Source organism: Nocardia sp. NPDC059229 (assembly GCF_042754165.1).
Classification (GTDB): Bacteria; Actinomycetota; Actinomycetes; order Mycobacteriales; family Mycobacteriaceae; genus Nocardia.
In genome coordinates this window covers 1-57,671 of record NZ_JBHZAK010000031.1, presented here as the reverse complement: position 1 = coordinate 57,671, position 57,671 = coordinate 1, and the positions used below count along the sequence as shown (strand labels likewise).

At 65.3% G+C, this 57,671-nt stretch carries 49 protein-coding genes and 2 pseudogenes (1 of these 51 running past the window's edge); 24 read left to right on the top strand and 27 right to left on the bottom strand.

Features of this window, described 5'->3' with window-relative positions:
• The 5 genes from ACFXHE_RS40095 to ACFXHE_RS40075 form a co-directional block, all read left to right on the top strand.
• Positions 1-4,144, top strand: the 3' portion of a protein-coding gene (locus ACFXHE_RS40095; protein WP_379390340.1) for an amino acid adenylation domain-containing protein. 1,835 nt of this gene lie to the left of the window's left edge; 4,144 of the gene's 5,979 nt are visible here — the last part of the coding sequence; its start codon lies beyond the left edge, outside the window; its stop codon occupies positions 4,142-4,144.
• 328 nt (positions 4,145-4,472) lie between these two features.
• Positions 4,473-5,630: a hypothetical protein gene (locus tag ACFXHE_RS40090; RefSeq protein ID WP_379390338.1), complete on the top strand. Its 1,158-nt coding sequence runs from the start codon at positions 4,473-4,475 to the stop codon at positions 5,628-5,630.
• A complete protein-coding gene (locus ACFXHE_RS40085; RefSeq protein ID WP_379390336.1) occupies positions 5,627-6,676 on the top strand; it encodes a hypothetical protein in 1,050 nt (349 codons plus the stop codon). The genes ACFXHE_RS40090 and ACFXHE_RS40085 overlap by 4 nt, the downstream gene beginning before the upstream one ends.
• Positions 6,677-6,914: 238 nt before the next feature.
• Positions 6,915-7,412: a DUF6301 family protein gene (locus ACFXHE_RS40080; protein ID WP_379390334.1), complete on the top strand. Its 498-nt coding sequence runs from the start codon at positions 6,915-6,917 to the stop codon at positions 7,410-7,412.
• A 218-nt stretch (positions 7,413-7,630) separates the two neighbouring features.
• On the top strand, positions 7,631-9,736 hold the full coding sequence (locus ACFXHE_RS40075; protein WP_379390332.1) for a glycoside hydrolase family 172 protein: 2,106 nt from the start codon (positions 7,631-7,633) through the stop codon (positions 9,734-9,736).
• 698 nt (positions 9,737-10,434) lie between these two features.
• On the opposite strand, the pseudogene ACFXHE_RS40070 reads toward ACFXHE_RS40075, so the two are convergent.
• A pseudogene (locus ACFXHE_RS40070) lies at positions 10,435-10,532 on the bottom strand (recombinase family protein); the annotation flags it as partial.
• Positions 10,533-10,714: 182 nt separating this feature from the next.
• Between ACFXHE_RS40070 and ACFXHE_RS40065 the strand changes: the two are divergent.
• Positions 10,715-12,112 carry a hypothetical protein gene (locus ACFXHE_RS40065; RefSeq protein ID WP_379390330.1) on the top strand — a complete coding sequence of 466 codons (1,398 nt, stop codon included), beginning with the start codon at positions 10,715-10,717 and terminating at the stop codon, positions 12,110-12,112.
• Between the two features lie 61 nt (positions 12,113-12,173).
• Here the strand turns inward: ACFXHE_RS40065 and ACFXHE_RS40060 are convergent, their stop codons facing one another.
• A complete protein-coding gene (locus tag ACFXHE_RS40060) occupies positions 12,174-13,832 on the bottom strand; it encodes a hypothetical protein (RefSeq protein ID WP_379390328.1) in 1,659 nt (552 codons plus the stop codon).
• Positions 13,829-14,149: a hypothetical protein gene (locus tag ACFXHE_RS40055; protein WP_379390326.1), complete on the bottom strand. Its 321-nt coding sequence runs from the start codon at positions 14,147-14,149 to the stop codon at positions 13,829-13,831. Before ACFXHE_RS40055 ends, ACFXHE_RS40060 begins: the two co-directional genes overlap by 4 nt.
• Positions 14,150-14,612: 463 nt before the next feature.
• Between ACFXHE_RS40055 and ACFXHE_RS40050 the strand changes: the two genes are divergently transcribed.
• Complete coding sequence (locus ACFXHE_RS40050) at positions 14,613-14,921, top strand: putative quinol monooxygenase (RefSeq protein WP_379390324.1); 309 nt, start codon at positions 14,613-14,615, stop codon at positions 14,919-14,921.
• Between the two features lie 3 nt (positions 14,922-14,924).
• On the opposite strand, the gene ACFXHE_RS40045 is transcribed toward ACFXHE_RS40050, so the two are convergent.
• Entirely contained in the window at positions 14,925-15,836 is a 912-nt protein-coding gene (locus ACFXHE_RS40045) for a hypothetical protein (RefSeq protein ID WP_379390322.1), read from the bottom strand.
• 136 nt (positions 15,837-15,972) lie between these two features.
• Here ACFXHE_RS40045 and ACFXHE_RS40040 point away from each other — a divergent pair, with 136 nt between their 5' ends.
• Both ACFXHE_RS40040 and ACFXHE_RS40035 read left to right on the top strand, forming a co-directional pair.
• Positions 15,973-16,596 (top strand): group II intron maturase-specific domain-containing protein, encoded by a 624-nt coding sequence (locus ACFXHE_RS40040; RefSeq protein WP_379390320.1) that lies wholly within the window; start codon positions 15,973-15,975, stop codon positions 16,594-16,596.
• Between the two features lie 405 nt (positions 16,597-17,001).
• Positions 17,002-17,181 (top strand): hypothetical protein, encoded by a 180-nt coding sequence (locus tag ACFXHE_RS40035; protein WP_379390318.1) that lies wholly within the window; start codon positions 17,002-17,004, stop codon positions 17,179-17,181.
• 459 nt (positions 17,182-17,640) lie between these two features.
• Here the strand turns inward: ACFXHE_RS40035 and ACFXHE_RS40030 are convergent, their stop codons facing one another.
• Positions 17,641-18,678, bottom strand: coding sequence for a polyprenyl synthetase family protein (locus ACFXHE_RS40030; protein ID WP_379390316.1), 1,038 nt, complete (start codon positions 18,676-18,678; stop codon positions 17,641-17,643).
• Positions 18,679-18,930: 252 nt separating this feature from the next.
• Between ACFXHE_RS40030 and ACFXHE_RS40025 the strand changes: the two genes are divergently transcribed.
• Complete coding sequence (locus ACFXHE_RS40025; RefSeq protein WP_379390314.1) at positions 18,931-19,962, top strand: hypothetical protein; 1,032 nt, start codon at positions 18,931-18,933, stop codon at positions 19,960-19,962.
• Between the two features lie 49 nt (positions 19,963-20,011).
• Here ACFXHE_RS40025 and ACFXHE_RS40020 read toward each other — a convergent pair whose 3' ends face one another.
• Together ACFXHE_RS40020 and ACFXHE_RS40015 are read right to left on the bottom strand one after the other, a co-directional pair.
• Positions 20,012-20,755 carry a hypothetical protein gene (locus ACFXHE_RS40020; protein ID WP_379390312.1) on the bottom strand — a complete coding sequence of 248 codons (744 nt, stop codon included), beginning with the start codon at positions 20,753-20,755 and terminating at the stop codon, positions 20,012-20,014.
• 132 nt (positions 20,756-20,887) lie between these two features.
• On the bottom strand, positions 20,888-22,111 hold the full coding sequence (locus ACFXHE_RS40015; protein WP_379390310.1) for a helix-turn-helix domain-containing protein: 1,224 nt from the start codon (positions 22,109-22,111) through the stop codon (positions 20,888-20,890).
• 236 nt (positions 22,112-22,347) lie between these two features.
• Between ACFXHE_RS40015 and ACFXHE_RS40010 the strand changes: the two genes are divergently transcribed.
• From ACFXHE_RS40010 to ACFXHE_RS39995, 4 genes are read left to right on the top strand one after another with little or no spacing between them, the layout of a single operon-like run.
• Positions 22,348-23,655: a cytochrome P450 gene (locus ACFXHE_RS40010; protein WP_379390308.1), complete on the top strand. Its 1,308-nt coding sequence runs from the start codon at positions 22,348-22,350 to the stop codon at positions 23,653-23,655.
• Entirely contained in the window at positions 23,652-24,719 is a 1,068-nt protein-coding gene (locus tag ACFXHE_RS40005) for a GNAT family N-acetyltransferase (RefSeq protein ID WP_379390306.1), read from the top strand. Before ACFXHE_RS40010 ends, ACFXHE_RS40005 begins: the two co-directional genes overlap by 4 nt.
• A complete protein-coding gene (locus ACFXHE_RS40000) occupies positions 24,709-24,837 on the top strand; it encodes a hypothetical protein (protein WP_379390304.1) in 129 nt (42 codons plus the stop codon). Before ACFXHE_RS40005 ends, ACFXHE_RS40000 begins: the two co-directional genes overlap by 11 nt.
• A gap of 9 nt (positions 24,838-24,846) precedes the next feature.
• On the top strand, positions 24,847-25,998 hold the full coding sequence (locus tag ACFXHE_RS39995) for an MFS transporter (RefSeq protein WP_379390302.1): 1,152 nt from the start codon (positions 24,847-24,849) through the stop codon (positions 25,996-25,998).
• Here ACFXHE_RS39995 and ACFXHE_RS39990 read toward each other — a convergent pair.
• Positions 25,919-26,506, bottom strand: a complete 588-nt coding sequence (locus ACFXHE_RS39990) for a TetR/AcrR family transcriptional regulator (RefSeq protein WP_379390300.1) — start codon at positions 26,504-26,506, stop codon at positions 25,919-25,921. The two genes, ACFXHE_RS39995 and ACFXHE_RS39990, sit on opposite strands and share 80 nt — an antisense overlap.
• Positions 26,507-26,628: 122 nt before the next feature.
• Here ACFXHE_RS39990 and ACFXHE_RS39985 point away from each other — a divergent pair, with 122 nt between their 5' ends.
• Positions 26,629-26,976, top strand: coding sequence for a DUF5360 family protein (locus ACFXHE_RS39985; protein WP_379390298.1), 348 nt, complete (start codon positions 26,629-26,631; stop codon positions 26,974-26,976).
• Positions 26,977-27,024: 48 nt separating this feature from the next.
• On the opposite strand, the gene ACFXHE_RS39980 is transcribed toward ACFXHE_RS39985, so the two are convergent.
• The 5 genes from ACFXHE_RS39980 to ACFXHE_RS39960 form a co-directional block, all read right to left on the bottom strand.
• Positions 27,025-27,339 carry a hypothetical protein gene (locus ACFXHE_RS39980; protein WP_379390296.1) on the bottom strand — a complete coding sequence of 105 codons (315 nt, stop codon included), beginning with the start codon at positions 27,337-27,339 and terminating at the stop codon, positions 27,025-27,027.
• Positions 27,336-27,545, bottom strand: a complete 210-nt coding sequence (locus ACFXHE_RS39975) for a hypothetical protein (RefSeq protein WP_379390294.1) — start codon at positions 27,543-27,545, stop codon at positions 27,336-27,338. Before ACFXHE_RS39975 ends, ACFXHE_RS39980 begins: the two co-directional genes overlap by 4 nt.
• A gap of 68 nt (positions 27,546-27,613) precedes the next feature.
• Entirely contained in the window at positions 27,614-29,797 is a 2,184-nt protein-coding gene (locus ACFXHE_RS39970; protein ID WP_379390292.1) for a hypothetical protein, read from the bottom strand.
• Positions 29,797-30,120, bottom strand: a complete 324-nt coding sequence (locus tag ACFXHE_RS39965; RefSeq protein ID WP_379390290.1) for a hypothetical protein — start codon at positions 30,118-30,120, stop codon at positions 29,797-29,799. The genes ACFXHE_RS39970 and ACFXHE_RS39965 overlap by 1 nt, the downstream gene beginning before the upstream one ends.
• Positions 30,110-30,496 (bottom strand): YbaB/EbfC family nucleoid-associated protein, encoded by a 387-nt coding sequence (locus ACFXHE_RS39960; RefSeq protein ID WP_379390288.1) that lies wholly within the window; start codon positions 30,494-30,496, stop codon positions 30,110-30,112. The genes ACFXHE_RS39965 and ACFXHE_RS39960 overlap by 11 nt, the downstream gene beginning before the upstream one ends.
• Positions 30,497-31,225: 729 nt before the next feature.
• Here ACFXHE_RS39960 and ACFXHE_RS39955 point away from each other — a divergent pair.
• Positions 31,226-32,260: a helix-turn-helix domain-containing protein gene (locus ACFXHE_RS39955; protein ID WP_379390286.1), complete on the top strand. Its 1,035-nt coding sequence runs from the start codon at positions 31,226-31,228 to the stop codon at positions 32,258-32,260.
• A gap of 297 nt (positions 32,261-32,557) precedes the next feature.
• On the top strand, positions 32,558-33,391 hold the full coding sequence (locus tag ACFXHE_RS39950) for a hypothetical protein (RefSeq protein WP_379390284.1): 834 nt from the start codon (positions 32,558-32,560) through the stop codon (positions 33,389-33,391).
• Positions 33,392-33,463: 72 nt separating this feature from the next.
• On the opposite strand, the gene ACFXHE_RS39945 is transcribed toward ACFXHE_RS39950, so the two are convergent.
• From ACFXHE_RS39945 to ACFXHE_RS39935, 3 genes are all read right to left on the bottom strand, one after another.
• Positions 33,464-34,510, bottom strand: a complete 1,047-nt coding sequence (locus ACFXHE_RS39945) for a hypothetical protein (protein WP_379390282.1) — start codon at positions 34,508-34,510, stop codon at positions 33,464-33,466.
• A gap of 764 nt (positions 34,511-35,274) precedes the next feature.
• Positions 35,275-35,643: a hypothetical protein gene (locus ACFXHE_RS39940; protein WP_379390280.1), complete on the bottom strand. Its 369-nt coding sequence runs from the start codon at positions 35,641-35,643 to the stop codon at positions 35,275-35,277.
• 178 nt (positions 35,644-35,821) lie between these two features.
• Entirely contained in the window at positions 35,822-37,297 is a 1,476-nt protein-coding gene (locus ACFXHE_RS39935; protein ID WP_379390278.1) for an MFS transporter, read from the bottom strand.
• A gap of 369 nt (positions 37,298-37,666) precedes the next feature.
• Here ACFXHE_RS39935 and ACFXHE_RS39930 point away from each other — a divergent pair, with 369 nt between their 5' ends.
• Positions 37,667-39,469 carry an acyl-CoA dehydrogenase family protein gene (locus ACFXHE_RS39930; protein ID WP_379390276.1) on the top strand — a complete coding sequence of 601 codons (1,803 nt, stop codon included), beginning with the start codon at positions 37,667-37,669 and terminating at the stop codon, positions 39,467-39,469.
• Positions 39,470-39,537: 68 nt separating this feature from the next.
• Positions 39,538-40,701 carry an FG-GAP repeat domain-containing protein gene (locus ACFXHE_RS39925; RefSeq protein ID WP_379390274.1) on the top strand — a complete coding sequence of 388 codons (1,164 nt, stop codon included), beginning with the start codon at positions 39,538-39,540 and terminating at the stop codon, positions 40,699-40,701.
• Positions 40,702-40,848: 147 nt separating this feature from the next.
• Here ACFXHE_RS39925 and ACFXHE_RS39920 read toward each other — a convergent pair whose 3' ends face one another.
• Together ACFXHE_RS39920 and ACFXHE_RS39915 are read right to left on the bottom strand one after the other, a co-directional pair.
• Entirely contained in the window at positions 40,849-41,172 is a 324-nt protein-coding gene (locus ACFXHE_RS39920) for a hypothetical protein (protein WP_379390272.1), read from the bottom strand.
• Positions 41,173-41,355: 183 nt separating this feature from the next.
• Entirely contained in the window at positions 41,356-42,249 is an 894-nt protein-coding gene (locus ACFXHE_RS39915; protein ID WP_379390270.1) for a bile acid:sodium symporter family protein, read from the bottom strand.
• 255 nt (positions 42,250-42,504) lie between these two features.
• On the opposite strand from ACFXHE_RS39915, the gene ACFXHE_RS39910 reads away from it, so the two are divergent.
• Entirely contained in the window at positions 42,505-42,870 is a 366-nt protein-coding gene (locus ACFXHE_RS39910; protein ID WP_379390268.1) for a WhiB family transcriptional regulator, read from the top strand.
• Positions 42,871-43,474: 604 nt separating this feature from the next.
• On the opposite strand, the gene ACFXHE_RS39905 is transcribed toward ACFXHE_RS39910, so the two are convergent.
• Together ACFXHE_RS39905 and ACFXHE_RS39900 are read right to left on the bottom strand one after the other, a co-directional pair.
• Positions 43,475-43,717, bottom strand: a complete 243-nt coding sequence (locus ACFXHE_RS39905) for a hypothetical protein (RefSeq protein ID WP_379390266.1) — start codon at positions 43,715-43,717, stop codon at positions 43,475-43,477.
• 67 nt (positions 43,718-43,784) lie between these two features.
• On the bottom strand, positions 43,785-44,768 hold the full coding sequence (locus tag ACFXHE_RS39900; protein WP_379390264.1) for a hypothetical protein: 984 nt from the start codon (positions 44,766-44,768) through the stop codon (positions 43,785-43,787).
• A 102-nt stretch (positions 44,769-44,870) separates the two neighbouring features.
• On the opposite strand from ACFXHE_RS39900, the gene ACFXHE_RS39895 reads away from it, so the two are divergent.
• Together ACFXHE_RS39895 and ACFXHE_RS39890 are read left to right on the top strand one after the other, a co-directional pair.
• Positions 44,871-45,248: a nuclear transport factor 2 family protein gene (locus tag ACFXHE_RS39895; RefSeq protein ID WP_379390262.1), complete on the top strand. Its 378-nt coding sequence runs from the start codon at positions 44,871-44,873 to the stop codon at positions 45,246-45,248.
• A complete protein-coding gene (locus tag ACFXHE_RS39890) occupies positions 45,245-47,323 on the top strand; it encodes an MMPL family transporter (RefSeq protein ID WP_379390260.1) in 2,079 nt (692 codons plus the stop codon). The genes ACFXHE_RS39895 and ACFXHE_RS39890 overlap by 4 nt, the downstream gene beginning before the upstream one ends.
• On the opposite strand, the gene ACFXHE_RS39885 is transcribed toward ACFXHE_RS39890, so the two are convergent.
• The 3 genes from ACFXHE_RS39885 to ACFXHE_RS39875 form a co-directional block, all read right to left on the bottom strand.
• Positions 47,256-49,655, bottom strand: a complete 2,400-nt coding sequence (locus ACFXHE_RS39885) for an ATP-binding protein (protein ID WP_379390258.1) — start codon at positions 49,653-49,655, stop codon at positions 47,256-47,258. The two genes, ACFXHE_RS39890 and ACFXHE_RS39885, sit on opposite strands and share 68 nt — an antisense overlap.
• Before the next feature lie 135 nt (positions 49,656-49,790).
• A complete protein-coding gene (locus ACFXHE_RS39880; RefSeq protein WP_379390256.1) occupies positions 49,791-50,366 on the bottom strand; it encodes a BTAD domain-containing putative transcriptional regulator in 576 nt (191 codons plus the stop codon).
• 113 nt (positions 50,367-50,479) lie between these two features.
• Positions 50,480-52,645, bottom strand: a complete 2,166-nt coding sequence (locus ACFXHE_RS39875) for an MMPL family transporter (protein ID WP_379390254.1) — start codon at positions 52,643-52,645, stop codon at positions 50,480-50,482.
• A 68-nt stretch (positions 52,646-52,713) separates the two neighbouring features.
• On the opposite strand from ACFXHE_RS39875, the gene ACFXHE_RS39870 reads away from it, so the two are divergent.
• Together ACFXHE_RS39870 and ACFXHE_RS39865 are read left to right on the top strand one after the other, a co-directional pair.
• Positions 52,714-53,310 (top strand): TetR family transcriptional regulator, encoded by a 597-nt coding sequence (locus ACFXHE_RS39870; protein ID WP_379390252.1) that lies wholly within the window; start codon positions 52,714-52,716, stop codon positions 53,308-53,310.
• A 14-nt stretch (positions 53,311-53,324) separates the two neighbouring features.
• Entirely contained in the window at positions 53,325-53,762 is a 438-nt protein-coding gene (locus tag ACFXHE_RS39865; RefSeq protein ID WP_379390250.1) for a deazaflavin-dependent nitroreductase, read from the top strand.
• 304 nt (positions 53,763-54,066) lie between these two features.
• Here ACFXHE_RS39865 and ACFXHE_RS39860 read toward each other — a convergent pair whose 3' ends face one another.
• From ACFXHE_RS39860 to ACFXHE_RS39845, 4 genes and pseudogenes are all read right to left on the bottom strand, one after another.
• A complete protein-coding gene (locus tag ACFXHE_RS39860; protein WP_379390248.1) occupies positions 54,067-54,420 on the bottom strand; it encodes a hypothetical protein in 354 nt (117 codons plus the stop codon).
• A 164-nt stretch (positions 54,421-54,584) separates the two neighbouring features.
• Positions 54,585-54,758, bottom strand: a complete 174-nt coding sequence (locus ACFXHE_RS39855) for a hypothetical protein (protein ID WP_379390246.1) — start codon at positions 54,756-54,758, stop codon at positions 54,585-54,587.
• 213 nt (positions 54,759-54,971) lie between these two features.
• Positions 54,972-55,142: pseudogene (locus ACFXHE_RS39850) on the bottom strand (integrase core domain-containing protein); the annotation flags it as partial.
• A 108-nt stretch (positions 55,143-55,250) separates the two neighbouring features.
• The gene (locus ACFXHE_RS39845) at positions 55,251-57,269 is read right to left on the bottom strand and encodes a reverse transcriptase domain-containing protein (protein WP_379390244.1); all 2,019 of its coding nucleotides are present in this window, start codon (positions 57,267-57,269) and stop codon (positions 55,251-55,253) included.
• Positions 57,270-57,671 lie beyond the last annotated feature (402 nt).

Sequence of the window (57,671 nt, the reverse complement as noted above, 5' to 3'; positions counted from 1 at the left end):
CGTCGACTTCGCGGTCACGCTCGGCCACAAGACCGAGAGCGGTGCGACGATGTTGGCGTCCTACGTGTTGCCGGTCTCTGGACGTAGCATCGACCTGACCGAGCTCACCGAGTATCTGGCTGAGCGGCTGCCCGGGTATATGGTGCCGGCGGCGATCACGGTGCTGGACAAGATCCCGCTGACCCCGGTCGGCAAGCTGGATCGCCGGGCGCTGCCCGAACCTGTACTGCGGCAACGCGAATATCGTGAGCCGGTCAGCGACCTGGAGGCACAGCTGGCCGAGGTGTTTGCCGAGGTGCTTCAGGTGCCCCGGGTAGGCGTGGACGATTCGTTCTTCGCGCTCGGCGGTGACTCCATCGTGTCGATCCAGCTGGTCTCGCGGGCCAAGGCGCGCGGCATCGTGTTCAGCCCGCGTGACGTGTTCGAGCGACGGACCGTGGCGGGGTTGGCCGAGGTGGCCCGACTGGGTGGTGTCGACCATTCGATGATGCTGGCGGAATTGCCGGGTGGCGGTGTCGGCGACATTCCGTTGACGCCGATCATGCACGCGATTCTGTCGAGCGGGTCGTCCTACGAACGGTTCTCGCAGTCCATACCCGTTCGGTTGCCGGACGGGATCACGCGTGACGTGTTGGTCGGGGCGATCTCGGCGCTGTTCGATCACCACGATGTGCTGCGGTCGCGTCTGCGCGGGAACGCTGCGGAGGGCTTCGAATACGAGGCGCTGCCGCAGGGTGCGGTCGATGTCGACGCGCTGGTGCATCGGGTCGAGCTGGCCGGGGACGTCTCCGACGAGGAGCTGACCCGGGTCGGCAGCATCGAATTCGATGCCGCGCTCGGACGACTGGATCCGGCGAATGCCGCCATGGTGCAGTTCGTGTGGTTCGCTTTCGCCCCCGAGGGTTCCGACGAGGCGCGCGTGCGTCGTGATGTGCTGTTGATCGTCGCGCACCACATGGTGGTCGACGGCGTGTCGTGGCGCATCCTGATTCCGGATCTGGGTCTGGCCTGGTCGCAGGTGGCGTTCGAGCAGCCGATCGCGTTGCCCGAGACCGGCACCTCGATGCGGCGCTGGGCGCATGCCCTGGTCGAGGAGTCGCGCAACGAGGCGCGGATCGCGGAACTGCCGTTCTGGCAGCGGGTCACCGAGACTGCGGATCCGTTGGTCGGGTCGCGGGCGTTCGATCCGAAGGTCGACACGTTCTCCACGTTGGAGCGGATCGAGGTCAGTGTCCCGGCGTCGGTCACCGATGCCGTGCTCACCGCGGTCCCGGGCTTGTTCCGAGGCGGGGTGAACGATGGTCTGCTCTCGGCGCTGGCCCTGGCGGTCGCGCGCTGGCGCGGACAGACCGCGGGCGGTTCGGCGTTGATCAAGCTCGAAGGCCACGGCCGCGAAGAGGAAATCGTTGCGGGCGCGGATCTTTCGCGCACGGTCGGCTGGTTCACCGCCGCGTTCCCGGTGCGGCTGGACCTGCCCGGTGTGGACCTGGAGGAGGCGTTCGCGGGCGGAAACGCGCTGGGCGAGGTCGTGAAATCGGTCAAGGAACAGCTGCTGGCGCTGCCCGACAAGGGTGTGGGCTGGGGTCTGCTGCGCTACCTCAACCCCGAAACCGCCTCGCAGCTGCGCGATGTCGGCCAGATCAGCTTCAACTACCTGGGTCGGATGTCCGCGGGTGAGGTGCCCGAGGGCATGGCCGAGCTTGGCTGGGTGCCGGTCGAGGATCTGGGCCGCCTCGACGGCGACATGGACGCCGACATGCCGGCCAACGCCTCCCTCGACATCAATGCCATCGTCACCGATGGTGAGGACGGCCCGCGGCTGGGTGCGGCGTTCTCCTTCCCGCGCGGGCTGCTCGAGGCCGAACGGGTCCAGGAGTTCGCGGATCTGTTCGTGGCGGCGCTGACCGCGCTGGCCGAACACGCCAAGCGGCCCGACGCGGGTGGTTTCACGCCGTCGGACCTGGCGCTGGTGAAGGTCACGCAGTCCGATATCGAGGTGTGGGAGAAGGCGTATCCGGCGCTGTCGGATGTGTGGCCGCTCTCGCCGCTGCAGTCGGGTCTGCTGTTCCACGCGATGCTCACCCAGAACACGGTGGACGTCTACACCATTCAGACCGTGCTCGATCTGAGCGGTGTGGTGGACGTGGATCGGCTGAAGGTGGCCGCGCAGGCCATCCTGGACCGGTACCCGAGCCTGCGGACCGCGTTCGTCACCGACTCCGAGGGTCAGGCCCACCAGGTGGTGCTGGACCGGGTCGAGGTGCCGTTCCAGGTTGTCGACCTGACGGATCTGCCGGAGGCCGAACGCAATCCGCGGATGCGGGAGATGATCGAGGCCGATCGGGCCGCGCACTTCGACCTGTCCGCGGCGCCGCTCATGCGGTTCAACGTGTTCCGGATCAGCGACGACCTGGTGCATCTGATCATCACCACCCACCACATCCTGGTGGACGGCTGGTCCATGCCGCTGCTCATGCAGGACCTGCTGGTGCTGTACGCGGTGCGAGGGGATCAGTCGGTGCTGCCGCGGGTGCCCTCGTTCCGGAACTACCTGGCCTGGCTGGCCGGACGCAACCGCGACGAATCCCTCGAAGCGTGGAAGCACGCATTGGCCGGCATCGACGTGCCCACCCAGCTCGCGTCGGCCATAGCCGGGGAAGAAGACTACGAGATCGGCCGTCACACTCTGGAAATCGACGCCGATCGCACTCGCGCGCTCACCAAGCGTGCCGGGGAGCTCAACGTCACGCTGAATACGCTGATCCAGACTTCCTGGGCGGTGCTGATCGGCCGCCTCACCGGGCGCAGCGATGTGGTGTTCGGCGCGACCGTGTCCGGCCGTCCGGGCGACCTGCCGGGCGTGGAATCGATGGTGGGTCTGTTCATCAACACGGTGCCGGTGTGCATCCGCGTCGACGACCGCCTAACCATCGGCGGACTATTGCAGCGCGTCCAGCACGACCAGGCCGACCTGCTCGAGCACCACCACATCGGGCTCACCGAGATCCAGCAATTGGCCGGCGCTGGAGCCGAATTCGACACCATGATGGCGTTCGAGTCCTACCCGGTCGACAAGGACGCCATCGCCGAGGCCAGCTCCATCGACGGCATGTCGGTGAGCGGCGTGGGCATCAACGACAACACCCACTACCCGATGTCGCTGGTGATCATGGCCGGTGAGGCCATCGAGATCGGGATGCGCTACCTGACCAGCCGCTTCACCGCCGGCGACGTCGCGATCCTGGCGGCCCGCTTCGACCGGATCCTGGAGGGGCTGCTGGGCGATTCGGAGGGTCTGGTCGGCGACATCGATATCCTCGATGCCGCCGAACGCGCCCGCATCCTCGCCGACAGATCGGGCCCACCGGCGGATTCGGGTGTGGAATCGGTGCGGATCGGCACTGCCACGGTGGAGAAAACGCTGGCTGCCGTCGTCGAAGAGGACCCCCAGGCCCCCGCCCTCCTCTCCGACGGCCAGGAAATCGCCTACCATGTCCTGGACCGCCGCAGCTCCCAGCTGGCACGCCTGCTCATCGACCGCGGCGCGGGCCCCGGCGACATCGTCGCCGTCGCCCTCCCGCACACCGTCGACGCCGTCGTCGCCGTCTGGGCCATCCACAAGGCCGGAGCCGCCGTCCTGTTCGCCAACGGCCTGTCCTTCGGCGACATCCTCGCCGCCGGAACGACTTTCGGCATCACTCAGGAACCGGTCGCAGAACCCGTGCACTGGCTGGCGCTCGCAGACCCCCGAGTCCAGTCCGAGGTCGCTGACCGGTCTCCCCACCGGGTCTCCTACACCGACCGAGTCCGCCCGCTATCCGAAACCGACCCGGCTTTCATCTATTGCGACGGTACAGGTGAGTGGGTCGCGCTGACTCAGGCCGAGGCTCTTGCTCGTGCATCCGACCTGAGTACCGACAACGATATCGACTACCTGTCGGCCACTTTCACGACCGCCACCACCGGCCTGCCCGCCATTGATGAGTTCCTTGCCTCCGCGACTGTCGGCGCTCTTTCGGTCCTCCCGACCGGTGAGGTCGCTTCTGATCTGAAGGGCGGCGAGGTAACCCACTGGTTCGCGACGTCCACAGACCCGACCGAAGTGGCAGACGATAACACCCACATCATCACCGCCGCCTCATGACTGCGGGCTGTCGTGCGACGTTTCAGAGGTTGGACGAAGAGACGATCCTGGTGCGCGGAACGGGTTGTCGAACAGGCAGATTCAGCGCAAGTACGGGGTGGGCTTTCGGACGGTCGAGCACTGCCGCCCGGATCGACGCCTCCGCCACCGCCGCCGGTCGTGGCCGATCAGTGTCGAGTGGTCACCCGGTGCCGGTCTGTGCGACCTCCCGGACGGTGTCGGCCGGGCCCGCTAGGCTGCGGAGCGGGGTTGGCCGACCGGCGGCCTCAGGCTGCCCGGCGAGTGGATGGCTCCTTCGGCCGGGTATGACAGCGAAGGGGCCGCGGCCGTGACTGTCGATCTCTTGGGAGAGGTTCCCGGGACTCGGCGAAGCTATGACTCCGCCTGGCGCCGCTTCGAAACCTGGTGTGCCGCAGAGGGTTACCACTCCTTCCCGGCCTTTCCGGACACTGTCGCGCGCTATGTGGGGGAGGCGGCCCGGAAGACCACCGACGGGCGGTATCGCTACAAATCCACCACATTCGGGGTCTGGCTCGCCGCGATAGGTGACCGGCACCTGCGACAGCGACTGCCCAATCCGTGCACCGATCCGCTCGTGACCGCGCTGATGGCCGAGATTCGTGAACGTCGCGCCGCCGACGGCGAGTCGGCGCGCTCGACGCCGCCGTTGCTGGCCGCCGAACTGCGCGCGGTCGTGACCAGTATCGATGAGGGCGCGCACGGTTGGGTCGCGCAGGTCGCCGCACGACGCGATATCGCGTTGCTGGTGCTGGGTTTCAGCGGTGCGCTGCGGACCGGTGAGTTGGCTCGCCTCGAGGTGCGCGATGTCACCACGGCCGAGCGGCTCGACGAGCAATGGCTGGCGGTGCGGCTGTGCAAGCCGGGGGCGGGCAGGGGTGACCCCGACTTCGTGTATCTGCCCCGGGGAAACACGTCGGCGCGGTGGTGTCCGTGGTGTGCCTACCTGCGGTGGCTGGCGGTGATCGCCTCCTACGATATGGCCGTCGACCGAGTGGTCAAGCGCGAGAAGGAACGCGAGTGCGACGGGGCGGTGGTGGACTGGACCACGGTGGCGGTGACGGCAGCCGATTCCGGGGCACTGGCGGTAACGCGCCTGGTCCGCGGCGGCCCGGCTGCACCGCACGAGCATGTGTGCCATGGCCCCTGGCCCCGCGTACCGCAGACCACAGCCCCGCTGTTTCGATCGCTGCGCAATGGCACCCCTCGCGAGAAGCAGGCGCTGACAGGAGGATCCATCTCCCGGATGCTCAAACGCCGTGCGACCCAAGCCGGGCTGGACACCGCCACGGTGGCGTCGTTGAGCGCGCGGGCGATCCGGGCCGGGGCCGCGACCGAGGCGTTCGCCCGGGGCGCGAGCCTGGATGAGGTGATGGCGCTGACCCGGCACAAGTCGGCGGACGCTGTGCGCCGCTACGACCGAGCCTCGTCCGCCGCGACCACCGCGGCCGCATTGTTGCGGCTGTGACGCCGCCGTTCGAGCTCGAACCGGTTGTGCCGCCGGATGATCGGTGTCCGCAGCCGGACCTGCCCGCGCGCTACCAGCGTAGCTGGGCGCTGTTCGCGCGCTGGTGCGCGGCCGCCGATCAGGTCGTGCTGCCCGCTACGGCGTTGACCGTGGCGGCCTTCCTCGACGATCATCCCGGCACTGTGGCCACGCATCGCACCCGGCTGTCCGCGATCAACCGCGCCCACCTCGCGGCGGGCTTCGCTGCGCCCGGTCGTGCCGCGGCCTTGCGCGATGCACTCAGCGCGCATCGGGCGCACCGGCGGAAGCAGACCGCGAATCGGGTGAAATCCGTAGTGCCCCAACTGCCTATCTGGGGCTGGACTTGTGGCCTGTTCGGCCGCCGCAACGCTGCGCTGCTCGTGCTGGCCGCCTCCGGTATGACCTACCCGCAGATCGCGGGACTGACCCAGCGCGAGGTGTGCTTCGGCACGGGAGACGCGATCATCGCCGGGGGCCTGTCCACCCTCGTGTCGACCGGCGACCCCGCCTCTTGCCCGGTCTCGGTCCTGCGCCGCTGGGTGGAGGTGTTGCGTTTCGCGCCCCGGCCAGCGGGTCACGGCATGCTCGAACATCATCTGAGAAATCGCAGCCTCCCGCAGGACGACCTCGACCCCGCCCACACCGACCTTCCGCTGTTCACCAGCTTCGATCGACGGGGATACACCCCGATGCACGACCACATCCCGGTATGGTTGCAGCCCCTGTCGGCCACCTCGATCGCCACCATCGTCACCGCGCATCTGCGTGACCCGTTGCCGACCTACCGTCTGTACCCCGCGGTCACGGCAGCCTTACCGGATTCGCCCACTCCCGCCCTCGTCGAGCCGTTCGAACTCGCCGATACCTATGACGCCGGGATCGCCGCCCGTCACCGAGATCATCAGCGGCTCAACGCCTTGGACGACTTATGGGACGACTTCGACAGCCAAGCCGACGAGGTGGCACGGATGCTCGCGCGGGCGCTGGCGATCGCTGACGACGCCCTCTCCGACACCGGGCACTGACCGCGATGCTCGGCAGCGTGCCGAGATCATCTGTTCCTGCTCGGCAGCCCGTTGCCGCAGACCAAGACCGGCTCGATGGCAAACCACCGGTCGAGTACGAAGCTGACTACTATGCACTCCACGCCGAATGGTGGGCGCTTTCTTGCCGTCTGTCAAAGCCTGCCAGGTCGATGTCAGCTCGAACCTGCAAGGTTGATCTCTTCGATCCCCGTCCATTACCGAAGGCATTGACCAACCTATGTACACCGATGTGAACACCGCGGTTCAAATCGCCCATCATGCAGCCGAATTCGCCTGGACATGGAGTGTCGCCGACCTCACTACCTTCGGCTCGGCCATAGGACTACACCTCAACCGTCTTACCCGAAACAGCGCCACGTTCACCACCGACCACTCCAACGGTCGCACCGACGCCGACGCTTACATCACCACCGACGGCACCCCCGAGCTGCAACGAATCTCCTACTTCACCACCGACATCACCGACCCCGCCCACGCCGCCTGCTTGGTCGGCGTCTACACCGAACTCTCCTGCCGAATTACGAGGGACCTCGGAGCGCCCACTCGCCGAGAAGCACAACCCAATTCGTACCTGCGCTGGGACCTACCCAACGTCATCCTCATCCTCACCGCCGGCGACCTCTCCATCGACATGGACATTCTCAACCCCAATTACAGAACTTGGCTCCGCAACCTCGACCTGGATACGTTCCGACCCGAGACCGAAGTTCCCTGAATCGCGAGCGACCCGGGTGCCGGTGCAGTTCGCCGGCACCCGCTGCCACCGGTTTGCCAGGCGCATCCTCATGATCCTCGGATCATGAGGAGCATCGCCGACATCCAGGGGGCGGCTTCCCGGCGGTGGCGGTATCGCACGGGACAGTCCCGCTGGCCGAGCCGGAAGATCTCGATCACGTTCATGTGATCGAGGAGGTGGCGGAGATTTTTGCAGTGATGTCGAGGCGGAGCCGGTGGGGACGTGTGCTAGCCGGGTTTGCCGCTGCGGGGGCGATCGTGCTGTTGGCTGGTTGCACCAGTGGACCGGGTGCGGCTGTGCGGAAAGCAGCACACCCTATGGAAACCCAAGTGCCGCTGACCGGTTGGGACACCTACCGCCGACTGGATCGATTGCCGTATCTCCAGGACGGCTCCCGGACGCTCGAGTTCTCCAGTTTCGATCGCTCGGGCGGCACCTACGAGGCGTACACCGGAAACGACAATGGCAGCGGAGGGTGTCTCAGCGCGGGCGGCGAGGGATGCGTGATTGCCCAGGACGCGGGGGCTGGTGAGATTTCCTCGGTCTGGTTCACCAACGACGTGAATGGCGTCCGCGGTGATGTCTCGGCCATGGGGAACATCCAGATCGAGCTCGACGGCCAGACCGTGCTGAACGCTCCGCTGCAGTCGGTGGTGAACGGCAGTCTCGGCGCACCCTACGTGTTCCCACTGGTCGCGAATGCCCAGCAGGCAGGCGGCGGGGTGTATATCAAGGTGCCGATGGCCTACCGCGACTCGATGCGCATCAGTGTCCATGCGAAGCTGAAGTACTACCACGTCTACTATCGCCATTTCCCGGATGTGGGCGGGGTGCGGGCCTTCGATCCGTCCGACCACGCCGACGATGTGGTGGCGGCCCTCCAGTCGGCCGGAACCCGCGACCCCAAACCCCTACTCGCGGGAACCCATGACGAGACGCACACCCTCGACATCCCGCCCGGCGCGCCGGTCCAGATCGCGACAGCGACCGGGTCAGGCAGTATCGCGGCGCTGCGATTGCGTCTTCCGGTCGACACCGAGGAAGCCAGATCCGGGTTACGGCTGCGGATATCCTTCGACGGGCACCAGACCGTCGATACGCCGGTGGGTGGATTCTTCGGCTCCGGGCTGGGCACGGACCCTGTGCGGTCGTTGCTGTTCGCCGGTGACCCGAACGGCTGGATGTCGAGTTGGTGGCCCATGCCGTACGGGCACGATTTACTCGTCAGCTTGGTCAACACCACGATGAATCCGATCGCCGGAGTCCAGACCGACGTCGCGTACGCTCCGGATCCGCAGTGGGCCAAGGCGCTGGACAATCGCGGTGCCGGCTATTTCACCGCTGTTTCCAACTCCGCGCCGACCACCTCCGGCCAGGATTGGATATTCGCCGACCAGCCCGGACAGGGCAAGATCGTCGGTGTCAACGCGACCATGCGCGGCACCCGCACACCGACCTCGTTCTCGCCCGCGGCCCCGACTTTTCTCGAAGGCGCCGAGCGTGTCTACGTGGACGGGTTGCGCTCGCCGCAGCTGTATGGCACTGGAACCGAGGATTTCTACGAAGGTGGCTGGTATTTCCTGGGGCATATCGAGTGGTCGCCCGACATCAAAGCAGAACCCGACCAATTCCCGGTCGGCGGAACGAACTACAGCGCGCCGTTCACCGGTATGCCGGCCCACGACGGGACCGGTCCCGGTTGCGCGGACTACTGCCTTTCCACCTACCGGGTCATGCTGGCCGACGCCATCGGTTACCGGTCGGGGATTCGGTTCGGCATGGAACACGGTAAGCGGGACCTCATCGATGCCGACTACAGCTCCACCACCTTCCTGTACACCCAACTCGATGCCGTGATGAGCAACAGCGACAGCCTCGACCTCGCCGACTCGGCCAGTCGTAGCCGGCACGCCTACTCCGCCCCTGACAGCACCCCGTATCACCTGGTCAGCCAGTACGAAGGAACCCACGACGCGGTCGCGGTGCCCGGCACGGTCGACGTGGGAAGCGGCCGGATCACCTTCCGGCTGCAGATACATCCCGACAACCACGGAGTTCTACTGCGCCGAATCTCGGACCAGATCGCCGGCAACCAATCGGCCCAGGTATTCGTCGACGACAAACCCACCGGCACCTGGCTGCAGGCCCGCAGCAACAATATCCACCGTTGGCTGGAGGACGCCTACCCACTGCCGGGATCGGAAACCGCGGGCAAATCCGAGATCACGGTGACGCTTTCCCCCACACCCGGTGCAGCGCCCTGGACAGCCAGCCAATACTCGGCCGACTCATCGGCAGGATGAGGCTCCGCCGACGGCCTCACCGCCAACAGGTGCTCACACACCCGCTCACCACGTGCTCGCGCTGGGTGACATTCTTCGACCGGCCATGAAACGGTCCCATCGGTGTCATTCGTGCTGCATTCCCGAAACCCCCGCGACTCCCGGATCTGAGCCCGATGCCCTATGCCGGTTCGCCCGGTCGTAGTACGCGATATCCGTCCGCTCCACACCGACCTGGCTTGCGATGTAATCGAATGCCGCGTCAGGGATTTCGGCTCGTCCGCGGGGAAACCGTCCCCGTTCGGTATAGAACCGCGGCACCAGCCCGAATCCGAGCTACGCCGCTTCGGTAAACACTTCGCCGGTGCGGTCCGGGGATAGTGGCGCAACCGGCCGAAATCCGGCGCTAACGCAGTGATGCCCGGGACGCCAGGCCCAGGACATCGCGAAAATGGTTGTGGCTGTTGTTATTTCTTGTTCGACCCGCCGGTATTGGTCGCGGCCACCGACTGGGCCCGACTGGCGAACCCTGATGTCGCCGCGGCGCTGCTGGGGTTGCGGGCCCCTGCGCTCTGGATCGCGGAGGCCCTGCCGACGGCCATCTCTTGCCGCCGCTGGCGTGACCGCCGTCCCTGCCGCTGGACTTCGACATCGCTACCTCCTTCGACTTCACGCCCCCTCCAAGATCAGGATCCCGCTGTGCCCGCAGCCGGGGAAGCTGTGTAACCCGTGACCAGGCGCCGAAATCGTCGAGGTTGCGGGCGAGGCGATCCATGGAATGGACGAGGACGGTGTCGCCGTCGCGGACGAAGGAGAGAGTAGTTCGATCAACCCCATCGGAAGCCAAGCACCAATCACGTTGCCCCGCAGCCCGAACCAGTACCCCGACATCACCGCTGGTCAAGCCATAGTCGTTGTTTTTCGCACGAAACTACCGGGAACCAATAATGCTGCCCACCACTGGGAATCGACGGTATGGCAGGTAGAAACACTGCGGTGATGCGTTTGCGAACGACGACGGCCGCCGACTCCGGGCACGCCGAATTCACGGTGATCGTGCGAGAGCCGGTGCCCGACCCCGCCATGGTGCGGGCCATCCTGGATCTGTTGCGCGACACGGTTCTCGGTGGCCAGTGGATCGAACCGCGGCAGGTGGTTCGTATCGGCGGTCGGCTGTTGCGGGTCATCGCGCGCGAGGATGGCACGCTCGGGCTCGAGGAGGAGGTCACGCCCGAGGTGTGGTCGGAACAGGTCGACGAGACCATCACCGATCTGCATTATCAGCAGACCGTGTGCGCCAGACTCGAACTGGAGATGTCCGACGGCGGTGTCGCCGGACCGGATCTAGTGCCACTGCGTCCGTGCGCGCGTACCGCGGGCAAACTCGGGTTCCGCCGGAATGTGGGCACTCCAGAACCGGGCATGTCGGGCTGGTTCCTGATCTGCCTGGACGAGCACGACCATGAGCCCGTGGGCTTCTCGACGCTCGGACAGGTGCTGGCGGAGTTGCCGTATCTGCGGCAGTTCCTGGCGCTGCCGCCGGACACCACCGTGATCATGGAACCGTCGGTCATGCTGGCGGGCGGCAGCGTCCTCGCCACTGTGTCGCGCCACGGTGCGGACATCACTCACGGCGGCATCTGGTTCGGGCCGCGATGGGCACCGCCATCCATTGCGCGGGCGCGGTACGGGCTCGGGAGTTTCGGAGATGGGCTGACCCGCACGATGATCGGTGAGCAGCTGGGCCTGCCCGATGTGGTTGCCCGGGTCGCTCTGACCTCGGCGGCGGAATCCGGGCCGTGGTGGGTGGCGTGGGTGCTCGACGACATCCAGGACGCCATCGCCGCCGGCACCCGATTCACCGCCGGGCAGACCGTGCGGTCCGGCTGGCGCACGCTGCGGCTGGTCGAGAGGCCCGATGGGCTGCTGGGCCTCGAGGAACGCGTCACCGGCGACCGTTGGGTAGAACAGGTCGACCATACGCTGCGCGAGTCGTGGACACAGCGGCAGGTGGTCGGTGGACTGGGCTTGGAGGCCAGCATTGGCTTTCCCGCTGACACCCAGTTGGCCGCCGTCGCCGACTGCGTGGATGAGACGGTGTCCGCGCTGACGCTCTCGCGCGATTCGCTCGGCGACTCGATGCACTCGGGTTGGACGGTGACCTGCGCACGTTCGCATGCGCACGGCGTTCGACGGACCCGCACCCTGTGGGAACTGGCCGAGTCACTGCCCTTCGTCACCGCGTTCCTGGCCCTGCCCGCACCGATATCGGTGCGCATCGACACCTCACGCGGCACCGACACGACCGCCATCCGCGCGCGAGTCCTGTTGTGGGACAGGGAACTTCTGCCCGAACCTGGTTCCTACACCGCCGAACTCCTGGGTACCGAGGCCTGATCGGGAGCGTAACGGGGTGCGAGGTCCAGATCCGCGAAAAGTCACGCTAACTCGTCGCCAATTAGGTCGACGCGGCCTCAGAGCCGTCCGCACTGGGCGACGGATTGCTGTGCTGGGTTACAGAACCGCGCGAGGTACTGCGGGGCGACTGGCTGGATACCGCGCCCCGGGATGACCAGGGGTGCTTCTTCTGCTGGTTGGACTGCCCCTGCTGCGGTAAGACTTCGGCTCCGCTCGGCACGGGGACCTTCCGGTGTACCGGGTTGGAACGCTGCACCTTCGGCGGCGAGACGACTGGTGGTGGTGTCCCATCGTCCAAGTCAGGTGTTTCCTTCGGCTCCTCGACCGGATTATGGGTGGCGGGTTTGTGGGTGGCGGGCTTGTGGGTGGCGGGTTTGTGGGCAGCGGGTTTATGGGCGGCGGGTTTATGGGCGGTCGCCGGCTTATGTGCCGTGGACCCGGAGTGCTGCGGCGGTGTGTGGTGTGCCGGCTTCTGCTGTTCGGGCGGCTTGCCGGGCGGGGTTGCCGGGGCATTCGGGTCGTGCTCGGTGGGCAGCGGCAGGCCCGCAGTCAGATGCCGGACGGAGTGCTCGTAGCTCGTCACGGCGCCGGTCACTGTGGCCAGTACGTTGTCGAGCCGGTCGTAGATGTAGTTCCGGGTCTCCTTCGTCAGCGGTGGCCACGTGCCGTCGTCTTTGCGTCCGGACCGTGGGCCGATCTGCTCGAGCTCTCCCTTGAGAGTATCGACCGCATTCCTGATGGTTTTGAACTGTGCGGTCTTCTCAAGGCCCGCCGCATGGGCGGCGTCCTGGTATTTCTTGTCGATTTTCTCCCAGTCCGCTGCCTGCCCCCATTTCGACGAGAGATCCTGCTGGTAGCTGGTCAGCGCGGCTCCGGATAGACCCTGAGCTGCCCCTGCTTCGAATTCGGCCCGAAGATCCGCCTCGCTCTTGGCCTTCAGCGTGTTCTTGACGAAGGGAACGACGATGGGCTTGTCGCCACCCATCATGTCCACCAGAGTCTGCAGATGCCAGGAGGTTTCGTAGATGGATGCCCTGAGTGGATCGTCCGGTTTGAGGTTCACCGGCACCGGCAGAATCGTGTCCCAGTCGCCGGTGTGATCGTGATTGGATGCGCCTCCCGGGTGAAAGTGATGGGATGCGTCTTCCGGTTGAGCGAGGCCGCCGTTTATGGTCAGAGGGCCGAGATCGATGGACCCGACCTGCGTGCCACTACTCGGGTTCGTGTTGTCCCAAAACAGCAGCCGGCCGTCGTCGCTGAGCTGTACTGAGCGAGGGCGCCGATCCTCGGTGAGTAACTCACCTTTGGCGCCGTTGTTGTCACCGCTCCAGTTCGAGCCCGCCGCCCAGACCGCGTTCTTGGCGTTGGCATCCGCGGCACTGGGGTAAACAACCAGGTTCCCGTCCTGCTGGAACCGAAGTACCGGGCGGGCGTTCGGGTTCGCGGGGTCGGGTGTGACCCTCTTCGCGGACAGCGAGGAGGCGCTACCGTCCGGCCCGGCGATGACCACCTGGCCGTTGTGCTCGAAGGTCAGCCGGTAGAGGCCGTTCTTCGACACCAGCGAATCGCCGGGGTACAGGTCGGCGGCGTCGTCGGTATTGGTCAGTGTGTCGCCAGAATTGGGGGAATAGATGTCCTCATCCGGGACCGTGGGAGGAGGTTGCTGCCCGGCGCCGCCACCGGCCGCCGCGCCGCTCATGCTTCCGCCGCGCCGGAGGCACGCACCTGATCGGCGCCAGCATCGTCCGTACGGATGAAGTCGTCGGCCGCCGCGTAACAGTTGTCGCCGGAATCGACATACCCGTCCGCCAGCCCGTGTATTCCGGGGTGACGGACATCGACCCAGTACTGCTGCATACGGTCGCTCAGGGCCTGGCCGGCCGCACCCATTGCCTCCTTATTATGGTCGAGCTGGGTCGGCGGCTCTGCCCAGTCACGCAGGCCGGCCGCATGGTTGTGATTGTGGCCTCCCATCCTTCGCCACCAGTCGGGGTCGGCATTCATCGATTCGGTCATAGGTGCCTCCTACGGTCCGAGAAGTGTTCGACGTCAAGAAGTTCGAGCTCTTCCGTTCCGAACCGAAAAAACGATATGGCAGGTGACGAGCATCGACCTCACCACATCTGGGAAGCCGGAGCCGGAGCCATAGAACGGTGCAGCCGCACGGAGGACCTTGGTGCCGGAGGGTTGGCTCAAAAAATATAGGTCCGGCCCGGTGCGATACCGGGCCGGACCTATATCTATGGGTGGAGCTGCCGGGAATCGAACCCGGATCAGGGCACAGGACAAGGGACAGAATGCGTTTCTACCTGCCAATTAAGGTCTCAGCGATTCCCGCTGAATCTCGGTGTCTCCCGCCCAATTGTGGGCAGAATGTGGGCAGAGGGGTACCCGAATTCAGGTACCCCTGACTTGTCTCGGATACGGTTGCTCTACCCTCGACGGACTCCGCCGGGGCCGATACTGAAGGGGCTCAGCCATGTTCGCTCTCGTCGTCCGCTTCAACTTCGCCGATGCCGCCGCGGTCGACGGCTTCGATGCCCTGGTGGCCGAGACCGTCGAGCAGATCCGCGAGAGGGAGCCGGGCACGCTGGTGTACGCGACGCACGCCGTCGAGGGTGAGCCGCTCGCGCGGGTCTTCTACGAGGTCTATGCGTCACGTGATGCATTCGACGCGCACGAGCAACAGCCGCATACTCTGCGGTTTCTGGCCGAGCGAGAGAAGTTCGTCGACTCCTACCGCGTCGAGTTCCTCACCCCCGCCGCCGCGAAGGGCCTGCCCGCCTGAGGCTTACAAGGCGTGGGTGATGCCGCACCACGAAGCGAACCCGCTCACCGTGTCCGTGCGCCGCGCCTCGGCGCGCGCCAGGGCCCGAACCGTTTCGTGCACCATCGGGTTGTAGCGGGTCTGCGCGGGCGCAATCGTGCGAGCCGTCAGCAGCGCATCGAACGCGCCGGACCTGTTGCCGTGCAGCAGATACGCGCGTGACACGTCGATAAAGTGCATACCGACACGTTCCTTCGGTGTCCCGGCCGGAATCACCAGCGCCGCGGCACGGTCCAGCGCCCCCGCGGCGTCGAGGCCCTCGACAGCGAGCGCGACCGACCAGATACCGACATTCGTCGTGCCGAAGCTGAGCACCAAGTCCCGCCGATCACCACCGATCCGGCCGGCAGTCTCCCGCGCCTCGGCCAGGTGCGCGTCCGCGAGCTGACGCCGACCCGACCGGGCAGCAGCGAGCCCGGATTGCAGATGCAGGCCACCCCAAGCGATCAGGTCGGTTCGATGCCCAGCGCTCAGCCGGGACTCGATATCGCTGCGGCACGTCTCCAGGTAGCGAAGTGCCGCGTTCCAGTCGCCGCCGCTGGTCAAGATGGCAGCGCGTTGGAACTGTCCGGCCGCGATCCACACCGGGTCACCCGATTCCGCTGCAGCCCACGCCATCCGCTCCACGGCCAACGTCGCCAGATCCGCGAATCCCAGTTTGTGGGCCAGCGAATGCGCCGAGTAGTACAGCTCGCACAGCATCACGAGCGCCTCGGCACGCTCGGCGCCGGACCTGCGGTGCACCGCGGCGCGCAACTCCGGCAGCAGCGTGGGCAGCTGCTCGCCGAGCCGATGGAAACTCGCGTTGCGTCGGCCGCGGCACACCTCGGCAACGTCACTCTCGAGCTCCGGGCTCGGGCGCACAGTGGTGACCATCTCGGCCGGGTCCAAGTCATAGGCGGCGAGCTCGCACCGAATCGCGCGGATATGCTCCCTGTCTCCGGGATGGAGCCAAGGGGCCAGGTCATCCGTGGCTGGTACTTGTTCGATCAACGCCGCTGCAGGCTGCGGCGTGGGCGCGGGTGCTGGTTCGGGAATTCCGGCAGTCGAGTTCGAGCGCTATGCCGATGACGCGGTCGTGCACTGCATCACCGAGCGGCAGGCCCTCCAGGTTCTGGCGGCCTTGCAGGAGCGGATGGCCGAGGTCGGACGTGCTCTGCATCCGGCCAAGACCAAGATCGTGTACTGCCGAGACGCGAACCGGCGCCAGCCATATGGCGTCACGCAGTTCACGTTTCTGGGGTTGACGTTAAGGTCCCGCACGGCGCGGACCAGGAACGGCGGCACTTTCGTGTCGTTCCAGCCCGCGATCAGCCAGGAAGCCTTGAAGAAGATCGGTGCCGAGGTTCGCTCGTGGCGGCTTCATCACCGGACCGGCTCGACCTTCGCCCAACTGGCCAGAGCGATCAATCCGATCGTGACCGGCTGGATGCGATATTACGGAGCGTTCTATCCCTCCGCGCTGCATCCCCTCCTGACGCGCATCAACTCCTACCTGGTGCGCTGGATCCGCTGCAAATATCGGCGGCTGAAACCGGTGAAGAAAGCCCGCCGCGCCTACAAAAACGCGGTCCGGAAATACCCTGCCATGTTCCGGCACTGGCAGTGGACACCGCACGCTTGGCGAACAGGATGACAAGAGCCGGGTAACGGGAGACTGTTACGCCCGGATCTGTGGGAGCCCAGGGGTGAGATTCCCCTGGGCCACCCGACTCGGCGCGGTCACCATCGGTGCTGGTCAGGCGAAACTTCGTTGTTTTTCGCGCGGATGCTACGACCGCCGTCGATCTTGCATCATATGCAAGATCTCTCCATCCGGCGAAAGCCAGCCTGCGGAAGCTCTACCGCAGATAAATTCCGAGTCGACGCAGGTCAGGAAGCTCGTGACCGCAGATTGCCCCTGGTGGTGCATCTTTGCGAGATCCGGCGCGAATACGCCGAGCGGCACCGAATCCACAGGTCACCGACTACACGGGTTACACAGCCGCAAGCACGGTGGGATCGTGATCTTGGAGGGGGCACGAAGTCGAAGGAGGTAGCGATGTCGAATTCCAGCGGCAAAGGCGGCAGCGGCAAGATAGCCGCCAGCAGGGCCTCCGCGATCCAGAGCGCCGGTGCCCGCAACTCGAGCAGTCGCACGGCCGCAACACGGTTCGCCAGTCGAGCTCAATCCGCAGGCGCGACCAATGCGAACAGCGGCGGCAGCTCCGGCAAGAAATAGCAACCGCCACAACCGATCTCGTGGCGCTCTGGGCACTCCGCCTGGGGCATCACTGCGTTAGCGCCGGATTCCGGCCGGTTGCGCCACTACCCCCGGTCCGCGAGCAGGTGCCCGCCCTGGCTCCGCTGAACCTGAGCCGGCACGGCAGCCCGGGCAGCCTTGGCAAATCTGGCCAATTACGTTTCGTTGATTACGTGTGCATCGCGACAAAACTAACGTAACTAAAAGCGTGAATGGAGGGGGTGAGGCTCGGGGTTCTGACTACCGATAACTGAACCTTATCGGAGGTCAGGACTGTCCGATGGTCGGCCGCCCTGCTTCGAAGAGCAAGTGCCACAGGCAAGTTCGGAATAGGGGAGCGACGACTGGTCGACGGAGAGTCCTCTACCTCATGTGTCACGTGATGAATTGAGTTGCAAGGGAGGTTTCCCCTCGAAACGTCGGCGTCGGCGGGCAGCGTTACCGATTGCGGTGCGCAACAAGCTGTGCCAGCGCGACCAAGTCTGGAGTATGCAGATCTGCCGGTAGTGCCGCGAGTGCCGTTGTGATGCGGGCCTGGGCTTGGTCGCCGGCTCTCTGTATGCCTCCTGCCGCAACTACCAGCTCGATGGCCGCGGCGACCTCGGTGGGTGGTATTGCCTGTGTGGACAAGTAGAGCTCGGCGAGCGAGCGGGCAGCAGCGGTATCGGATTCCAGGGCTGCCACGATCGGGAGAGTTCGTTTGCGCCGCAACAGGTCTCGTCCTGCCGGCTTGCCGGTGGTCGCTGGATCACCACACAGCCCCATGATGTCGTCGACGAATTGAAATGCCAGCCCGAGTTCGTTGCCGAAGGTTTCCATGTCGGCGACAGCATCCTCTGTTGCGCCGGCGCACAATGCGCCCAGTGCTGCGGCGCAACCCATGAGTGCACCGGTCTTCCCGGCGGCCATCGCGATGTACTCGTTCATCTCGACCTGTGTGCGGGTCTCGAAGAGGCAGTCCTGCTGCTGTCCGCGGCATACCTCGACCCCGGCTGCTGCCAGCCGGGCTGCGGCGGCCGCCGAGACCGTCGCGGGCATGTCGGTGGACACCATTCGAAATGCCAAGCTCTGCAACACGTCACCCAGAAGAATCGCGCCGCCTACATCCCACACCGCCCATACCGTGGGCCGTCCGCGCCGGAAATGGTCGCCATCCATGACGTCGTCATGAATCAGCGTGAAGTTGTGCATCAACTCGACGGCCGCTGCGGCACGACAGCCCTGCTCGAGGCTGCCGTACGCTGCCGCGACGCTGAGGGTCAGTGCTGCTCTGAGTGCTTTTCCGGAATCGGCGTCGGTCGGTACGCCGTGGACATCCCACCAACCGAAGTGGTATCCGGCCATACGGCGTAGCGGATCCTGGAGGGAGTCAACGGCTTCCCGTAGCAGCGGGGTACACAGTTGGCGGGCTCGGGTCAGCACCGTGTGCGCGCGTTGCAAATCCTCGGACGGGCCGACGTTCCTGGTTGTCGTCACATCGTCTCCGTTCGTCGTGGACCCATCGGGGCGAGGCTAGTTCGGAGATCGATCGGCCCCACCGATCTTGGTTGCCCTCGAAATCGGCCGCGCTCGTGGGCATGGTCCAGGGCGCTTGCGTGAGCCCACCGTCGACCGCGGCGGTAGGTACAAAATTCACTGGGGCTGAGCCCCCTCGTCGTGTTGGTTGCGCCCCTCTCGGGAGGTCCTACTCTGCGCCGCAGTGTGTCGAATCAGATCGAGGAGAGCGACGTGAGCGTCGATGCGCACGATGGCCGTGTTGTCCACCCTTTCGAGATGCGGTGCAGCCCGGACCTGGAACGTTCCCTGGCCCACACCATCGACTGGCACCAGGGATATGGACTCGTCTCTGCCACGGATGCCGCCTACCCGTTGGACCGATTCGTGCGTATCGAGACGACGCGCCTGGTCGCACAGGGATGGCCGTACGCGCGTGGGGAGGATTTGGACCTGCTAGCCGATTTCATGGGTATGGCCGCGATCACCGATGAGCCGTTCGACGGGCCGCTAGGGCGGGATCCGATCGAGACGGCACGGGTCGTCGGCCAGGCTGCGGGAGTGTTTCACACGGAGGAACGGACCGGCCTTCCCCCGTATCTGGCTGCGCTCGCGGACATCTGGGATCGCAGCAGAGCCGGGATGTCACGATCGTGGTGTGAGCGAGCCGCATACAACTACGACCGATGGTTGTATGCGCACGTACACGAGGCGCGTGGCCGGGTGCGGGGCACGCCCGAGAGCGTCGAGGATTATCTGGTGATCCGCCGCGGCAGCGGCGGCATGGGCATCGTCTTCGATCTCATGGAACGCGTGGGACATTTCGAGGTACCCCCGGCCGCATTCCACAGCCCGGAGATCCGGCTCATGCGCAGCCTGACCGAGGACATCTCACTGCTCACCAACGATCTGATATCGGTGCCGAAAGAGGAGATGGTCGGCGATATCGATAACCTCGTGCTGGTGCGCCAACAAGAACTCGGCTGCACCCGCGACGAGGCCATGCGCACGGTCGCTTCCCACACCGAGGATCTCATCGAGCAGTTCCTCGCCCGGGAAACCCAACTGCCGCAGATGTGCGAGGAGATCGGACTGAGCGCCGATCAACGTTCAGCGGTCATGCAGTACGCGCGAGCCATGCGGCTGTGGATGGGCGGCGCCATCGAGTGGTATTACACGAGCTTCCGCTACAGCATCGAATACGCCCGTACACAGGCCGAGACCGCCAATGGGCACATGGCTTGGCATCTGAGCGAGTTGAACTGAGCAGAAGCTCCCGCGAATGCGGGCCCGCACATCAGGCGGGCCCGATGGGCTACCGGCCGATGTGGCTCGGTGTCTTCACACCGAGCCCGGTGGGCAGGCCGTGACGACTGAGCAAGGTGACTGCGCCGACCATGATCCAGACGTAAGTGGCCACCGCACCGGGCAGCACATTGCCGACGGAGCCGGGGGACCAGGGGCCGGTCGGAATGAACACTGAGACAAGGGAAGCGACATCGATGACCCCGACAGCGACGGCTGCCCGTGCCAGACCGGCAGGCAGTATCCGATGATGGCGATTCGCCGCCGCTATAGCGAACCAGATCAGCCCGAGCAGTACCGTGTTGAGTGCGAAACAGATCTCGGTGAGATTCCACGAGTACGCGATGACCATCAGCGCCGGATGATCCAAGCCCCCTCCCGAACCCTGGAATCCGCGTCCCATGACCGCGATGGTCAGAAACGTACTTGCGAACACGAGAGCCGTGGCCGCGGATGTTGCGCCGCCGCCGACCATCACCATCGCGCTCATCGTGATACGGCCACTCTGTCGTATGTAGGCGACTGCGAGCAGCCACACGAACAACACCTGCGCTGCGGTGAGCATCAGCCACACGAGCGTGCCGACTTCACCGAAGTGTCGCGGCAGCTCGTAGTCGAGGTAGACGTGACCGTCGAGATTGTCGTCGGGCCAAGGGAATTGACCGATGGCGAACCCGATGATCATGGCCGGCAACGGCAGCGTCCCGACCGCGCCCGCCCATCGCAGGTGGTAATTCTGGGAGTCGGTATCCATGAACCAGACCTTTCCGCAAACGCTGTAACGGGTCGGTGGCTCGGCTCCGAAGCCGGGCCCTTGACCGAATCCTGGTGCCCGCCGATGCCGGTGCGGCCAAATGGGTGTGGCCCCAATTCCGGGACGCGTGGGTCATTGGAAGCCGGCGAGTTCGGCGAGGTGACGTACTTCCGGGCGCACCAGGTAGTTGTCGTGGCGCAGCAGTTGGCGCACGGCGTGGCGGGCATCTGGATCGAATCGGATGTCCTCGGGGCATGCCTTGGCGGCTTTGGTCAGTGCCAGCGCAGCCGCTACCTCGTCGCGGCGATGCACATACGCAACGGCTTGGCAGATGTGATATCTGGCGCGGCGGGCGGGCAGCAGGTCCGCGGTCGGCTCTATCGTGGCGGCGAGCCGGATCGCCTCGTCGGGATTGTTCGATGTCAGTGCGACCTGGATGCCGATCAAACCTACTTCGGTGGGCCCGAATTGAATACCGCAGCATTGTGCATTCGCGCCGACAGCGTCCGCCGCGTTCGCCGCGTTCGCCAGCAATCGCATCACGTCCTGGCTGTGCTTGGTCGCTGCGGCGGCCTGGGCGGCCAGCAGATGCAACGCGCCCCACAAGGCGGTCTCGGCAGCCGTGTCCGGCAAGTCCGCGGACAGGCGCCGGGCCGCGGCCAGTACGTAATCCTGGCAGTGAACCGGATACGACATGCCCATCAACGTGTTACCGACCTCCCAGGCACTGGCCGCAATCAGCCGAGCGTCCCCGAGACTGGTCGCGATATCCATCGCTCGGTCGGCGACAACCGCGGCCAGGGTGTGATCGCCACAGGCGGTAAGCAGTTGCCGCGCCAGGTGATAGGCCTGAACGAGCAGCCGGGCCGAGGCATCCTCACGCGAGCCCCAGCGTGCTTGCTGGCTGGTTCGCACGACCGCGGGCAGGTCGCGGGCCAGTCGCGAGTAGCGTTTCGAAGCCGTATTCCAGATCTGCCCGCACGCCGACAAGTCGGCGCGAAGCAGCTCGGTGTCGAATTGTGTAGTGACACTGCTGGTTTCGCTGACCCGAAGCATGGGGTGATCGAGAATGACCCCGCGCAGCGCCTCCAGCATATCGCTGTCCGCGCTGAAGCCTGCAGGTTGTGTGGGTGTCATGTCGATCAACTCGGTGAGGTTGTCGATCTGCAGAATCTCGGCGAGCCGGATGAGCACCTCGACGCTGTCGAGCTTTCGACGGCCCGATTCCACCAGTCGCAGCCACTCCTCGCTACGCCCGGCCAGGTTGGCCACTACCTTGCGCGACAAGCCGCGTCGGCGTCGGCGCATCTCCAAGCGCTCACCCACGGCAAGTTCGGTTGTGATGGGCGCGTGCATATGTCATCCCTCCGCAGTCATGGTGAAAGTCGGATCCTGACATCCAGCGGGTCTGGTGATCGCCGTGATGCCCTCCCATGCGCGAGAAATGCGCTGTCTCTGTTGACAGTTCGACCGCACTCGGTGCGCAGGCCGCACTGTGTGCCGTAATTCGACTCGTGGCCAATGGATTTCGATCAGGATCAGGAGAGTACATAGTGAACCTCGGACCTACGATCCCTCTCGCGCCAGGAGCCTTGCCGCTGCTCGGGCATACCCTGGAGCTGGTGCGAAGGCCGCTGGAGTTTATGAAATCGCTTGCCGTGCAGGGTGATTTGATACGCATCCGTTTCGGCCCGGGCACTGCGGTTGTCGTGTCCGAACCGGGGTTGCTGGACAAGCTGTTGCGCGACGACCGTATCTTCGACAAGGGGGGCCCGTTCTTCGATCGTGCGCGAGACGTGGTGGGCGACAGTCTGCCGGTGTGCCCGCACAATGTGCACCGCCGTCTGCGACGGCTGGCTCAGCCGTCGTTCCACAAGACGCGCTTGCCCGGCTACGCAGACATCATGACCAGTCAGATCACCGCGGCTGTCGACCGCTGGCATGACGGACAGGTTCTCGACGTACTCGAGCAGACAACGACGATTGCCTCGAACACTCTTGTCGCGACAATGTTCTCCGAGTCGTTGCCGGCGATCGTGCTGCAGCGGATGCTCGAGGATCTGTCCACCATCGTGAACGGGATCTATCAGCGGGTAATCATCCCGCCGCAGCTGGCGCGGCTGAATCTGCTGGGTTCGTGGCGCTACGAGCGCGCGAGCCGACGCCTGCGTGCGGACATGTCGACCATCATCGCCGCCCGCCGTGCCGACGGAGCCGACCATGGCGACCTGTTGTCGGCGCTGCTGCATGCCGACGACCCGGACAGCGACCATCCCAGGCTGAGCGACGACGAGATCATCGGCCAATTGCTGTCATTCTTCTGGGCAGGTACCGAGACCACGGGTAGCACCGTGGCGTGGGCACTGCACATGCTGGCGCAATACCCCGAGATCGAAGATCGCTTGCACGCCGAGGTCGACGCAGTGCTGGGCGGGCGCGTCGCGAGCTATGCCGACCTCGAGCAGCTCGAGCTGACCAGCCGCATCATCACCGAAACGATGCGGCTGTGGCCCTCGGCGTGGCTGCTCACCAGAACAGCCACCGCGGACACCGAACTCGGCGGACATGCGATCGCGGCCGGCACCACCATCGTGTTCGGTGCCTATCCCATCCACCACCGCGCCGACCAGCTCCGCGCCGACCGGTTCGATCCGGATCGCTGGTTGCCGGGAAAGGAATCTCCACAGCGCATCGCCTACGTTCCCTTCGGCGCGGGAGCCCGCAAATGCATGGGCGATGTCTTCTCCCAGACCGAGGCGACACTCATGCTGGCGACCATCGCCGCCCGATGGTCGCTGAGCCACCTGCCCGGAAGCAGGGTCCGCCCCAAAGCCACCGCCATTCTTTCCCCGGCTGGACTGCGGATGCGCGCGACCGGCAGGACAGTCGAGGAGCGGTGAACATTCATGTCGATGCGAGTTGCACAGTCGAGAGGCCCGAAATCTGGGCCGAGATGGCAGCGGCCACAGCGGATTACACGGTGTCTCCGGCGTGGCTCGATACGATGGGTCCACTACTTCCCGGCGAATCTCGATGGCATGTAACGGATATCGACGGCGCCCCGCAGGTCGGGTTGCATCTACGGTGGCTGCCGTCGCCTCCACAAGAATTGCGGTACAACCTGGCAGCCGGTCTGCGCGGCGAGATGCCATCACCCGACATCAGGGATTCGACCAGGGTGATCGACGTCCGGGAATCCTCGCTGTATCCCTCAGTGTTGGCTGTCTTGCCCGGATTCTCCTGTGTGCCAGCGGGTTCGGGTGCGCGCGACCCAGATGCTCTACGGTGCGCGCTGGAAAGACTGGATGCTTGGGCGCGAGACGAAGGCGCTCGATCAGTGTCGTTTCTCTACGTTCCGCAACGGCAGCTTCCGCTTCGGTGGGCCTTGAGCGAATTCGGCGCGATACCGGTAGATCTGTATCCCACCTGCGTCCTTCCGGTCTCGTTCGATGATGTCGAGGAGTACCTGGGGCAGCTGTCCCGACGACGGCGGGCCGACTGGGGCCGGCCGCGTCGCCGCCTCGCCGAGAACGACATGACCGTTGCCGAAGCTGATCTCGGTAAAGTTCGCGACGAGGTGCTCGAGCTCAGGCTGAACTTGTTGCGCAAGTATGGCGCGGAGGCGGACTCCGCCGCTCATTCGGCGGCGATAGATCGAATGCTGCGCAACTATCGAACCGACGACATCGTGGTGATCGCGACCCGCCATGGGGAGCGGCTGGTCGGGTTCACACTGGGGCTTCGGCACGGAAGCACCCTGCGCATGCTCTGGTGCGGTCGCCGGCCCGAGGCCTATGGCGCGTACTTCGTCATGTGCTATTACGAGACCATCCGAGCCGCGTTGCGGAGGGGTGTTGCGCAGATCGACTACGGCACTCAGAAGTGGGAGGTGAAGTCTGCGTACGGCTGTCGGATGGAGTCACTGACGGGCCATATGTGGACGGTTGCCGCGAATGCCCGCTAGCCGCGTGTTCCTGCCGGGGCAGGCAGCGTCTCTGCTGGGCGACGGATTGGCGGTACTGGCCATCCCGCTGCTCGTACTCCGGCTCACCGACGATCCCATGATCGCGGCGCTGGCCTAGGCCCCGCGCATGGTCGGCTATCTGATCGCAGGTCTACCGGCCGGCCCGGTCGTCGATCGAACGAATCCGTGGCGCGTCCTCGTGGCCGCCGATGCTGTTCGCCTCGCGATATTTCTCATCCTGTTCGGCTCGCTGTCATGGTTGCCCTGTGGGGTCTGGACGATTCTCGGGTTGGCCTGGGCAGCCGGTGTTGCCGGCGTGTTCTTCGAGACCGCGCTGGTCGTGGCTGTCCGCGATCTTTTCCAGGGGCCGAAACTTCTGCGTGCCAACAGCTTTCTCGAAGGATCCGCTCAATTGTCGGCTGTGTTGGGGCCGGCCCTCGTGGGACTCGTCGCGACCGGGGCCGGACTCGGGGCAGCCCTGCTCCTCGACGCGGCGACCTTCGCGATCTCGCTGGCCACGCTACGAGCGACCGCGCGCGGGGCAGATTCCAACGCACCCGAACCCGCGGATGACAAAGCTCCGCCGTCGGATGGCCATGGCTTCGGGATACGAGCGACGCTGAAGCTGGCCCGCATCGAATTCGTTGAGGGACTTCGTTTCCTGAGGAGATCACCGTTCCTCACCGGCATGGTGCTGCTGCAGGTCGTGACAACATTCGCTCAGAGCGCTGAAACACTGATTCCCTATTTCGCCCGCGACCGACTCGGCGAGCCCGCCCACATTGTCGGCTCGGTCGTCGCCGGCGGCGGTCTCGGAGGGATCCTCGCCGCTGCGCTCGCGGGCGTACTCGGCGCTCACCGACGCCCGCTCGTCGCATGCGCGGCAGGGGTGCTGGCCATGGCAGTTGGACTGATCGGCATCGGCCTGGCATCCAACGCCGCTGTGCTGATCATCGCCAACATGGTGTTCATAGGCGGCTCGGTCCTGGCGGTGATAATCATCCGGACGATCCGCCAACAGATAGTCCCGCGCCCCCTGCTCGGCAGGGTGACCAGCTCGGTGCGATCTGTCGTATTAGCCGCTGGCACAGCGGGGACGGTGCTCGCGGGAGTCTGCACACACCTCGAAGGCAATAACCCGCGGCCCGTATTTCTGGTGGCCGCAGCACTGATTGCTCTGGCCCTTCCGCTGGTGTGGATCAGCGCAAACGCATCGTCACTTCGTCCAGGACGCGCGCGGCCTGCCGCCGGAGCAGCGCCAGTTGGTACTCCGGAGTGAACCGATCAGGATCGAAAACCGCCTGCAATCCGATGCCGTCGATGATGACCATCAGCTCTTCGGCCACACTCTCGAGGGCCCGGCCCGCATACCCCGCGGACGCCAGCACCATCTGCAGCGATTCGCGCCAGGCTCGATACCGCCGCCGCTGTTCGCCTGCCAGCTCGGCATCGTGAGTCGCCCAGTCCCAGAACGCTATCCACACCTGCCATTCGATGCGACGGGTCTCATCCATGGGCAGGCACTGGCACAGCACCTCGTACATGTCCGCGGACTGCGTGACCATCTCCGTGATCCGCTCCTCGACCGCCGTGGTCGCCGATGCCAATGCCGCGAGCAGCACCTGGCGCTTGCCGTCGAAGTAGTGCACGACCATTCCGGTCGTGCACCCGGCCTCGGTAGCGATGTCACGGACGGTGGTGTTCGCCAGACCTGCGGTGGCGATGACCCGGCACGCCGCGGCGCTGATGGTGCGGCGTCGTTCCTCGTGGTCGACGATCTTCGGCATTGACACGGCACTTTACATCACGGATATTACATAACCGTGGTTATGCAAAAATCCGACCCGGACTCATCCGGCGTCGACGCGTGATGCCCGCACCCTTCATTCACCGCCGTATCAGACAGATCGTGTTCCTGACCGATCTCGGGTTTCTGACCTACTGGATCGGCACCGCGCTGGGCGTCCTCAGCGTCGGATCCGATCATCTTCTGCAGCAATGGAACTGGTCGTTCCTTGGACTCGATCTCGCCGCGATCGGCCTGGGTCTGGCCGGCCTCGCCGCCCGGTCCGGCGCGAGATCGCTCCCTGTCACTACGGTGTCCTTGTCGCTGACCTCGGCCGCGGGACTGATGGCATTGAACTTCTATGTGCTCCGAGGTGACTATGAACTGGCGTGGTGGATCCCTAACCTGTGGCTGTTCGGCTTCCCGATCCTGGCTCTTTTCGGCATCTACCGGACCCAACCGGACTCATGAACAACCGACCCGTGACAGCGGGCGGCGGTGGAAACTCAGAGGGTCGATTCAGAGGTCGAATCTGACGGCGAGCACCATTTTTATGAAGTCGAGTGCTTCGGTGCTCACGGTCCCGTCGTAGGTCCCGGCCTCGAGCACCACTCGTACACAAGGGATGAACCGGTGCAGTGCGAGTACGCGGCCCTCGCCCCAGCCCACGGAGAAGATCCGCAGATCTTGCGGCATCTCCCGGGCGTCGACGACCGGCACCGCCAGCGCTACGTCGCGATGGCGCAGCAGCGTTTGGCCGTCGACGATCACCACGGTCAGATAGCCGTCACCGGCGGCGATGGTGTAGATGTCGCCTTGGCGCAGTTCTCTCACAGGGGCAGGCCCATGCCGATGCGCATCAGGTCGGCATCGCTGTACTTCGGTGGGTTCGCCTGCTCGTGCGCGGCGATGCGGCGCAACTCCTTGTCCGCGAGCCGCTGCAGAACCGCCCGGTTGATCTCGGCGCTGACGTTGCCGTCCGCGCTCTCGCGCAGGGCCTCGGCAGTGGCGTCGGGGAGGCTGATGTTCAGTTTCGCCATACCCCCACGGTAAAGCGTAACGCTTTACCGTGGCAACTGATCACTGCTGGCCCAGCAAATCCACATCATCAGACGGAAAGTGTCGAAGCGGGGGGAGTCGTCGGCAGGGCGCTGGTCAGGTCGGCGCCGGTGGGGTGGAAGAAGCCGTTGAACGTGCCGTAGTCTCCGAGTCCGGAATCCGGGGGATTCTCGGCATCGGGCAGCGCCACCGTCTTCGTGTTTATGATGATCATTCGAGTACCGTTCTCCACGACCACCAAGGCCGTGCGGTTACCCCACTGTGCCACATCACCGGTGCGGAGTTTCGTGTTTTGACCTTCGGGGAGCTGGGAGGGCTCGTCCACCTGCACCCATGGGTTGCTCGGTGTGTTTTCGCCCGGCGTTCCGCTGTACGCCGCGCGGGCGTCACTGCCATTGGGGTAGTTCTGTTCATGGGTCACCGCAGCGTGTACGACCGAGGTCACCTGCTGGGTGATGCCGTCTATCGAAAGGTCGACCATCGACTTCGCTTTGGTTACCGCGGGCGTCGTCTTGGGATCGCCGATAGCGGTGACGGCGGGGGCGGGAGTGGTGGTTGCCGGGGTGGTCACCGTCGCCGGTTGAGCGGTCGTGGGCTGCCCCGGGTACTGGTTTTGCCGGTCGTTGGGGTCGGTGTTGCCGTAAGGACTGCCGAAACCGTTGCGGTTCTGACTGAACGCGCTCGTAAGTGCCTGTGTCAGAAAGAAGTCGTTCAGCAGATTCGGGCTCTGCGAAGTCTCGCCGCCGGTGCTCACGGCGGGCGTGACATCGGTCGAGTTGTTTCCGATCCCTGCCTGATCACCGGCGGTCGGCTGATCGCCGGACGTGGATCCGAGGTCGGTGGTCGCACCCGAGTCGGCGGTCGCGCCGGCATGCTGATCACCATTGACCGGCGTGAGACCGTCCATGATGGTGGACACTGTCGTGGCGGCGGGATCGGGTTTGGCAGCACCGGGATCAGGTTTGGCGGCACCTGGATCGGGTTTGCCAGCGCCGGGATCGGGTTTGGCAGCGCCGGGATCAGGTTTGCCAGCGCCGGGATCAGGTTTGCCAGCGCCGGGATCAGGTTTGCCAGCGCCGGGATCAGGTTTGCCAGCGCCGGGATCGGGCTTGGCAGCGCCGGGATCGGGTTTGCCAGCGCCGGGATCAGGTTTGGCGGCACCTGGATCGGGTTTGCCAGCGCCGGGATCAGGTGCGGTCTGTGGAGTCTCCTGGAATTTCTTGGCCGCCTCCGCGTATTTGGCATCCCAGTCTGCGGCGGCCTTTTCGAGCGGCCCGATATAATAGCGCTGTTCGGCGTCGGGGGTCAGGACATATTCGTTGGAATAGGGGTTCTTGGGGTCGATGACCCTCTGGTATACGGTGCCCGTCATGGAGTTTACGGGGACCTGCATGTTATAGGTTGCACTGCCGTACGGATTCTCCATGACCTGGTTGAAATCGTGCCCTATAGCCAGCGGATCATACTTCGGCTCGTACGCGAGTTGGTGGTTGATCCGGTCCAAGATCTCGACCAGATCCTTGAACAGTTGATCACCCGTCACCGCGGCGTCGTACGCGGTGTTCGCAAGGTCCGCGTGTGCCTGCACATAAGCATCTTGCCGTGCCGTCAGCTGCTTACTGAGGTCACCGTTCGCATCTCTGATTTTCGACCAGCCGGTCACATCCGGAATCTTGAGTCCGAATTGCTCCAAGCTGAAGTCGGGGTGGGCGGCAGGATTGCGGTGTCCGAGCGTTTTCATGTCCCACTTCATCACGAACTCGGTGTCCTGCAGCAGGCTGTCCAATTGCGGGCTGCGCCCCTTCACTCTATAGAGCGTGACATCTGCTGGATCTTGTTTCTTATCGTTGCCGTCGGACGATATCCACCCATACCTGCCGAACTGTGGTCCAGCCGCTATATTATCGCAATAGGCATCGACGGCGTGATTCTTGATCGCCGCGATAAAATCCTTGTACTTGGGGTCGTCGGCGAGTTTGGCTTCGTTCACAGAATAGAGAAAGTCGTCTTTGAAATTCTCCATGCCCATAGAACTGTTCCACCAGCCCTGGTGAGTGAGTCTTCTCCAGGCCTCTTTTAGGTCTGGTGCACTCAGGGCCGTCAGTCTCTGGAGGGCATCCTTGATCTGGTTGTCGGTGAACCCATAGTCAGCGTCAAGCTTCCCAAACACGCCCTGGGGCATCCAGCTTTTCTCGATGCGATCAACGGCGTCATTGACCGCCGCGTCGCTCATCAGGCGTTCCTCTGGCTGCTGTTTTCATCGATGCCCGCCGATGTCTGCAATACATCGGCTTCCTCGAGGCGGCTGGCTCCGTCAAGTAGGTGATCGCGCCCATGCTCTTGATCGGCGGCTATACCCTGGGCCTCGCGGTGTAGACCGGTGTGGCCCTCGACCAGGTGGGCATGCACTGGCGCCTGGATCGTTCCGTTGCGAGTAATGTACTCATCGAGATAAGCCTGCGGAAATTGGATCTTCCGGGTTGTTGCCGCGGCTGCATCTCGATCCGAAGCGATGCTACGAAACTCATCCGGCTGGGCGTCTAGATTACCCGACATTTTCGTCTGCTTTCTGCTGTTGGCTACTCGCCGGATCAGGGTGCAATTCCCATACGATCTCCTCGAGCGGGCGAGGCAAGCGGGCCGGGTCGCTCATTGCGAGGGCGTATTGCCGCTTGGCGTCCTCGGTGCTTTCGGCGATGGCCGCCATGATCTCCGCGGCCAGTTCGCGGTTGTCGAACCGATCGCAGGTTCCGGGGGCCAGGTATAGGTCCCGGAGTCGTCCGCGCACATCGACCTCGGGGATGACCAGGCCACTCGGTGATGGACGGCGTGCCACGATCGCGTCGGCCTGTTCCCGCATTTCGGCGATGCGATGCCGCAATTCCCGTCTCATGCTGAATCCGGCCTGCACGTCGGGATGGAACTCTCTCATCGGTCCTCACTCGTCGGTGGCAGGTTCAGACAGACACGTTCTGTTGCGCGACGTCGGGCCTGGGCGTGTTGGGAACCGGTGCGGTGGACGGAAAGAACGGATCCGGAATTGTCGCCCCATCCACCGTCATGTCCGTTGGCACCGCCTTCCGTGTGATCTGGCTTCATTTTCGGCTGTTCCCGGTGCTGGGAACGGCTGGTGCGCGCTTTCGGGCATAGTTGAGGTGCCGCGTTGCGCAGGTGCTGACTGTCCGTCACCAGTACTGTTGCCCACCAACAACATTCACTCTTCGCGGCAGGGGACGGTGACCGCGGGATCGGATGCCCCTTCGATCCCGACGGCGCACGTCTTTGATCGCAGAATCACATGGAAGAGGTTTGCAGTGCCCGATACTGGATCAGCCGGCCCGCTCGATCTGGCCAACATCTTGTCTTTTGTCGGTTCGGCAGTCGGTCTGGGAAGCTCGCTGCTGAGCTTCGTGCTCTGATCGAGAGCGAAACGCCATGCACACGGACCCGGCCAAGGCCGGGTCCGCAGTGTGTCGGTAGGCCAGTACCGGCAACCCGTCACTGGACACCGGGAACTAACCATTTGGTTAACTATCGAAAGTAGTTCGTTCGTAATTTCGTGCGCCAGCCGAGTCGATTCATTGCGATAACTCGATATGCCGCAAGGAGTCTGGGCTTAATGACTCGACAACCGGCGTGGCGATCTGGATAAGCTCTGTCGATGATCGAAGGCACCATTCCTGCGCGCACGGTGAGCTTGATTTGGGCGGCGGCGATTCGGGCCGGAGTTCCGCGGAGCGAACTGACCGCCATTCATCCCACGGTGAATCCCACGACATTCGGTAACGACCTGCTCCGCGTCCCGGGAACATGGGCCCCGCGCGTCTGGGAACTCTTGGATGCCGCGGTCGGTCCGGGGGCGGGGTTGCTCGCGATGGAGACCGCCGAGCGGGGTGGCTTGTATGTCTGGGACTACCTGTTCACCAGTGAACCGACACTCGCGGCGAGTGTTCGCGCCGCCGTGGAGCTGCGTGCAGTGGTGACGGATCCCGGCGTCGGCTGGGAGGTGGTGGAGGACGGCGGCCTGTTGTCCATTCGCGATACCACCCCACTCTGGCCCGAATGCGTTCGCCCGGTCCAGGAGTTCACGCTGGCGCTCATGCTGCGGCGGGTCCGGGAAGCTACCCGTCGACCCTTGGTGCCGGTGCGGGTGGCCTTCACGCATCGGGAAAGCCGTCGATATCGGCATCTGATCGACGAATTCGGCACCCGCCGAATCGATTTCGGTACACCATATGCCGAGATCGCGTTCCTGGACGCCGGCCGACTTCCCACCGGAGCAGACCCGCATCTGGGTGCGATGCTGCGTCATTATGCCGAGCTGTTCCTGGCGTCATCACAGCCGACTCCGAGTCGGCAGAACACCGTCCGGATCGCGATCAAAGACGCGCTGAGCCAAGGCGATCTGAGTCTGGACCACGTCGCCACACGATTGTCGATCGGCCCGCGCACCTTGCAGCGCCGCCTGTCCGACATGGGAACCAGCTGGCGTGCGGAGGTGGAAGCCGTGCGCTACGAACACGCGGTGGAGCTTCTGCGCGTGACGCATCTGCCGATTCGCTCCGTCGCCACCCGCCTGGGCTATGCCGATGCCCGCGTCTTCCGGCGTTCCTTCCGGCGCTGGAGCGACCAGTCACCCGACGAGTTCCGCCGCCGGCCTCCCTCGTCTGTCGGCGGGGCCGATCCGTCCAGATGAGAGTGAAATTCTCGGATGATAGATGACAACCATGTATTGACCATTGGTGGGAATAGCGGTCGGAAGTCCTCGCGGGGATCGGGCAGTTTGCCGGGTCACAGCGTACGAAGCTAACTATCACGAGCTCGTACGAGACAAATGGGATATCGGCACGTCGAAACCTGTGAGATCGGTCCGAATCAGCGAGTGCCGCGAAAGGCTGATCCGAAACACTACAACAACACTGTGGTCGAGGTCTCGCTGCAATCGTAGTCACATTGCTGTATGTGTCGACTCGGATTAATCTGAATTCAGTCGATGGCCAATGCTGCCCATTGTGACCATCATTCGCCTTTCGAAATATTTTTCGAAATGGCACCGCCGACTGCAGTAGCTGGAAAAATGACTAATTTAGCAATTTTGCGTGCGCCGAACGAAAATGTCGAACGAGAACTCGGGGATGAGCAAGGCAATCGGCGTGCAGCTCTCGTAGCGCAAGATGATTCGTCCGCTCCGGCCGTAATGGGGCACTTGGGTGCGGCGGTCTCCGGGTTGATCACGATCGCCTTGTTGTTCCAACCCTGGCTGTCGGCCTCGGGGCCGACCGGGAGTGTGAAGTCCGATGCCTTCGGCCGAATCGAGGGCGTCAGCGGTCGTCGCATCAACTGGGCGACCGGCGGGTACTACGAGACGGACATAGGCGGCACCTGGGCGGTGCTGGCCGTCCTCGCCTCAGCGGTGACTGTCGCTGCGGTCGTGATTTACCTGCGAACTCGCAGCAGCACACTTTCGTATCTGGTTGTGGTCTCCGCGGTTGCCACTGCGATTTTCGTTCTCGCCGATCTGCTGTACCTCAGCGGAAAGGCGCCCGATTTGCGTGCCATGACCGAGGACAGTCGTCCGGTCCACGGCTTAAGCGGGCTGATCCAACAGTTTCTTGGAAATGATCGGCCGGATTCCGGCAGTCGTAAGGTCGCGAGCGCCGGCCTTGACCAGGCGGCATTATTATCTGGAGCGAGCGCTGTTGCGGGAGCCGTGGCAGCTGTTGCGTCAGGCATGCCCCGGCACGCCTGGCGCGCAATACTCCTGTTCCTGACCGCGCCACAATCGGACCAGGGACGCCAGCACAACATTTCATTACTACGGAGCTGATCGCGGCAAGCTGCGCCGGCAGAATACGACGCGACAGCCGAGATCCCGGGTCAGGGTATTGGAAATGCCTGATCAGTTACCGAGCGTGCCTTTGGCACTCAGATAGACGTGACGGACGATCACTGGTTCGGCGGAGTTTTCAGCGACTACCCGCAATTGCACGGCGGCGGCGGGCGCGCCGGCCGCCACCAGCACCTCCACGTCGAGCAGCGCCGGTCGCGGGTTCGCCTGCTCGATCGTCGCGGACGCGATGGGCCGGCCGTCGCACAGTAGTTCCAGCCCGACGGTTCCCGGGCTCACCTCGGATTCGAGCTCGGCGGCACCGGAGAGCGCATAGGAGATGCCCGGGTCCTGGCTACCGCCGTGCAGCCGGATGGTCGTGAGCGATTCGTCCAGTTCGATCAGCGGGCGTTGCACCCCTGTTCGTGAGAGATGGGCTTGATCACCGCCGGAGTGCCCGAATTTCCGCAGCGGAATGAGCGAGCCGCTGCGGGTGCGACGGCCGTCGACGGGCCATTGCCCGCCGGTCGGGACGAAGTCGTCGAAGACCGCCGAGGGGGGATGACCGAAGTCGTGCTCCCAGTCTCGAAGCCGGCTCCACCGCGTCCCGCCGGAGCGACTGCCGATCAATTCCCGCGCCGTCGGCAGATGCCCTTCTACGCCTCCGATCAGGAATTCGACCATTCCGCAGTCGAATCGGCGCCAGCAATGGTGTGCCCCAGCGCGCTGCAGGAATACCGAGGTTACCCATTCGTCCGGGTTCTCGTCCTCGATCGACCAGAAGAGCAGGTCACCGGCGAGAGTCTGGCCCCACAGCAGTAGATTGCTGGAATCGATTCTCCGGCAGTCGAACTCGTCGAAGAATCCATTATCGCGAAGGCCCGCGGTGTTATCGGCCAACACCGTGAGTGACCGGTGAGGCCCGGCACGTCTGGCCGGGAAGAACACCGACAGCGCCCCGTTGATCCGGCCGTCACCATAGAGGTCGATGAAGTCCCGGTAATCGGTGGGCAGCGCCATCCCCATGGCGTGTTCGACTTCGGCCCACGGGGGAGGCACCACCGGCGGCAGCGGCGGGGGCGTCATGAGTGAACTCAGATGCGCCACAGCGGAATGCACGATGACCCTCCCCGGTTGGTTGTCCGCACGGTAACAGCCGGATCAGCGCCCTCCCGCTGCTGGGAAATCCCGGTCTACCGGGGCTTCGAGGGTGTTGTTCCGACGCGCATCGCTGGGCTGATTCGGAGCACGCCGCGATCTGATGCGCGCCAGCCGATTTCGCCGCGCAGACCCGCGGCGCGGCTAGTGTCGGGCATTACAGGGGTGCGTGACAGAGCCGGGGACGCATGCGAACGACATCGCGGCGCCGTTGGGCATACGGAGATCGCGCTGGCCGCCTTCGCCCAGCTTGCTGCTGCCACCGCCTCCGTCGTGCGAGCTCGAGTGGGAGTCGTGCTCTGCCAGGGCGAGCGGCGCTGTGATGGTCGTGCCTGCCGCTATGCCGATGGCGATGAAAGCGGTAGCGAAGAACCTCTTGGGCTGGTGAGTGATCATGCGGTTTCCTCCGCGGTCACTCAGGGGAGGCCCCCTGAGTATTGTGCCGTTATATAACGGTACGATACTCGGTGACTTGATACCGTGGGATTCTCCGCGGTGGGAAGGGGGTCTCGGTCGCCCACAGCGCCTGCTGTGCCAAAGCGTCAGCAATTGATCTGCGAGACAACAACTTTGCAATGCTGGTAGGAAGGTGCGACAGAGCCGTTGGTCGAAGGTCTCTCGAAACCCGTACTCCCATGTGAATTGAGCAAAGAAAGCCCGTGCGCGTGACCACGAGGGTGGTCACGCGCACGGGCTCCGGTTTGCGTTATTCGGTTGGTCGGGATTCAGTAATCGCCGCTGCCCCCGAAGCTGCCGGACGGCGGCGGGAAGGGCGGGTATCGATGATGGTGGTATCCCGGATAGTCCGGGTGGTCCCACCAGCCGCCGGGGTAGTCCGGCCGATCACCCGGGTAGTCGGGGCAGTCTCGCCAGCCGTAACCGGGCCAGCCGTGATGTGCGGGCGACAAGATACCGTCGGGAGCCGCCCACTCGCTTTCCTGGTTCGATGCCGAGTCCTGGGACGTCGGTGCATCGAGCGTGATCTCGGCGAATGCCGGTGCCATGGCGGCGGCCGGTGATACCGCGATCGCCGCGATGACCGCGGCACGGGCGATAACTCGAGGCAGCGTTGCTCGAAGTTCGGGTTTTTTCATCTGGAGAACTCTCCGGGCCCCGAGAACTGTTGCCCGAGTGCCCTTTCCGGTTGCGGGGCAGCGTCGCGCGGCGAGTGTCCGCCCGTCGCCCGGCTACGAATGTACAGCCGGGCGACCACCCGCGGTCTTGCCATGAATGGCAAGACCGCCCTGGCCCTGCGGTGCGCGACCTGCCGGGTCAGGGCGCCGAGGACTCGGGGTCGGTCGCGGCCAGGGGTGGGGCGATGTCTTCCAGGGAGCGGCCCTCGGCGTCGACGGCGAGTCGGCTCGCGATCGAGCCGCCGGCCACCATGACGGCCGCACCCAGCAGGTAGCCCAGGAACAGGCGCCCCGGATACGAGCCGTCGCCGATCAGGGCACCGTAGACGACCGGTCCCAGTGCGCCGAAACACTGTGCGATGGCGAAGAATACGGCGATGGCCTTGGCTCGGACCTCCAGTGGGAAGATCTCGCTCACGGTGAGGTAGGCCGCGCTGGCGCCCGCCGAGGCGAAGAAGAAGATGACGCACCAGCACAGGGTCTGGGTGATCGCGCTCAGTAGGCCGCCGTAGAAGAGAAAAGCGGACACCGCGAGCAGCGATCCGGACAGGATATAGGTGCCGGAGATCATCACGCGGCGGCCGATGGTGTCGAACAGATGCCCGATCATCAAGGGGCCCAGCAGGTTTCCCACCGCGAATGCCACCAGGTACAGCGGTGTCGCCGAGGCGGAGACGCCGTAGAACTTGCCGAGCACCAGGGTGTAGGTGAAGAAGATCGCGTTGTAGAGGAACGACTGACTGATCATCAGGCTCGCGCCCAGAACGGCGCGGGACGGATACTCGCGGAACAACACTCGGGTCAGGGCCAGGTAGCCCATCTCCTGGGCCGGCTTGATGTCGATGGCCCGGGTCTCGTCCACCGGCGGTAGGTCCACTCCGCTCGCCCGCACTCCGCGCTCGATCTCGCGGATGGAAGCCTCGGCGTCCTGGGCCCGGCCGTGCATGATCTGCCAGCGTGGGCTCTCCGGCAGGTTGCGGCGGACGACCACGATCACCAGCCCCAGCACCGGCCCGATCAGGAACGCCAGCCTCCAGCCCACCGCCACACTCACCCGATCGAGCAGGACGTAGGTGCCCAGCGTGCCGAGAATCGCACCGGCCCAATAGGTGCCGTTGACCGCGATATCCACCCGGCCCCGATAGCGGGCAGGGATCAGTTCGTCGATCGCGGAGTTGATCGCCGCGTACTCGCCGCCGATACCGGCACCTGCGATGAATCGCGTCAGGAACAGGAACGCCAGCCACCCGCTGCCATTGCCGAGCGTGAAAGCGGTGAGCCCGCTACCGAACAGATAGATGCCGAGGGTGACGATGAACAGCCGGCGACGGCCGAGGCGATCGGAGAGACTGCCGAAGATCAGCGCACCGGCCACCTCGCCGATCAGATAGATGGTCGCGACCAGTCCGACCGCGGTCGAGGACAGGTGCAGCGCCTCCGGTTTGGTGAGCGTGTCGGCGACCGCGCTGGCGACGGTGATCTCGAGACCGTCGAGAATCCACGCCACACCGAGCGCGATCACCATTCGGGTATGGAATCCCGACCAGGGCAATCGATCGATCCGCGCCGGAATCGATGTTCGCACCGTCCCGGCCGCGCCTGCCACCTCCACCATGATGACTCCTGAATCAGTCCCCGACGTCCCCGACTGCTGAGCCTCCCCGTACCGATGACCTCGGCGCCCGGCTTCAGCAGTCCCGATCTCGCGTATGCGCTTGTGCCGCAAAGCGTATGGCGTTCCCAGGGCTGGCGGGCCGGTCGGCATCCCCGCGGGGTCGCCGAGAAGCGCACGCGACTGGGCTTCTCAGCTGTGGGATGTTCGGCGGCGGGACCGAAGGCCGCACGAAATAGTCTGTGACCCACCAGCTTCAGGCCCGGTTCGGCCAAGACTCGATCTCCCGGTACATCATTGCGACGATTTCCCGGCCGTACGGTCACTGCCGTTGCCTCTGCGAGTGAATGTACTGCGGCACAGGAGATTACGATGACAACGACGGACTTTACGGTCGGATTCGCTGCGGAGAGATCACTCGAGCACGCCGAGACCGATGTGACTGTGCAGGCACTGCGGAAAGCGGTCTTCGGCCCTCATCTGGCGGTCCAGACCCAGGTCCGCGATATCGTCGCCGACCTCGAGGATCCGCTCCGCTCGTCTCTCGCCGACGTTCCGCAGTCGACGCTCGCGCCCGCTGTGTTGCAGACGGTGATCGCGGCGTTGGATCGACCCGCCCGTGAGATCGCCGCCGACACCGGACTGCGGAGCGCCCTGGTGGATTGGTCGGCCGTGATTGCGCCGCGATGGGTGCTGCCGCTGGCAGGTCATATCGAGGCGGTCGGAGTCATCGCGAGCCTGGGCAACGGATCGGACCATCAACGGCAGCGTCTGGCCGCGCTCGATACCGGTGTGTCGGTCGGCGCGCTGATGCTCACCGAACTCCGCGGTACCCGTGGCGCCGACCAGGAGACGACGGCCACGTGGGATCGCGAAGGCGACGGATACTGGCTGACCTCGCCGACACCGGGTTCGGTCAAGATGATGGCCCAGGGCGCGGATGCCGCCGTCGCCGAGACGGTCGTCGTCACCGCGCGGCTGCTCGTCGACGGTCGAGACGAGGGTGTGTTCCCGTTCGTGTTCGAACTGCGCACCAGCGCGGGCCTGATCAGCGGAGCGCACGTCGTTCGGCCGCCCGGCACACTCGGCGCGGCCATCGATTACGCCATGATCCGGTTCGATCGGGTGTGGCTGCCGCGGGAGGCGCTGCTCGGCGGGGACTGGGCACGTATCGATGCGGACGGTCGGTTCGAATGCTCGGTGCCGCAACCCGACCGGTTCCCCCGCGTGCTCGCCGTCCTGGGCAACGTCCGCCTCGATCCGACCACTGCGAGCGTCGCCATGGCACGCGCGGGTCTGGCGAGTCTGGTCGACTACAGCAGGCAACGCCGGTCCGGATCCGGGATCTCGATGGCCGACCGCGACGACGTGCGGCGTGATCTGGTCACCGGGGTGGCGGCCGTCTACGCGGCCGGCGCGCTGGGCCGGCACCTGCGCGACGCGGCCGAGCGCTCCGCCGAACCTCAGCAGACACTGTGGTCGATGCTCGCCAAACCCCTGCTTTGCGAGACCTCGCATCGGGTGCTGGAGTTGTGCCGGCGGCATGCCGGCGTGCGGGCAACGTTGCGCGCCGATCATCTCGTCGAGTGGATCGCCACCACCTCGACCATCACCGCCGCGGGTGAGGACCAGATCATGCGGGTGAGTGCCGGAGGACTGATCGCGGAGCTCGGCAGCTTCCCGCAGTTGCCGAGCACTCCCGGGGGACTCCCGTGGTATATCGAGATGCTCGCCCAGCGCGAACGGATCATCGCCGCCGGCATCCGCATCCAGACCTACGGGAATGCCGGCGTCGCACTGGGACCCGCCGCGGCCGCGATCGAGCTCGCCACCGCCACCGCCGAACGGCTGGCCGCCACCGCGCTGATCGCCGACGCGCTGTGCGTTCCCGATCCCACCGCCCGGGTCCTGGTCGCCTCCGTGGCCGCCGCCTACGCCTTGGATCGCATTCACGCTCGCGGCATGTGGTACGCCGAGCACGGCCTGCTGTCCACCGATCACGCCACCAGAATCACCACGACACTGCGCCTGCAGCACGCCACTCTGGCCGAAAAACTGCCGACGCTGGTGGCCGCCTTCGACATTTCCGCCCTGCCCGGCCCCCTCTTCGGCGAGGACTACACGCGCGCGTTGCTCGACTACTCCCACTGGAACGACACCAGCCGACGAGACTGATCACGAGCTGTTCCCAGCGATGGGAACCTCATAGGGTTCCGTGGAGAGATTTCGTCCAGGGAGTAGAAGTGTCACGCATCAAATCGGTTGTCGTCGGCCTGATTTCCTTGGTGACCGCCGGGATGTCGTTCGTGGGCCCCGGTCCGATGAACGGCCAGGCCGTCGCGGACACCGTGCCCAATCTGATCGGACCTGCGGTCCCCGAGGTCGCCGACCTCCGCGGCGACGGCATGAAGGATGTCGTGTTCAGCGACTTCCTACTCGGAAACGGGATATCGGTCTTTCTGGGTAAGCCCGGGGGCGGGTTCGAACCCGCCGTGCATTACCCCACCGGCGGACAGGCCGACTACGTCGCCGTCGCCGACTTCAACCGCGACGGCATCCCCGATCTGGCCGTCACCAACTTCACCTCCAACACCGTCTCCATTCTGACCGGAAGAGGCGACGGCACTTTCAACGCTGCCGTCAATTACCCGACCGGCTTTATGCCCGGCGCGGTGGTCGTCGGCGATTTCACACACAACGGCATTCTCGACCTCGCCATCTCCAACCAGAGCGACTCCTGGTCGATCCTGCTCGGCAACGGAGACGGCACTTTTCAACCCGCCACCACCGTTTCCACCGAAGGCGGTCTCGGGTCCGGATCCGCCGCGGTCGCCGATTTCTATGGCGACGGCAACCTCGACCTGCTGCGCGGCAATTACATCAACAGCACGATCCAGATCTTCCGCGGTCGCGGTGACGGAACCTTCGAATCTCCCGTTACCCTCACCGACGGCGCCCTGACCGCCTGGTATGGCATGGCGCGGGATACCAACGGCGACGGCAAGCCCGATCTGCTGTTCTCGAACCTGTTGAACAGCACGATCTCCGTGCTGCTCAACAACGGCAACGGTACCTTCGCCAAACCCGTCGTCACACCGACCGGCGGACTGCTGCCGCAATGCTTCGATCTCGCCGACCTCAACGGCGACGGCAAACTCGATCTCGTGATCGCCAACGCCGGAACCTCCACCATCACAGTCCTTCTCGGCAACGGAGACGGCACCTTCGGCCCACCGACCACCTACCCCTCCGGCGGACTCATGCCGCTGTCGACCCCGATCCTCGCCGACTTCAACGGCGACGGAATCCTCGACATGGTCGTCGGCAACACCGCCACCGGAAACATCACCCTGCGATACGGCCGCGGCGACGGCAGCTTCGGCGACCCCATCGACTACTCCGCCTGAGCCATCAGCGGCACCGAGCACCACTCGCCCTGAGCCGCACCGTATTTCAGGTATGGTGGCGCGCGGTCATCCGGCCGGGGGAGTTGACCGGCGGATTGTACTGGCCGGTGTCCCCAGCAGGTATTGCCGATAGATCCTCTACGTGATTCAGCGAGGATTTCCGCCGAACCGGCGTCTTGTCGACCTCTCCTCGGTATCGGCGGCGGTCACGTCGGCGACCTCGCGGATTTCTATCGGCACCACATCGCCACCGAAGTGACTGAGCGACGGCACGAATACCGCTACGGCACCTGTACGCAGTACCGCTGTCCGCAGCCGTTGAATCGGGCTGTCGGTCGCCGGCCCGAAGGCCACGACCTTGCACAGGTTGTATCCCGATCGCGCTGCGAGACTACGAATCTGGGTCTCATCCCATGCCTGATGTGAACCGGACACGTCGCGTCTGATGAATCCGATTGCTTTCGGCACCATTTGATCGATCCTCTCGCGCGGGACCGCCGGAGTATGAATTGCGTTGGCGCGCCGGGTCCAACCGGCTGCGTCACCTCGGAAGCGGTCGACTCCAGCACAGCACCGATTTCAGTATTTTGCCGCTCCGACTGTCCACCGCTGGGAATAATGTCCCGCAGGGCAGAACGCGCCCATTCAAAGGACTCAGTGCGCCAACCGATCCGCCGTGTCCGCAGGTACCGGCACAGGCCGACTACGCCGGGCGAACAGATACGCCGCTGCGGCGGCAGGCAGGTTCATCAGTACCCCGTACACCGCGCCCGGTACCGCGAGCGCCGTGCTGTGCAGCACTGACGTGGCCACGGCAATGGCCAACGCGCCGTTGTGGATTCCGATCTCCATCGCGGCCGCGATTGCCTCGCCGGTCTCGACTCGGAACAGGCGGGACGCGTAGTAGCCGACCGCCAGTCCGATGATCGCCAGCGAGAGGCAGACCGCAGACAGCGCGCCGAGGTGGGCGGTGAGGGTGTGGAAGTCGCGGGCCACGGCCGCCAGCACCACCAGCGCCAGCACCACGATGGATGCCACCTTCACGCCGCCGCGCATCCGCTGCGACCAACCCCGGAAGCGGTGGTGCACCCACATCCCCAGCGCGACCGGCACCAGCAGGATCGCGAAGACTTGCGCGAACTTGTCGGGGCGCAGTCCGATTCCGGCGTCGCCGTCGAGGAACAGCGCATACGCCAGGCCCACCCACAGTGGCAGGGTGAATACCGCCAGCACCGAATTCACCGCCGTCAGCGTGATGTTCAGCGCCACATTGCCGCCCGCGACATGGCTGAACAGATTCGCCGACGGCCCGCCCGGCGACGCCGCGACCAGCAACATGCCCGCCGCCACCGCACCGTCGAGCCGGAACAGATAGACCAAGCCCAGGCACACGGTGGGTAGCACGACCATCTGGCACACCAGCGCCACCACCGCCGCCTTCGGATAGCGCAGCACCCGAACGAAATCGGCCGCGGTCAACGTCAAACCGAGACCGAACATCACCAACGCCAACGCGAGCGGCAGGAACACCGCGAACAACGAACCCACTGCCAACTCCCAACCGATCCGACGGCTCGGCCCTGCGGTCCAGCACCAGCGCCGACCCTGACCGATCCGACAGTTCGGGTGCGAGCGTGATTGCCGCATAAGGGAATACACCGCATGAATCGGCCACCAGGACATCGAAACCCGACTTGGGACGGCGTCATCGGTGGCGCTGGTTCGATGCTCGTGGCGGCCAGGTCTTTCCAGGGATGGGGAGCTCATAACCTGAATGTCAACTGTGTCTGAAAAGGAGTGTCGATGTCGACAGCGGTCAACGGTGAGCGTCGGACTGTCGACGATATTCCCTGGCAGGATTTGGGATCCTGCCACGGCATGGACTCGGATATCTTCTTCCATCCCGACGGTGAGCGTGGTCGCGCCCGAACTGATCGAGTACGCCGGGCCAAACAAATCTGCCGATCATGCCATGTAATCGATAGGTGCCGCGCTTATGCGCTGAGAACGCAACAGCCCTTTGGAATCTGGGGTGGAATGTCAGAACAGGAACGGCAGAAGTTCCTCGAATCTCGCGCGCGATTTGCTTCCAAGATCTCGAGCAGATCCCGCCGATTGCTGAACAACGCGAGGCGTGGAGAGTCCGCCCACCATGTCCCGACAGCTTGACGACGAGCCAATCACGGGTTCCTGGAAACGGCAAGCCCGGCGGAATGCTCCACGACCGCGCGCCCGGCCCTGACCCATTACGGGTGCGCGGTCGTGGATCTGCGCGGTCGACTGTTCACAGAGGAGGGCACTGATCCGATTCAGCTGGTCTGCGTCTGGAACCAGCCGCTGCTGGAGCAGTGCGCCGACGCGGGATGAGGCCCACGCCGTCGCTATGTCAGTGATCGCGCGTGCTGATCGTACGGGCATCGGCCCTGCGGGTGCCTCGACAACTATTCCCTGTCCTGGAAACCGCCACCGGGACAACGTCGGCGCCGCCCTCGCCTTCCAACCCGCGGGCGTTCGACGGGTTCTCGTCCGGAAGGCGAGGGGCATCACGACGCTCCCTGTGTGAGGTTTGCAGAACTCGCACAGGGTTCGGCCTCGATGGCCATCGGAACGAGAGGGTAGGTGTTCCGCTGGGCATGCGCTGCGACATCGCGACCCTCGGTCCGCGGTGGTACGGACCGAGCGGCTGAACTGTAACTCGCCCGAGCCGATGGCCGGCACGATCGAATTCCCAGCTGCGGGAGGCCCTGGCAGACCCGAATCCGCTGCGTGGAGGTTAGGTGAATGAGGCACTGCCGGTAGGGAAATGCTGAATCCACGGCTGCACGATCCATGGCCAGAACATGTCGTCCGAGCCGGTGGAGCCCTGACAGAAGCCCTCGTGGCAGGTGAGTGGTCCCTGGGCTTGAGTGGTGGCCTCGATGGCCGAGCCGGGAGAACCGCCGCCGTACAGGCCGGCCGCGATGAGGGCCGGCGCGGCAACGGAAAACGCGAGCAGGACGCGCGTGGGGTAGGACAAGGCCATTCTCCTTTGGAATACCTTCTGGGAAAAAGTGATTCGTGGTTGCCCAGAGGCGCTGTGCGGCCTATCGGCCGCCGAGACCGGTGGTGGCGATGCCGCGCAGGAATGCGCGTTGGGCGAGGGCGTAGACGGCTATCAGGGGTAGCAGGATGAGCATCGAGGCGGCCATGAGTACCGGCCAGTCGGAGACGTATTGGCCTTGCATCCACACCACGCTGGATTTGGTGGGGTCGTCGGACCATTTGCAGATGAATCGGCCCATGCCGTCGTGGACGGCGCGGCGGCCGTGGCGGGAAGGTGAGCCGGAGTCGGACCAGGATTTGAGCAGGTCGGCTTCGGTGTCGGTGTATTCGATGAGGCCTTGTTGTTCGCGGATCTCGCTGCCGTTGATGGGGCCGATGAACTTGACGCGGCTGCGGCTGATGAATCCGGTGGCCTGCATCTGTTCGTGGACGCTGTCGGAGACGCCTTTGTAGTCGCTGACGGTGTGGGTGCTGGTGCCCAGGGTGGTGCCGTCGGAGCGGTTGAGTCGGGTGATGCGGTTGACGGTCGAAATCTGGCTCGAGCCACCGACTTCGAACAGCTGCCATAGCTCGTCGAGGATGATGTCGGTGACGGTTTTGCGGGCCAGGCCGTGTGAGGCGAGCAGGTTGCGGGCGCGCACGGATTCTTGGGCTTCGATGCCGGTGATGGCGATGACCGCGGCGCGTAGGTCGCGGGCGGTCTGCGGGATCACTGAGAGGTCGACGTCGATCATGGCGGCGTCGAGGTTCATGCGTTCGGTGGATTGGCCGTTGAAGGCGCGGCCGAGCGAGCCTTGCACCAGCGCGCGCAGCGATTGCAGTAGCCGTTGGGTGATGTGGGCGAATTCTTCGGTGCTGCGGGCGGCGGCGTTGGCGCGCATGGCCTCGGTCGGGTCGTCGAATGCGGCGATGAGGTCGGACAGGATCGGGGCGCGGGTGGGGGAGAAGCGGCCGCCTTCGTAGAGGGCGGCGATGGCGGCGTCGATGACGCTGGCTTCGTAGTCGGCGACCGGTCCGCGGCGCACGTCCGCGCAGCTGGGGCGGGGGCAGCACACCTCGCTCGTTCAGGCGGCTGCTGTGAGCGATCTGTGGATGATTTGTGAGCGGGACTCGGCAGCGTTGGCGACATGGAATCCGATGATGATCTGACCGAGTTTCTGGTCTCCTACCCGCAGGAGATGGCCTTCGGGGACGGTGATCCGGGTGCGATCCTTGATCGCTACTTTGTCCCCGACTTCGAGTATCGCAATGACGGTTTTCGGATGGACCGGGAACGTCTTGTGGCACACGCGCGTCCGGCCCGCAAGAATGTGACGAAGCTGAGTGTCGAAGTGCACCGGGCACAGTTGTCGGGTGAGCGGATCTCGGCCCGCTACACACTGCGAGCCGAGATGCGGAGTGGGGCAGTCCTGGTGACCGAGGCGTACCTGTTCGGTCGTTTGGCGGCCGACGGCAGGATTCAAGATGTCGACCAGGTCACCCGGGTGTCAGAGGCCGGCGCGTGAGGGCGGCGCGCCGGGTCGCGTGGGGCGCGGCGGTGCTGTGGATTGCGGTATTCGCGCTGGCTGCAATGCTTTCCGGCAAGCTGAGCACGGTCGAGAAGAACGACGCGTCGGCGTGGCTGCCGAAGAATGCCGAGTCCACCCAGGTGGCCGAGTCGGCGAAGCGGTTCATGTCGGACGATCTGTATCCGGCAGTGCTGGTTTATGACCGCGACGGTGCGCCGGTCACCGCGGCCGACGAGGCCCGGGTGGCCGATGATGCGCGGCAGTTCGCGGGTATCGCCCAGGTGCAGCAGCCGATCGTCGGTCCCGTCCGCTCGGAGGACGGTCGAGCCCTGCAGTTGGTGGTGCCGATCAAGGTCGGCACCGGGGGAGCCCCGGATGTTGCGCCTGCCGTCGAGGTCATGCGGGGAGTCGCCGGGGGTGCGGGGTTGCACGCGCACGTCACCGGTCCCGCCGGCTACGGCGCCGACTCGGCGAACGCTTTCTCCGGGGTCAGTACCACGTTGCTGGTTGTGACGTTAGCGATTGTGATTGCGATCTTGCTGCTCACCTACCGCAGCCCGGTGCTGTGGGTGCTGCCGCTGATCTGCGTGGTGGTGGCGCTGACCGTCGCCATGGCAGTCGTCTATTTAGTGGCTCGGCATTCGGGTCTCGTGGTCAACAGTGACAGCTCGTTCCTGTTGACCGTCCTGGTGTTCGGCGCGGGCACCGACTATGCGCTGCTGCTCACCGCCCGGTATCGAGAGGAGTTGCGCTGCCACGAGAACCGGCATCGGGCCATGATCGTCGCGTTGCGCCGGGCGGGCCCGGCCATTGCGGCGAGCGGTACGACGGTGGTGGCGAGCCTGCTGTGCCTGATGGTGGCGGAGATGAACTCCACCAAGAGCCTCGGTCCGGTCATGGCGATCGGTGTGGCGACGGCCATGGCGGTGATGGTGACGTTGTACCCTGCGCTCTTGGTGCTCTGCGGCCGCTGGGTGTTCTGGCCGGCTCGGCCGGGCTTCGGTGACCCGGATCCCGCGCCCGATCGCCGGTGGCTGTGGATCGGACGCATCGTCGCGGCCCGACCGCGACTGGTGTGGCAGGTCACTGCGGTTGTGCTGGCGGCAATGGCACTGGGCCTGATCGGATTTCATGCCGACGGGCTACAGAACAAAGACACCTTCCGGACCGCGACCGACGCAGTCGTCGGCGAGCGCATCATGGCTGCGCACTTCGCCGGTGACTCGGGCGACCCGCTGCAAATCGTCGGACCGAGCGCGGCGGCGGAACGCCTGCGGTCCTTGGCAACCGGTGTACCCGGCATTGCTTCGGTGAATGCTGCGAAGGTCGACGGTGATCTCGTGTACTTCGAAGCGACGCCCGTCGCGCTGACCGCCGGCGCCGACTCGTTCGCGACGGTGGATCGATTGCGGGAGGCCGTTCATATCGTCCCGGGCGCGAAGGTCGGTGGTGACAGCGCGATCGCTCTGGACACCAAGCGCGCCGCACGCCGGGACCAGAACCGTGTGGTTCCGCTGGTTTTGACGGTGGTCTTGGTAATCGTCGGCCTGCTCTTGCGCGCCGTGGTCGCGCCGCTGCTGTTGCTGGCCACCGTCGTGCTGTCGTTGGCGGCGAGCCTTGGAGTGAGCGCATTCGTGTTCGAGCATGTCTTCGGCTTCGCTGGAGCCGATGCTTCATTCCCGCTGTGGGCCTTCGTATTCCTGATCAGCCTGGGGATCGACTACAGCATCTTCCTGGTGACCCGGGTGCGTGAAGAGGCCGCGCACGCCGAGACCGGGCGGGCCGCAGTGACCGCGTTGATCGCGACCGGCGGCACCATCACCTCGGCCGGTGCGGTGCTCGCGGGCACCTTCGCCGCACTCACGACGCTCCCGCTGGTGTTCGCCGTCGAGATCGGTTTCGTCGTCGCGTTCGGTGTGCTCCTGGATACCTTCGTGGTGCGGGCCGTGCTGGTCACGGCGCTGACCGTGGATCTCGATCGGCGAATGTGGTGGCCGGGCCGGCTCAGCCGCCGCCCTGCTGTGCCGAGCGCCGATCCCGATCAGGAGCCAAGCGTTCCAGCGCGGATCTGATGACGGTGAGCGCGTCCATCGCGCAACGACCGCTACCCCGGTCGTAGGCGGCTCGGTAGGCGCGCTCGCCCAGCACCGCACGCAGCTGGGTTACCAGACCCGCGAAGTCGGGATCGAAGTCGTTGGGGGCGCCGCGCAATGTCGCTGCCACGCCGAGCAACTCGGCCGCGGTCGCGGGCTCGGACCGATGCAGCAGCAGGTGCGCCGCCGCGGTGCCTAGGGTGGCGAGAATCGGCCGGTCCGGCACGCCCGCTTCCAGTGCATCGAGCGCTATCGTCAGATGGCGCCGAGCCTCCTCGACACGACCGGATGCCAAGGCAGCCAACGCCGTTCCGGCACCGAGCAGGACGCGCAGCTGCGGGAACGAAGGCGCCTGATCCAGCTCGGCAGCGGCTTCGCCGTAGTGCGCGGCAGCCGTGGCGAGATCGCCCTCGTGCCGCGCCAAGTCGCCCAGCGTGATTCGGGCCAGCGGTAGGTGCGAGCTGCCCGGTGCGCCGCGGGAATCGGCAATGAGTTGGATCAATTCGTTACGCGCCCGATCGGAGTCGCCGGTGCGGGCGCGCGCCGTGGCCAGCCAGACTCGCTGCACCACAGCGGACGCGGACTCCCCATATGCCTCGGCCAGCTCGTCTCGCAGTGCGATCGATTCCTCCAGTGCCGCAATGGCATCGGCGAAGTCACCGAGGGTCGTCCGCACGTCGGCCAGCGCCAACAGGGAGAAGGCCAGGCCGGCCCGTTCCCCACAGCGTCGGAATTCGGTGACGGCGCTCGTCAAGTCGTCGTCGATGGCGGACATGCCACCATTGTTGCCGTCGAGCATTGCGCGGGTCAGCCACAGCATCGCGCGCTCCCACGAATCCCCGCGCGGAAGTGCCTTGTCGACCGAGGCGAGGCCGCCGGAAATGTTATCGGTGATCAACGCTAGCAGGGGTGTCGCCAGCACGGTGAGCGGATGAGCGGCGAGATCGCGAGGCATCGCCCATGTTTCGGATGCGCCCAGGCCGTCAGGCTTGACGCCGGAGAGCGCGGCATTGAGCAGTGCCCCGCCCACGGCGACGGCCCGGGCATCGCCGGACCCCGCGCCGGGAAGCTCGAGCGCCCGCCGAATCCGGGTCAGCGCCTCGTCATGGTGACCGCCGATGGACCAGTAAGTGCTCAACGCGCCCGCCAGCCGCAGTGCAGCGTCGGAATTCTGTGCCGCGACGGTGTACTCCAAGGCGGCGAGCAGGTTCTCCCGCTCCGCTGTCAGCATGCGTATCCAGCTCAGCTGCCCGCCCGTCCGCAGGCGTGGTTCGGCGCGTTCGGCCATATCGAGGTAGTACTCGGCATGCTTGGCCTGGATCTCTACGATCACACCGGCCGCCGACATGCGTTCCAGGGCATACGCTCTGATCGTCTCGAGCATCCGATAGCGTGGCCGCGGTCCATCCACCAACTGCAGCAACGACTTGTCCACCAGAGCGGAGAGCAGCTCCAGCCCGTCGTCGGTGCGGGATCCCACCTGCTCGGCGGCTTCGAGGCTAAATGCGGCTGGAAAAACCGCCAGTCGCGCTAGGAAACTCTGGAGATCGGGCTCGAGCAGCCCCCAGCTCCAGTCGATGACCGCGCGCAGGCCGAGATGGCGCGGTGCGGCCGTCCGGCTGCCACCGGTGAGTAACCGGAAGCGATCGTCCAGACGTGCGGCCAGCTCCTTGAGGGGCAGGGAACGTGTTCGGGCAGCGGCCAATTCGATCGCCAGCGGCAGCCCGTCCAGCCGGCGGCAGATGTCGATCACCACGGCCAGGTTGTGCTCGTCTAGAGTGAAGCCGGGCCGCACGGCAGCAGCCCGGTCGGCGAACAATATTGCCGCATCGTCCTTCACGGACCTCGGCAGCGGCAGCGGCGACAGCGCGAGCACCGTCTCCCCGCCGATTCCGAGCGGTTCCCGGGTCGTGATGAGGACCCGCACGGATGGGCAGCGACTCAGCACCGCGTCTACCAGCCGCGCCACCGGGTCCAGGAGATGCTCACAATTGTCCAGCACGATCAGGGTGTCGGCCGTGGCCAGGCCGTCGACCAGCCGCGCCAGATCCTCACGCGGCGTCTGGTGCGGCGGTTCGGGGAGTTGCAGAGTGTCGATCACCGTGCGCGGCACCATCGCCGGGTCGGTGACCGATCCGAGCTCCACGAACCAGGCTCCGCCCGTGCGGCTTGCAGCGAACGCAGCGGCTGCCGTGATGGCCAAACGCGTCTTGCCGACCCCGCCCGGACCGACGAGGCTGACCAGTCGCCGCGTCTGCAACTGTGTCCCGATTTCCGCCTGCTCCGCGCTGCGGCCGACGAAGCTTGTCAATGCAAGCCTTAGGTTGCCTCGTCTGATCGCAGTGTGCGAGTGGCCGGCTTCCTCACGAAGCAGTTCGAGATGCATCGCACGCAAGGCGGGTCCGGGATCGGCGCCCAGCTCCTCGGCCAGCAGCAGCCGGAACTCTTAATAGGCTCTGAGCGCCTCGGCGTTTCGGCCCTCCGCGTGTAGCGCCCTGATGTAGAGCAGGCGCAGCCGTTCCCGAATCGGATGGGCTGCCACCAATTCCGCCAGCTCGGCGACCGGCGCGCAACCGTCGAGCGAGAGTTCGATCGCCAACAGCTCCTCGACGGCCTCCAACCGCAGCTCCCGCAGCCGTGCCGCCGCGGCGATCGCGAAGGGGGTCTGCGCCGCGTCGGCCAGGGCGTCGCCTCGCCACAAGGCGAGCCCGTCGCGCAGCTGTTGGGCGGCTGCCGCCGGTTGTGCACTACGGAGCAGCCGCTCCGCATCGAGCACCAGCTCCTCGAACTCGGTCGCGTCCACAGCCGCGGTGGGCAAATCGAGCAGGTAGCCTCCGGGCTCCGATCGCACCGCCGTCCGGTCCGGTAGTGCGCGTCGCAGCCGGGAGACCAACTCCTGCAATGCGTGTGACCGGTCGGCAGGCTCCTCGTGCGGCCACACCGCGCGCCAGCGCGCCGGTATCGACGGTGCGTCCCGGCTCGAGCGCCAGTCGGAGCAGCAGTACGCGCAGGCGTGCACCACCGATCTTCGTGACGTTGTCGTCAGCGACCACCTGCAGGGGTCCCAGTATCCGGATTTGCATGAGTCAACTGTGCCAGCACCAGGTGTCGCCGACGCCGGCACAGCGCCGCCCCTTACTCCTGTTCGATGGCGAGATGTGGAGTGATTCGATCGAGCCAGCGGGGCAGCCACCAGTTGGCTTTGCCGAGCAGTTGCATGATCGCGGGGACCAGGATCATGCGCACGAGGGTGGCGTCCACCAGAATCGCCACGGCGAGACCCAATCCGAAGACATTGAGGGTGCGTAGCGGATCGCCGATGACGAAGGACCCGAAGACGCAGACCATGATGGCCGCGGCCGCGGTGATGATCCGCCCGGTCGCGGCGATCCCGTGCGCCACCGCAGCGCCGTTGTCCCGCCGTCGACGCCACTCCTCCTGGATGCGCGAGAGCAGGAAAACCTCGTAGTCCATAGACAATCCGAAGGTGATGGTGAACATCATCAGCGGAATCCAGGGATCGATAGGCCCGGTCCGGGTGACACCGAAGATCGACGACAGCCACCCCCACTGATAGACCACGACAATGGCACCGTAAGCGGCACCAATGGACAAGAGGTTCATCGCCGCCGCCTTGAGCGGGATTGCGACGGAACGGAATACGGCCATGAGCAGAACGAAGGACAGCAGGATCACCAATCCGATCACCCACGGCAGCCGCATCCCCAGGTGCGCCGACTCGTCGATTCCTGCCGCGGTCTGCCCGCCGACCAGAATCCGCACGCCCGTGCCCGCGGTGGCCTGTGGGACAACGGTATTGCGTAGCCGATCGACCAGTGCCGCAGTGTCCGCCGACTGCGGGTCGCTGGTCGGGTAAACCGTCACCATCGCGGCGTCACCGGACGCGTTGTAGCTGGGAGCCGTCGCCCGGGCCACGCCGGGAAGGCCGGCGAGTCGCTGTTCGAACTCGGTGAGCACCGCGTGATCGTTTGCCGCGCCGGGCAGTTCGGCGGCCAGCACGAGGGGACCGTTGAAGCCCGGCCCGAACGCGTCCGACAACAGGTCATACGCCTGGCGGGTGGTGAGTTCGGCAGGGTCGTTCCCCGAATCGGTGAAGGCCAACCGCATGGCAGAGGTCGGCACGGCGAGGATCAGCAGTGCGAGCAGTGCGGCCGACCCGCACAGCACCGGTCGACGTTGCACCACCTGGCTCCATCGCCACCACAGACCGCGCTCGGCGGGGGCCGTGGCGGATCGGAGCAGGCCCGGCACATGCCACCGGTCGACGGCTCGACCCGCGAAGCCGAGCAGGGCCGGCAGCAGAGTCACGGTCGCCACCAGCACGGTCAGCACGGCCAGGATCGTTCCGACGGCAAGACCGTCGAGAAACGGCTGACCGACCAGGAACAGGCCGCACAGCGAGATGAGTACCGTTGTGCCGGCGAATAAGACGGCGCGGCCGGCGGTCGACATGGCGCGGACGACGGCCTCGCGCGGGTCGAGACCATCGGTAAGCGCCTGCCGATATCTGGTCACGATGAACAGGGCGTAGTCAATTCCGACGCCAAGGCCGATCATGGCCATCAGGGCCGGCCCGAAGCTGGGCTCCACGAGCAGGTGACTGATGAGGGCCACCATGGCGTACCCGACGCCCACCCCGACGAGCGCGACGACAATCGGCAGACCCATGGCCACCACCGACCCGAACGCCACCAGCATGATGAGTACGGCTGCGCCGATGCCGATGGCTTCGCTCGGTCCTGGCTTCGGTTTCACCGCAACGCTGATCGGCGGACCGCCCAAGGCGACCTGCAGACCCGGCCGGGCATACGAACGCGCCGTATCGATCACCCGCTGCACATCGGCCTTGGCGAGATCGGCGCTGACCGCGTCGAACTGGATAGTTGCGAATGCCGTGTGCCCTTCGTCCGCCCGCACCGGCGGCGACACCGAGATCACGGTGGGCAGCGGTCGAATCCCGTTGAGCGCCTCGGTGATCCGGTCGGTGACGGCGTCGTCGATGGGATCGGACGAGTGGAACACCACCCGCGCACTGTCACCGGACCGAGAGGGAAACTGCTCGTGCAGTATGTCCTGCACCTGCTGGGCCTGCCCGGTACCCCCGAAATTGTCCTTGAAGTGTGGCCCGAGGCCGCTCGCCGTTCCGACTATCGCGAGCAGGCCGATGATCCAGGCCGCCAGCACTATTCGGCGATGGTCATAACACCAGGCTCCGATCCGGCCGGGCCGGTTCATGCGCTGCGGCGCCGCCCCAGCTGTCTGCCGGGGGTCGGTTGCCAAGATAGAATTCATAGTGTCTGATTTAAGCATGGAATTCATAGTGTGTGAATATCCGAAGGGAGACCTCCATGGTGGGACGCGGACGCAGGCCCGGCGACCAGGGCACCCGCGAGGCGATCCTCGCCGCAGCCCGGGCTGTATTTCTCGAGCAGGGCTTCAACAAGGCCGCGATGACCGGTGTCGCCCGACTCGCCGATGTCGACACCGCGCTGCTGTACCACTACTTCGGCACCAAACTCGAACTGTTCATCGCGAGCATGGCCGGCCTGTACACGCAGGAGCGGCAGGCAGCGGCCGCAGCCGAGGGACGGGTTCGTGGCGGAGTCGAGATCGTCTCGGACTTCCTGCACAAATGGGAGAGCGGTCCGGAGGAGCCCGGACGCGCCTTCGTCGCCCTGGCACAGGCCGCCTCCAGCTCACCCGAGGCGGCAGCCGTGCTCAATGAGTTCGTCACCCAACAGATCTGGCGAGGCGGCAAGTCCGAACCCCTCGGCGACGCCGCCGCGCGGCGAGCCGCCATGGTCGGCGCTCAGCTGGTCGGCATCGCGTGGGCCCGCTACGTCATGAAACTTGGGCCGGTCGCCACCGACTCCATCGACGAAGTCGCAGGTTGGTTCGGCCCCACCATCGACAGCTTCACAACCGCTATCCACGACGCGAATTGACCGGAGACCCACACATGACCACACTCTCGCCCAAACAGCGCTTCCGCAATCGAGTCATCGTCTTCTCCCACCGCATCGGGCTCCCGTTCGGCCCGATGCACCTGCTGACGGTCCCCGGCCGCAAGACCGGCCGGCCGCAGACCACTCCCATCGCGCCCGTGCTCATCGATGGCATCCAGTACCTCGTGCGGGCATACCCGGACGCCGACTGGGTCAGGAACGCCCGGACCGCGGGCCACGGCACGCTCACCCGAGGCCGGCACGTGCGGAGCGTGGATCTGATCGAGATTCCCGAGTCCGAGCGCGGCCCGATCCTGCGTGAGTTCCCGACCCAGAACCCCAGGGGCGTAGCGGCATTCGTTCGCAACGGGCTGGTCGACTCCGAGACTCCCGACAGCTTCGCGGCCGCCGCCCGGCGCTGCCCGCTGTTCCGGGTGGCGCCGCTGTCGTGATCCTCGCTGTCAAACCCCAGGCCCTCGGGAGCGCTCTGCCGCAGACATTCAGGAACGTCCGGGGCCAGTGCCTGTACCGGCCTGCGGAATAGAGCGAAATTAGCCGCTGAACGGCGTATTCATGAGTGGTATGAGATCGTGCGACGCAGCCACCGGTTCGGGCGCTGGACCTCGGCGACGCCTCGAACGTCACCTGCACAAGGTGCTCGAACAGGTTGCTCGCACACCCTGGACGTGTTCGCATTGGGAGCTGATACCGCTGCGGCACTGCTGATTTCGATGGGCGATAGCCCAGTGTCGACACCTATGCGGCCGTCCCGAGCCGAGCCGTGAACTCGTCGATTGTCGCGAGGCAACCCGATCCAGGTAAGGAGCGGGTCGTGGCCGGGCAGCGGGATCGCGATCTCGGCACCGGAGGCCGAGATCGATACATTGAAGTGGCCAGGTTCAGCGCCAGGTGTCCGCCGCGGTAGCGCCATCGTCGCTGCAGAATCCCGACCAGGCAGGTCACGGCGGGCAGATCGAGGAAGATCACTGTGGTGGCGGCCTTGAGCCGGATCGCCACGGTGGAGCCGTGCGAGATGACCGACGGCGCAGTCCTGGCCCGCGTCACCTGCAGGCGCATCCGGTCGGCTATGAAGGCCTGGGTGTGGGGCACGGGAGGGTGCGGTCGATCCGGTGGGCGGTCAGCCTTCGCGATCGCACCGGAGCCGGCCGCACCGCCGAGATGCTGCTGGCCCCCGACGGTGAGGGCGGAACATGCTGGCGCACAACACCTTCCCCGGTTGTGCGGCTGGCGGTACCGGGCTGATCCGATCCCGCTCAGGCCCGGGCGGTAGCGGCCGCGAAGCGCCGCCCGACCGCGCCCAGCACGAACGTCTGGGCGCGGTGCTGGCGCACCGGCGGAGCGGAGGCCGCCGGGGCGGGGTCGATGATCGGGTCGTGGCGACGGTGAGACTTGTCGGCGGCATGGAGGGTCATCATTCGGCGGGTCATCGCGGCGCGGGTATTCCAGAATCGCGACGCTGGTGGTGACCGCCGAGACGACGGCCCGGTAGCGGGGGCTGTCGGGCAGTCCGAGGAAGTCGGCGTTGGCGCTACCGAGCACGCGCCGCGCGTAGGCGATCATGAATCCGGTGATCAGCGATCGCCCGGTGCGAGAGAGCAGATCGTGGCCATCACCGAGCACTGCGGGCCCGATGACGCGGACTAGGTGTACTGACCTGAGAGGTTAGGAACGCGGCTGGCTGGTGGGTGTCCGCCGAGTGCGGTGTGGCCGCGATGGTGATTGTAGGTGTGGAGCCAGTCGGTGAAGGCGGCGCGGCGTTCGGCTTCGGATCGGTAGGGGCGTGCGTAGGCCCATTCTTCGAGCAGGGTGCGGGTAGGCTCGGCCGAACGGCGAGGTGCCAGTGATGTGCTGGTCCTTTTCCGTTCGACCTGCCCCCGAACCGGGCATGCCCGTTTCCGAGCACCACGGCTCTCCAGTGACTACTGCGTGATTGTTTCCCGGTGGTTGTGGATCTGGTCGTGGCAGGCGTGGCAGACCACGAGGGTCTTGCGGCGCTTGTTGGCCATGGCCTTCGTCCAGAGTGGCGGTGTTCCGGTCGTCGCGAGGTCGGCAAGCCTACGGATGTGGTGGACTTCGATGTCGTCCGTCTGCTTGCAGAGTTCGCATGTCCCTTTGAGTAGCCGTTGGATCAGCTTCTTGCGGGGATAGAGCGGCCGGTGGGGTTGACGGTCGGTGATGACCGCGGTCTTGTTCCGCCGCAACGGGATTCCGCCGAACCGTGCGACCAGTGGGTTCCTGCTGCCGCGGGCGATACTGGCTTCGAAACACACCCGCTGTCCCTGCGGTGTCGCGGTCTTGGCCTTGTAGCGGGCCGCGGTCTTCGACACCGATGAGCGATGCTTGCGCGCAAGGGTTTTGAGCATGGAGGTTTCCATGACCCAGCGCAACCGGTGTAGCCGTTGAACGTCGTAGGCGAGCAGGTAGTACTGGACGATGCCCCGATACTCGGCCCCGAACTTGCCGACGATGGTGTAGTCGTCTTCATTGACAATCCGGTCCCGGCACGCGGGTTTTCCGCGCGACAAGTAGAGGGCGGCTTTGGATCTGATCACGTCTGCGGGGACGTGCAGGACCACGGTCCCGTTCACCGATCGGCGGTTGCGCCGGTCGGTGGCATCCGGGCGTCGGGTCCTGCGGTCGCTGCCCGCGATCCTGATCTCATAGCCGAGGAACCTCGCCCGCTGGCTGCGGGCGTGGGTGATCAGTGTCTTCTCCGGCGACAGTTCCAGTTTGAGATCGTCACGCAGGAACATCGCCAGTCGGTCTTTGATCTGTTCGGCTTCAGCCTTGGGCCCGGCGAACCCGAGCAAGGTGTCGTCGGCATAACGGCAATACCGCAGCCTGCGGTAGCCGGGATCGTTCGGATCCTGACTGGGCAGGGCATGCAGTTGCCGATAAAGTGCGCAGACCTCGGCGCGGTCACCACGCCGTTTGGCCGTCGCGATCGCCGACTCGATCTTGCGGTAGGCCGGGTTGCGGGCTCGCAACCGGCCTCGGGTGTGTTCCGGGATGAGCACCGTCTCGACGAATTCGTCCAGCTTGTGCAGGTAGATGTTCGAGAGGACCGGCGAGGCGATTCCGCCTTGCGGAACTCCGCTCAGCGTTTCTCCCCATTTCCAGTCCTCCAGGTATCCGGCTGTCAGCATGTTGCGCAGCAGCCGCAGGAACCGATTGTCGCGGATGCGCTCTGCCAGGATTCCGACCAACACGTCCTGGTCGAAAGAGCCGTAGCAGTCGGCGATGTCGCCCTCGATGAACCACGTCGTCCCGGTCCAGGTGTTGCTCACCTCGCGCAGCGCGGTGTGACATCCCCGGCCGGGGCGGAATCCATGGGAGCGATCGGAGAATCGCGGCTCGTAGTACGCCTCCAACAGCAGGCGCACCACCTCACCAACCAATTTGTCCGACCACGTGGGCATCCCGAGTGGACGGGTTTTTCCGTTCTTCTTCGGGATGTGGACTCGCCGGACCGGCCGGAACCGGTAGCGCTCGTGGCGCATAGCCTCGATGATCCGGTCGATCTTGCCCAGCGACATGCCATCGGCGGTTTCCCGTGTGACCCCGACCGTCATCGCACCCTTGTTGGCGTAGATGCGGCCATAAGCCAGCAGATACAACTGCGGATTGAACATCTGCCGATACAGTTTCTCGAGCGGCAGGCCGCGCCTGCCGCGTTCACGCAGGACATCCAGCACCGTTTCGGCGCTCTGCATTACGCATACCTCTCGATAGTCGTGAATGTCCTTGTCACCTGGTCTGCTTCGCCCTGCGAACGGCTTTCCCGTCCTCCCTGGCCGGGCGTGACTCCGGCGACTACTACCAGACCTCCGTCGCCATAGGACTCGCGTCCCGTAGGCGATCCCACGTTCGTCATGGTCATACGTGTCTAGCGCGAGGTAGGCGCCCCACTCATCTCCTTCAATGCCCTCACTGGGCATCGCTCCTTGCCCCGAAGGTTGCACCACCGTTCAACAGGGCGCTGCAGGGCCGGCACCGGTTTCGGATGTCTTTCCGGTGGAGGTGAACTTTCCTCTTCTGGAGATTGGGGTTCAGGCAATCCAGCTTTCGCCTTATCGCGCGGGTCTCCCGGCGCACCGTCCCTGACATCTGGACCCGGCCGCCGGTTATCTGGCATGCTCTTGTCCCCGTTCACCTTTCGGCTACGGGTAAGCCATCAGACCCAGGAACCTCCCTTCGAGTTCCTTCCGGCTGAGCCGGGAATACAACCATGCGCCTCGTGGCGCACTTGAATCGTTCGACCTTGCCGTTGGTCTGTGGCCGATAGGGCCGGGTGCGTTTGTGTGTGATGCCGCCCGCGGCCAGCTCGGACCGCCAGAGCT

Bases quoted from the DNA above. Each gene is read 5' to 3' on its own strand.
- ACFXHE_RS40080 (WP_379390334.1), top strand. From the start codon at position 6,915: ATGTACACCGATGTGAACACCGCGGTTCAAATCGCCCATCATGCAGCC.
- ACFXHE_RS40075 (WP_379390332.1), top strand. From the start codon at position 7,631: ATGTCGAGGCGGAGCCGGTGGGGACGTGTGCTAGCCGGGTTTGCCGCT.
- ACFXHE_RS40065 (WP_379390330.1), top strand. From the start codon at position 10,715: ATGCGTTTGCGAACGACGACGGCCGCCGACTCCGGGCACGCCGAATTC.
- ACFXHE_RS40060 (WP_379390328.1), bottom strand. From the start codon at position 13,832: ATGAGCGGCGCGGCGGCCGGTGGCGGCGCCGGGCAGCAACCTCCTCCC.
- ACFXHE_RS40055 (WP_379390326.1), bottom strand. From the start codon at position 14,149: ATGACCGAATCGATGAATGCCGACCCCGACTGGTGGCGAAGGATGGGA.
- ACFXHE_RS40050 (WP_379390324.1), top strand. From the start codon at position 14,613: ATGTTCGCTCTCGTCGTCCGCTTCAACTTCGCCGATGCCGCCGCGGTC.
- ACFXHE_RS40045 (WP_379390322.1), bottom strand. From the start codon at position 15,836: ATGGTCACCACTGTGCGCCCGAGCCCGGAGCTCGAGAGTGACGTTGCC.
- ACFXHE_RS40035 (WP_379390318.1), top strand. From the start codon at position 17,002: ATGTCGAATTCCAGCGGCAAAGGCGGCAGCGGCAAGATAGCCGCCAGC.
- ACFXHE_RS40020 (WP_379390312.1), bottom strand. From the start codon at position 20,755: ATGGATACCGACTCCCAGAATTACCACCTGCGATGGGCGGGCGCGGTC.
- ACFXHE_RS40015 (WP_379390310.1), bottom strand. From the start codon at position 22,111: ATGCACGCGCCCATCACAACCGAACTTGCCGTGGGTGAGCGCTTGGAG.
- ACFXHE_RS40000 (WP_379390304.1), top strand. From the start codon at position 24,709: ATGCCCGCTAGCCGCGTGTTCCTGCCGGGGCAGGCAGCGTCTCTGCTG.
- ACFXHE_RS39995 (WP_379390302.1), top strand. From the start codon at position 24,847: ATGGTCGGCTATCTGATCGCAGGTCTACCGGCCGGCCCGGTCGTCGAT.
- ACFXHE_RS39990 (WP_379390300.1), bottom strand. From the start codon at position 26,506: ATGCCGAAGATCGTCGACCACGAGGAACGACGCCGCACCATCAGCGCC.
- ACFXHE_RS39975 (WP_379390294.1), bottom strand. From the start codon at position 27,545: ATGGCGAAACTGAACATCAGCCTCCCCGACGCCACTGCCGAGGCCCTG.
- ACFXHE_RS39970 (WP_379390292.1), bottom strand. From the start codon at position 29,797: ATGAGCGACGCGGCGGTCAATGACGCCGTTGATCGCATCGAGAAAAGC.
- ACFXHE_RS39965 (WP_379390290.1), bottom strand. From the start codon at position 30,120: ATGTCGGGTAATCTAGACGCCCAGCCGGATGAGTTTCGTAGCATCGCT.
- ACFXHE_RS39960 (WP_379390288.1), bottom strand. From the start codon at position 30,496: ATGAGAGAGTTCCATCCCGACGTGCAGGCCGGATTCAGCATGAGACGG.
- ACFXHE_RS39955 (WP_379390286.1), top strand. From the start codon at position 31,226: ATGATCGAAGGCACCATTCCTGCGCGCACGGTGAGCTTGATTTGGGCG.
- ACFXHE_RS39950 (WP_379390284.1), top strand. From the start codon at position 32,558: ATGGCCAATGCTGCCCATTGTGACCATCATTCGCCTTTCGAAATATTT.
- ACFXHE_RS39940 (WP_379390280.1), bottom strand. From the start codon at position 35,643: ATGAAAAAACCCGAACTTCGAGCAACGCTGCCTCGAGTTATCGCCCGT.
- ACFXHE_RS39935 (WP_379390278.1), bottom strand. From the start codon at position 37,297: ATGGTGGAGGTGGCAGGCGCGGCCGGGACGGTGCGAACATCGATTCCG.
- ACFXHE_RS39930 (WP_379390276.1), top strand. From the start codon at position 37,667: ATGACAACGACGGACTTTACGGTCGGATTCGCTGCGGAGAGATCACTC.
- ACFXHE_RS39920 (WP_379390272.1), bottom strand. From the start codon at position 41,172: ATGGTGCCGAAAGCAATCGGATTCATCAGACGCGACGTGTCCGGTTCA.
- ACFXHE_RS39910 (WP_379390268.1), top strand. From the start codon at position 42,505: ATGTCGACAGCGGTCAACGGTGAGCGTCGGACTGTCGACGATATTCCC.
- ACFXHE_RS39895 (WP_379390262.1), top strand. From the start codon at position 44,871: ATGGAATCCGATGATGATCTGACCGAGTTTCTGGTCTCCTACCCGCAG.
- ACFXHE_RS39870 (WP_379390252.1), top strand. From the start codon at position 52,714: ATGGTGGGACGCGGACGCAGGCCCGGCGACCAGGGCACCCGCGAGGCG.
- ACFXHE_RS39865 (WP_379390250.1), top strand. From the start codon at position 53,325: ATGACCACACTCTCGCCCAAACAGCGCTTCCGCAATCGAGTCATCGTC.
- ACFXHE_RS39855 (WP_379390246.1), bottom strand. From the start codon at position 54,758: ATGACCCGCCGAATGATGACCCTCCATGCCGCCGACAAGTCTCACCGT.
- ACFXHE_RS39845 (WP_379390244.1), bottom strand. From the start codon at position 57,269: ATGCCCAGTGAGGGCATTGAAGGAGATGAGTGGGGCGCCTACCTCGCG.